The 54,874-nt window shown below is 64.2% G+C and carries 58 protein-coding genes and 1 tRNA gene (2 of these 59 only partly in view); 25 read left to right on the forward strand and 34 right to left on the reverse strand.

Translation table 11 applies throughout. From position 1 onward, the window contains the following. Positions 1 to 327: the 5' portion of a sarcosine oxidase subunit beta family protein gene (locus CLV78_RS07450; protein WP_106204156.1), read on the reverse strand. It extends 921 nt beyond the left edge of the window; only the first 327 of its 1,248 coding nucleotides appear in the window; the start codon lies at positions 325 to 327; the stop codon falls past the left edge of the window. A 215-nt stretch (positions 328 to 542) separates the two neighbouring features. On the opposite strand from CLV78_RS07450, the gene ccmI reads away from it, so the two are divergent. Genes ccmI through CLV78_RS07465 form a run of 3 tightly spaced genes read left to right on the forward strand, consistent with a single transcriptional unit; the run spans position 543 to position 2,778 of the window. After that, entirely contained in the window at positions 543 to 2,069 is a 1,527-nt protein-coding gene (gene ccmI / locus CLV78_RS07455) for a c-type cytochrome biogenesis protein CcmI (RefSeq protein WP_245924868.1), read from the forward strand. A gap of 5 nt (positions 2,070 to 2,074) precedes the next feature. After that, on the forward strand, positions 2,075 to 2,551 hold the full coding sequence (ruvX, locus tag CLV78_RS07460; RefSeq protein ID WP_106204157.1) for a Holliday junction resolvase RuvX: 477 nt from the start codon (positions 2,075 to 2,077) through the stop codon (positions 2,549 to 2,551). Next, positions 2,548 to 2,778 (forward strand): DUF1289 domain-containing protein, encoded by a 231-nt coding sequence (locus CLV78_RS07465; protein WP_106204158.1) that lies wholly within the window; start codon positions 2,548 to 2,550, stop codon positions 2,776 to 2,778. Before ruvX ends, CLV78_RS07465 begins: the two co-directional genes overlap by 4 nt. 82 nt (positions 2,779 to 2,860) lie before the next feature. On the opposite strand, the gene CLV78_RS07470 is transcribed toward CLV78_RS07465, so the two are convergent. Together CLV78_RS07470 and CLV78_RS07475 are read right to left on the reverse strand one after the other, a co-directional pair. Next, positions 2,861 to 3,508 carry an SDR family NAD(P)-dependent oxidoreductase gene (locus CLV78_RS07470; protein ID WP_106204159.1) on the reverse strand — a complete coding sequence of 216 codons (648 nt, stop codon included), beginning with the start codon at positions 3,506 to 3,508 and terminating at the stop codon, positions 2,861 to 2,863. 64 nt (positions 3,509 to 3,572) lie between these two features. Beyond that, on the reverse strand, positions 3,573 to 3,836 hold the full coding sequence (locus tag CLV78_RS07475) for a hypothetical protein (protein ID WP_106204160.1): 264 nt from the start codon (positions 3,834 to 3,836) through the stop codon (positions 3,573 to 3,575). 390 nt (positions 3,837 to 4,226) lie between these two features. Between CLV78_RS07475 and CLV78_RS07480 the strand changes: the two genes are divergently transcribed. Continuing rightward, positions 4,227 to 6,038, forward strand: a complete 1,812-nt coding sequence (locus CLV78_RS07480; protein WP_146136656.1) for an SLC13 family permease — start codon at positions 4,227 to 4,229, stop codon at positions 6,036 to 6,038. A 421-nt stretch (positions 6,039 to 6,459) separates the two neighbouring features. Here CLV78_RS07480 and CLV78_RS07485 read toward each other — a convergent pair whose 3' ends face one another. The 7 genes from CLV78_RS07485 to CLV78_RS07515 form a co-directional block, all read right to left on the reverse strand. Beyond that, complete coding sequence (locus tag CLV78_RS07485) at positions 6,460 to 6,867, reverse strand: GNAT family N-acetyltransferase (RefSeq protein WP_106204162.1); 408 nt, start codon at positions 6,865 to 6,867, stop codon at positions 6,460 to 6,462. A gap of 8 nt (positions 6,868 to 6,875) precedes the next feature. Next, the gene (purF, locus tag CLV78_RS07490; RefSeq protein WP_106204163.1) at positions 6,876 to 8,363 is read right to left on the reverse strand and encodes an amidophosphoribosyltransferase; all 1,488 of its coding nucleotides are present in this window, start codon (positions 8,361 to 8,363) and stop codon (positions 6,876 to 6,878) included. Positions 8,364 to 8,707: 344 nt separating this feature from the next. Continuing rightward, positions 8,708 to 9,322: a CvpA family protein gene (locus tag CLV78_RS07495; RefSeq protein ID WP_106204164.1), complete on the reverse strand. Its 615-nt coding sequence runs from the start codon at positions 9,320 to 9,322 to the stop codon at positions 8,708 to 8,710. 43 nt (positions 9,323 to 9,365) lie between these two features. Then, on the reverse strand, positions 9,366 to 10,730 hold the full coding sequence (gene radA / locus CLV78_RS07500) for a DNA repair protein RadA (protein WP_106204165.1): 1,365 nt from the start codon (positions 10,728 to 10,730) through the stop codon (positions 9,366 to 9,368). A 76-nt stretch (positions 10,731 to 10,806) separates the two neighbouring features. Next, complete coding sequence (locus CLV78_RS07505) at positions 10,807 to 11,124, reverse strand: hypothetical protein (protein WP_106204166.1); 318 nt, start codon at positions 11,122 to 11,124, stop codon at positions 10,807 to 10,809. A 98-nt stretch (positions 11,125 to 11,222) separates the two neighbouring features. Next, positions 11,223 to 12,359 carry a hypothetical protein gene (locus CLV78_RS07510; RefSeq protein WP_106204167.1) on the reverse strand — a complete coding sequence of 379 codons (1,137 nt, stop codon included), beginning with the start codon at positions 12,357 to 12,359 and terminating at the stop codon, positions 11,223 to 11,225. Next, positions 12,356 to 13,135 (reverse strand): SDR family oxidoreductase, encoded by a 780-nt coding sequence (locus tag CLV78_RS07515; RefSeq protein ID WP_106204168.1) that lies wholly within the window; start codon positions 13,133 to 13,135, stop codon positions 12,356 to 12,358. The genes CLV78_RS07510 and CLV78_RS07515 overlap by 4 nt, the downstream gene beginning before the upstream one ends. A gap of 157 nt (positions 13,136 to 13,292) precedes the next feature. Between CLV78_RS07515 and CLV78_RS07520 the strand changes: the two genes are divergently transcribed. After that, complete coding sequence (locus CLV78_RS07520) at positions 13,293 to 14,318, forward strand: Hint domain-containing protein (protein ID WP_106204169.1); 1,026 nt, start codon at positions 13,293 to 13,295, stop codon at positions 14,316 to 14,318. Between the two features lie 132 nt (positions 14,319 to 14,450). On the opposite strand, the gene CLV78_RS07525 is transcribed toward CLV78_RS07520, so the two are convergent. After that, a complete protein-coding gene (locus CLV78_RS07525) occupies positions 14,451 to 15,077 on the reverse strand; it encodes a ParA family protein (protein WP_106204170.1) in 627 nt (208 codons plus the stop codon). A 428-nt stretch (positions 15,078 to 15,505) separates the two neighbouring features. Between CLV78_RS07525 and CLV78_RS07535 the strand changes: the two genes are divergently transcribed. The 3 genes from CLV78_RS07535 to CLV78_RS23840 all read left to right on the forward strand — a co-directional run bounded on the left by CLV78_RS07535 (position 15,506) and on the right by CLV78_RS23840 (position 18,506). After that, positions 15,506 to 17,113, forward strand: coding sequence for a peptide chain release factor 3 (locus CLV78_RS07535; protein ID WP_106204500.1), 1,608 nt, complete (start codon positions 15,506 to 15,508; stop codon positions 17,111 to 17,113). A gap of 203 nt (positions 17,114 to 17,316) precedes the next feature. Next, a complete protein-coding gene (locus CLV78_RS07540; RefSeq protein ID WP_106204171.1) occupies positions 17,317 to 17,976 on the forward strand; it encodes a hypothetical protein in 660 nt (219 codons plus the stop codon). Positions 17,977 to 18,197: 221 nt separating this feature from the next. Beyond that, positions 18,198 to 18,506 (forward strand): Dabb family protein, encoded by a 309-nt coding sequence (locus tag CLV78_RS23840; protein WP_158263472.1) that lies wholly within the window; start codon positions 18,198 to 18,200, stop codon positions 18,504 to 18,506. A gap of 414 nt (positions 18,507 to 18,920) precedes the next feature. Here CLV78_RS23840 and xseA read toward each other — a convergent pair whose 3' ends face one another. Beyond that, positions 18,921 to 20,474 (reverse strand): exodeoxyribonuclease VII large subunit, encoded by a 1,554-nt coding sequence (xseA, locus tag CLV78_RS07550; protein WP_106204173.1) that lies wholly within the window; start codon positions 20,472 to 20,474, stop codon positions 18,921 to 18,923. Between the two features lie 602 nt (positions 20,475 to 21,076). On the opposite strand from xseA, the gene purD reads away from it, so the two are divergent. Next, positions 21,077 to 22,348 carry a phosphoribosylamine--glycine ligase gene (gene purD, locus CLV78_RS07555; RefSeq protein WP_106204174.1) on the forward strand — a complete coding sequence of 424 codons (1,272 nt, stop codon included), beginning with the start codon at positions 21,077 to 21,079 and terminating at the stop codon, positions 22,346 to 22,348. A gap of 775 nt (positions 22,349 to 23,123) precedes the next feature. Here purD and CLV78_RS07560 read toward each other — a convergent pair. Both CLV78_RS07560 and CLV78_RS07565 read right to left on the reverse strand, forming a co-directional pair. Beyond that, a complete protein-coding gene (locus tag CLV78_RS07560; protein WP_106204175.1) occupies positions 23,124 to 23,714 on the reverse strand; it encodes a TetR/AcrR family transcriptional regulator in 591 nt (196 codons plus the stop codon). Positions 23,715 to 23,976: 262 nt separating this feature from the next. Continuing rightward, on the reverse strand, positions 23,977 to 25,602 hold the full coding sequence (locus CLV78_RS07565; RefSeq protein ID WP_146136657.1) for a TadE/TadG family type IV pilus assembly protein: 1,626 nt from the start codon (positions 25,600 to 25,602) through the stop codon (positions 23,977 to 23,979). Between the two features lie 380 nt (positions 25,603 to 25,982). Here CLV78_RS07565 and CLV78_RS07570 point away from each other — a divergent pair, with 380 nt between their 5' ends. From CLV78_RS07570 to CLV78_RS07585, 4 genes are all read left to right on the forward strand, one after another. Then, complete coding sequence (locus CLV78_RS07570) at positions 25,983 to 27,413, forward strand: Glu/Leu/Phe/Val family dehydrogenase (protein WP_106204177.1); 1,431 nt, start codon at positions 25,983 to 25,985, stop codon at positions 27,411 to 27,413. Positions 27,414 to 27,807: 394 nt separating this feature from the next. Beyond that, the gene (locus tag CLV78_RS07575) at positions 27,808 to 29,442 is read left to right on the forward strand and encodes a TadE/TadG family type IV pilus assembly protein (RefSeq protein WP_106204178.1); all 1,635 of its coding nucleotides are present in this window, start codon (positions 27,808 to 27,810) and stop codon (positions 29,440 to 29,442) included. 260 nt (positions 29,443 to 29,702) lie between these two features. Next, complete coding sequence (locus tag CLV78_RS07580) at positions 29,703 to 30,272, forward strand: TadE/TadG family type IV pilus assembly protein (protein WP_211300960.1); 570 nt, start codon at positions 29,703 to 29,705, stop codon at positions 30,270 to 30,272. Positions 30,273 to 30,282: 10 nt separating this feature from the next. After that, positions 30,283 to 30,879 (forward strand): TadE/TadG family type IV pilus assembly protein, encoded by a 597-nt coding sequence (locus CLV78_RS07585; protein WP_106204180.1) that lies wholly within the window; start codon positions 30,283 to 30,285, stop codon positions 30,877 to 30,879. Positions 30,880 to 30,943: 64 nt separating this feature from the next. On the opposite strand, the gene CLV78_RS07590 is transcribed toward CLV78_RS07585, so the two are convergent. After that, positions 30,944 to 31,492, reverse strand: coding sequence for a hypothetical protein (locus CLV78_RS07590; RefSeq protein ID WP_245924869.1), 549 nt, complete (start codon positions 31,490 to 31,492; stop codon positions 30,944 to 30,946). Between the two features lie 184 nt (positions 31,493 to 31,676). Between CLV78_RS07590 and CLV78_RS07595 the strand changes: the two genes are divergently transcribed. The 6 genes from CLV78_RS07595 to CLV78_RS07620 all read left to right on the forward strand — a co-directional run bounded on the left by CLV78_RS07595 (position 31,677) and on the right by CLV78_RS07620 (position 37,656). Further along, a complete protein-coding gene (locus tag CLV78_RS07595; protein ID WP_106204181.1) occupies positions 31,677 to 32,588 on the forward strand; it encodes a pirin family protein in 912 nt (303 codons plus the stop codon). A 151-nt stretch (positions 32,589 to 32,739) separates the two neighbouring features. Further along, entirely contained in the window at positions 32,740 to 33,063 is a 324-nt protein-coding gene (locus CLV78_RS07600; protein ID WP_106204182.1) for a hypothetical protein, read from the forward strand. A 75-nt stretch (positions 33,064 to 33,138) separates the two neighbouring features. After that, the gene (locus CLV78_RS07605) at positions 33,139 to 34,425 is read left to right on the forward strand and encodes a homoserine dehydrogenase (protein ID WP_106204183.1); all 1,287 of its coding nucleotides are present in this window, start codon (positions 33,139 to 33,141) and stop codon (positions 34,423 to 34,425) included. Positions 34,426 to 34,701: 276 nt separating this feature from the next. Further along, entirely contained in the window at positions 34,702 to 35,664 is a 963-nt protein-coding gene (gene glpX / locus CLV78_RS07610; protein ID WP_106204184.1) for a class II fructose-bisphosphatase, read from the forward strand. Between the two features lie 6 nt (positions 35,665 to 35,670). Beyond that, entirely contained in the window at positions 35,671 to 37,413 is a 1,743-nt protein-coding gene (gene recJ / locus CLV78_RS07615) for a single-stranded-DNA-specific exonuclease RecJ (RefSeq protein ID WP_106204185.1), read from the forward strand. Positions 37,414 to 37,581: 168 nt separating this feature from the next. Continuing rightward, positions 37,582 to 37,656, forward strand: a tRNA-Glu gene (locus tag CLV78_RS07620). Positions 37,657 to 37,676: 20 nt separating this feature from the next. Here the strand turns inward: CLV78_RS07620 and CLV78_RS07625 are convergent. The 4 genes from CLV78_RS07625 to CLV78_RS07640 form a co-directional block, all read right to left on the reverse strand. Beyond that, positions 37,677 to 38,747 carry a tyrosine-type recombinase/integrase gene (locus CLV78_RS07625; protein ID WP_106204186.1) on the reverse strand — a complete coding sequence of 357 codons (1,071 nt, stop codon included), beginning with the start codon at positions 38,745 to 38,747 and terminating at the stop codon, positions 37,677 to 37,679. Continuing rightward, positions 38,744 to 38,926 carry a hypothetical protein gene (locus CLV78_RS07630; protein ID WP_106204187.1) on the reverse strand — a complete coding sequence of 61 codons (183 nt, stop codon included), beginning with the start codon at positions 38,924 to 38,926 and terminating at the stop codon, positions 38,744 to 38,746. Before CLV78_RS07630 ends, CLV78_RS07625 begins: the two co-directional genes overlap by 4 nt. Further along, positions 38,926 to 39,627 (reverse strand): hypothetical protein, encoded by a 702-nt coding sequence (locus tag CLV78_RS07635; protein ID WP_106204188.1) that lies wholly within the window; start codon positions 39,625 to 39,627, stop codon positions 38,926 to 38,928. The genes CLV78_RS07630 and CLV78_RS07635 overlap by 1 nt, the downstream gene beginning before the upstream one ends. 97 nt (positions 39,628 to 39,724) lie before the next feature. Further along, positions 39,725 to 40,156 carry a hypothetical protein gene (locus tag CLV78_RS07640; protein ID WP_146136659.1) on the reverse strand — a complete coding sequence of 144 codons (432 nt, stop codon included), beginning with the start codon at positions 40,154 to 40,156 and terminating at the stop codon, positions 39,725 to 39,727. 105 nt (positions 40,157 to 40,261) lie between these two features. Here CLV78_RS07640 and CLV78_RS07645 point away from each other — a divergent pair, with 105 nt between their 5' ends. Further along, positions 40,262 to 40,501, forward strand: coding sequence for a helix-turn-helix domain-containing protein (locus tag CLV78_RS07645; protein ID WP_211300961.1), 240 nt, complete (start codon positions 40,262 to 40,264; stop codon positions 40,499 to 40,501). Position 40,502: 1 nt separating this feature from the next. Next, entirely contained in the window at positions 40,503 to 40,664 is a 162-nt protein-coding gene (locus CLV78_RS23845) for a hypothetical protein (RefSeq protein ID WP_158263474.1), read from the forward strand. A 127-nt stretch (positions 40,665 to 40,791) separates the two neighbouring features. On the opposite strand, the gene CLV78_RS07650 is transcribed toward CLV78_RS23845, so the two are convergent. The 6 genes from CLV78_RS07650 to CLV78_RS07675 are packed head-to-tail and all read right to left on the reverse strand — an operon-like array spanning position 40,792 to position 45,770. Next, on the reverse strand, positions 40,792 to 41,856 hold the full coding sequence (locus tag CLV78_RS07650; protein WP_106204191.1) for a phage portal protein: 1,065 nt from the start codon (positions 41,854 to 41,856) through the stop codon (positions 40,792 to 40,794). A gap of 2 nt (positions 41,857 to 41,858) precedes the next feature. Next, positions 41,859 to 42,437, reverse strand: a complete 579-nt coding sequence (locus CLV78_RS07655; protein ID WP_106204192.1) for an HK97 family phage prohead protease — start codon at positions 42,435 to 42,437, stop codon at positions 41,859 to 41,861. Then, positions 42,437 to 43,708, reverse strand: a complete 1,272-nt coding sequence (locus CLV78_RS07660) for a phage major capsid protein (protein ID WP_106204193.1) — start codon at positions 43,706 to 43,708, stop codon at positions 42,437 to 42,439. Before CLV78_RS07660 ends, CLV78_RS07655 begins: the two co-directional genes overlap by 1 nt. Before the next feature lie 3 nt (positions 43,709 to 43,711). Further along, on the reverse strand, positions 43,712 to 44,047 hold the full coding sequence (locus CLV78_RS07665) for an HNH endonuclease (RefSeq protein WP_106204194.1): 336 nt from the start codon (positions 44,045 to 44,047) through the stop codon (positions 43,712 to 43,714). Further along, the gene (locus tag CLV78_RS07670; RefSeq protein ID WP_106204195.1) at positions 44,044 to 44,385 is read right to left on the reverse strand and encodes a head-tail adaptor protein; all 342 of its coding nucleotides are present in this window, start codon (positions 44,383 to 44,385) and stop codon (positions 44,044 to 44,046) included. Before CLV78_RS07670 ends, CLV78_RS07665 begins: the two co-directional genes overlap by 4 nt. Next, positions 44,376 to 45,770 (reverse strand): terminase TerL endonuclease subunit, encoded by a 1,395-nt coding sequence (locus CLV78_RS07675; RefSeq protein ID WP_245924870.1) that lies wholly within the window; start codon positions 45,768 to 45,770, stop codon positions 44,376 to 44,378. The genes CLV78_RS07670 and CLV78_RS07675 overlap by 10 nt, the downstream gene beginning before the upstream one ends. 81 nt (positions 45,771 to 45,851) lie before the next feature. Here CLV78_RS07675 and CLV78_RS24460 point away from each other — a divergent pair, with 81 nt between their 5' ends. Continuing rightward, positions 45,852 to 46,190, forward strand: coding sequence for a hypothetical protein (locus CLV78_RS24460; protein ID WP_170111652.1), 339 nt, complete (start codon positions 45,852 to 45,854; stop codon positions 46,188 to 46,190). A gap of 298 nt (positions 46,191 to 46,488) precedes the next feature. Here the strand turns inward: CLV78_RS24460 and CLV78_RS07680 are convergent, their stop codons facing one another. From CLV78_RS07680 to CLV78_RS07690, 3 genes are read right to left on the reverse strand one after another with little or no spacing between them, the layout of a single operon-like run. Then, positions 46,489 to 46,719 (reverse strand): hypothetical protein, encoded by a 231-nt coding sequence (locus CLV78_RS07680; protein ID WP_106204196.1) that lies wholly within the window; start codon positions 46,717 to 46,719, stop codon positions 46,489 to 46,491. Further along, complete coding sequence (locus tag CLV78_RS07685; protein WP_106204197.1) at positions 46,716 to 47,264, reverse strand: head-tail connector protein; 549 nt, start codon at positions 47,262 to 47,264, stop codon at positions 46,716 to 46,718. Before CLV78_RS07685 ends, CLV78_RS07680 begins: the two co-directional genes overlap by 4 nt. After that, positions 47,261 to 47,773 carry a hypothetical protein gene (locus CLV78_RS07690; RefSeq protein ID WP_146136660.1) on the reverse strand — a complete coding sequence of 171 codons (513 nt, stop codon included), beginning with the start codon at positions 47,771 to 47,773 and terminating at the stop codon, positions 47,261 to 47,263. Before CLV78_RS07690 ends, CLV78_RS07685 begins: the two co-directional genes overlap by 4 nt. Before the next feature lie 527 nt (positions 47,774 to 48,300). Between CLV78_RS07690 and accB the strand changes: the two genes are divergently transcribed. The 3 genes from accB (at position 48,301) to aat (ending at position 50,901) form a co-directional block, all read left to right on the forward strand. Beyond that, complete coding sequence (gene accB / locus CLV78_RS07695; RefSeq protein WP_106204199.1) at positions 48,301 to 48,798, forward strand: acetyl-CoA carboxylase biotin carboxyl carrier protein; 498 nt, start codon at positions 48,301 to 48,303, stop codon at positions 48,796 to 48,798. Beyond that, the gene (accC, locus tag CLV78_RS07700; protein WP_106204200.1) at positions 48,798 to 50,144 is read left to right on the forward strand and encodes an acetyl-CoA carboxylase biotin carboxylase subunit; all 1,347 of its coding nucleotides are present in this window, start codon (positions 48,798 to 48,800) and stop codon (positions 50,142 to 50,144) included. The genes accB and accC overlap by 1 nt, the downstream gene beginning before the upstream one ends. Before the next feature lie 115 nt (positions 50,145 to 50,259). Continuing rightward, positions 50,260 to 50,901, forward strand: coding sequence for a leucyl/phenylalanyl-tRNA--protein transferase (aat, locus tag CLV78_RS07705; RefSeq protein WP_106204201.1), 642 nt, complete (start codon positions 50,260 to 50,262; stop codon positions 50,899 to 50,901). Here aat and CLV78_RS07710 read toward each other — a convergent pair. From CLV78_RS07710 to CLV78_RS07735, 6 genes are all read right to left on the reverse strand, one after another. Then, positions 50,865 to 51,236: a DUF2155 domain-containing protein gene (locus CLV78_RS07710; protein WP_106204202.1), complete on the reverse strand. Its 372-nt coding sequence runs from the start codon at positions 51,234 to 51,236 to the stop codon at positions 50,865 to 50,867. The genes aat and CLV78_RS07710 overlap by 37 nt on opposite strands. After that, entirely contained in the window at positions 51,236 to 51,691 is a 456-nt protein-coding gene (gene mlaD, locus CLV78_RS07715; protein ID WP_106204203.1) for an outer membrane lipid asymmetry maintenance protein MlaD, read from the reverse strand. Before mlaD ends, CLV78_RS07710 begins: the two co-directional genes overlap by 1 nt. 57 nt (positions 51,692 to 51,748) lie before the next feature. Beyond that, complete coding sequence (locus tag CLV78_RS07720) at positions 51,749 to 52,132, reverse strand: NADH:ubiquinone oxidoreductase subunit NDUFA12 (RefSeq protein WP_106204204.1); 384 nt, start codon at positions 52,130 to 52,132, stop codon at positions 51,749 to 51,751. A gap of 160 nt (positions 52,133 to 52,292) precedes the next feature. Then, positions 52,293 to 52,679 carry a RidA family protein gene (locus CLV78_RS07725; protein ID WP_106204205.1) on the reverse strand — a complete coding sequence of 129 codons (387 nt, stop codon included), beginning with the start codon at positions 52,677 to 52,679 and terminating at the stop codon, positions 52,293 to 52,295. Positions 52,680 to 52,822: 143 nt separating this feature from the next. Then, the gene (gene clpX / locus CLV78_RS07730) at positions 52,823 to 54,085 is read right to left on the reverse strand and encodes an ATP-dependent Clp protease ATP-binding subunit ClpX (RefSeq protein ID WP_106204206.1); all 1,263 of its coding nucleotides are present in this window, start codon (positions 54,083 to 54,085) and stop codon (positions 52,823 to 52,825) included. Positions 54,086 to 54,260: 175 nt separating this feature from the next. After that, on the reverse strand, positions 54,261 to 54,874 hold the 3' portion of the coding sequence (locus tag CLV78_RS07735) for an ATP-dependent Clp protease proteolytic subunit (protein WP_106204207.1). The gene runs 19 nt beyond the window's last position; 614 of the gene's 633 nt are visible here — the last part of the coding sequence; its start codon lies off the right edge, out of view — the gene reads right to left on this strand; it ends in the stop codon at positions 54,261 to 54,263.

The raw sequence follows: 54,874 nt of genomic DNA on the forward strand, positions 1-54,874 counted from the left end.
GTAGTTTACATCCTGGCTGAAGGTTTCGTAGAGGCTGCGCGATTTCTCGTAGATCGCCGCCGAAGGATCCTGAAGGTAGTTTGAGCGGATGATCGTGGTGTTGCGCCCGGTGTTGCCGCCGCCGAGCCAGCCCTTCTCGAGCACCGCAATATCCCGAATGCCGTAGTTCTTGCCGAGGTAGTAAGCCGTTGCGAGGCCATGTCCCCCTGCCCCGATGACGATCACCTTATAGTGTTTTTTCGGGTCCCGAGAGCGCCATGCACGGTTCCACCCGGTGTGGTGGCGCAGGGCTTCGCGGGCGATGGCAAAGGCAGAATAGCGGCGCATGGGGTTCCTTTACTCTGGCGGGGCGGCACCGCGCGGGGGCGGCACGGATCACGATATGACTTTTCTCTCCGATTCAGAACCATGATACGCCCGCCTGCGGCATACTGCGGCGCGGAAACGACCTTGTGACGGACCCATGGTCGCGGGGGGCTTTGCCCGGGCGGCCGGTCGCGATAGATGGGGGGACACTGCCGAGCTGATCGCCTGGAGGGCGCATGACATTCTGGATCGTTTCGGGGGCCCTGACCCTGCTCGCCGCCTTGCTGACCGGCTGGACGCTGTTGCGCCCGCGTGGGTCGGATCTCGCCGCGCAGCAGAAGGTTGAGATCCAGGTCTACCGCGACCAGTTGCAGGCCGTCGAAAGGGATCTCGCACGCGGGGTCGTCACCGAGGACGAAGCCGGGCGGCTCACGACGGAAATCAAGCGACGCATTCTCGATGCCGACAAGGCCGAGGCGGTGGAGGCCGGCAAGGCGCCCCGGTCGCTGACGTTCGCAGTGGCCGCGGTGTCGGGCCTTGTCGTGATCGGGGGCAGCTTCTGGCTCTACTCGGCCCTTGGTGCACCCGGATATGAAGACCAGCCGTTAAAGAAGCGGCTGGCAGAGGCAGAGCGTCTGCGCAAGGATCGGCCGAGCCAGGAAGAATTCGAGTCGACGATGCCGCCAGCGCCCGCGGTCGATGTCTCCGAGGAATACCGGCAGCTTATGGAGCAATTGCGCGCGGCTGTGGCCGAGAACCCTGACGAGGTCCAGGGGTGGGTGCTGCTGGCCCACAACGAGGCACAACTCGGCAATCTGGCCGATGCACACGCCGCGCAGCGCAGGATTATCGAGTTGAAGGGCGACGAGGCGACGGCACAGGACTATGTCACCTATGCCGCGATCCTGATCCAGGCTGCGGGCGGCAACGTCTCCTCGCAGGCCGACTGGGCGCTCAACGGGGCGCTGTCGAGGGATCCGAAGAACCACGTCGCACGCTACTACGCGGGCCTCATGCACTTGCAGACCGGTCGCCCCGACCAGACGTTCCAGTTCTGGGAACCGCTGTTAAGGGAAAGCCCGCCCGATGCCGGTTGGGTGCCGATCATTCGGGCGCGGCTGGAATCCGTGGCTGCGCTTGCCGGGATCAACTACCAGTTGCCGGCCGATCCCCACCTTTCGGCCATGGCGCCGCCCCAAGGCGGCCCCAGCGCGGAGGACATGGCCGCAGCGGCAGACATGTCTCCGGAGGATCGTCAGGCATTCATCCAGAACATGGTTGATCAGCTAGGGGCCCGGATGGCCGAAGAGGGCGGACCGCCTTCCGACTGGGCGAAACTGATCCGTGCGCATGGGGTGCTGGGCAACACCGGGCGGGCGGCCACGATCTGGTCGGAGGCGCAGAGGACCTTCTCCGATCCCGCCGATCTTGCCCCGATTCGCGAGGCTGCGGCCTCGGCAGGTGTCGACGGTATCGGCCCCGATGGTCGGGGTCCGACACAGGAAGACATGGATGCCGCGGCAGACATGGCCCCACAGGATCGTGCCGAAATGATCCGCGGCATGGTGGATCAGTTGGGCGAACGGCTGGCGACCGAAGGCGGACCACCGCAGGATTGGGCGCGCATGATCAGCGCACTCGGCGTTCTGGGAGAGACAGAGCGTGCCGCGGCAATCTGGGAAGAGGCGCAGGGACGGTTCAGCGATCCCTCCCATCTCGCGCTCATAAAGGAGGCCGCAGTCGCCTCCGGAGTGGCGGAGTAGCGCGGATGATCTGCGAGGAGATCGAGGCATTTGCCGCGACGCTGACGCCGATGCGGGCGCTCGCCGGACTGGATCTTGGCGCGGCAACCATCGGCGTGGCGATCTCGGACCGTTTGCTGTCCTCCGCAACGCCGCTGGAGACGATCAGGCGCAAGAAATTCGGAGTCGATGCCGAGAAACTGCTCCAGATCCTTGCCGACAAGGAAGCCGGTGGAATTGTGCTCGGCCTTCCGCGCAACATGGACGGGACCGAGGGACCGCGCTGCCAATCGACCCGCGCCTTTGCCCGGAACCTCGAACGGCTGACCGAGTTGCCGATCACTTTTTGGGACGAACGTTTGTCCACTGTCGCGGCCGAAAGGGCGCTTCTTGAGGCGGATACGTCCCGAAAACGTCGCGCAGAGGTCATCGACCACGTCGCCGCCGGGTTTATCCTGCAAGGGGCGTTGGACCGCCTGCGGCATCTGAGGGAGCGCGCGTGAAAGACGATTCCTGGAAACGGAATGAAGTGGATTCACCTTGCGTGAAGCTGTGCGTCGTGCATCCGGAGGAACGGATCTGCACGGGGTGTTTCCGGACGCTGGACGAAATTGCAGCGTGGTCGCGCATGGCCCCGGAGGAACGTCGGGCGCTCATGAAGGAACTTCCCGACCGCGCACCGCGCCTCAAGAAACGTCGCGGCGGACGCGCCGGACGGCTGGCGCGCTGAGGCCTCTCCCGACGGCAACGGGGAACGCACCAACACCGAAAACTGCCGCCACGCGGCCTCGACAGCGTGACTGGCGACGCCGTCAATCGTTCAACGCAGCGACCAGCCTTTCGGCCTGGCTGGAGGTGCTCGGCAATGCGTCGCGGTCCTCTCCCGGGAAGAAACGGGCACGGGTCGCGGTGGGCATGGGATCGACCGGCAGGATATGCACCTTCGGCCCGGTACGTTCGGTTTCGGCCTGCCAGCTGCGGGCAAGGGCCAGTTGCGCGGCCTTGGTCGTGCCGTAGCAGCCAAAGAACGGCTCGCCCGCACGGTTGTCCTCGATAAAGAGGGCCTGCGCCCCGGCCTGCGCCAGAAGCAGGGGCGAGACATAGGTGATCAGGCGACGGGTGGCTTCCACGTTCACGGCAAGCGAACTATCCCAGCTTTTCCCCTCGACCATGTTGGTAGGTGTCAGCGGTGCCGCGTGAATCGCGGTGTGGACCCAGAGATCGAGCCCCCCCCAGCGATCATGAACCGACCGGCAGAGATGCTGCATGGCACCGTCATCGGTGATGTCGAGCGGCGCGAGCGTGGCCTCGCCGCCTTTGGCCTTGATGCGATCGTCGAGATCCTCCAGCCCGCCCACCGTGCGGGAGACGGCGAGGATGTGATACTCGGGCGCAAGGGCCTCGGCCAGGGCGGCGCCGAGGCCGCGGCTGGCGCCGGTTACAAGGGCTAGTTTTGTCATGGCGGGCGTTTTCACCGCAGCCGCCGCCGGGGTCAAGCGAAAGGCTGACGCAGGCCAGACGGCGTCAGCCCGGCATTTCCAGTTTCTGGGTCCGTGAACCGAAGCGGATGAAAACCTCGTCCTTGCCGATGGCGACAACCTTGCCACCCGACAGGCGCCCCCCCATCGCGATCTTCTGCACGCGCCCGGAAGCGTGACGGACAAGTGCCCGTCGTTTCGTATCGGTGCCGAAGACGCCGATCAGAGCCAGTTCGTCCAGCTCTATCCCCTTCTTCGTCGTGGCGATCGCGCCTGCGCGCTTCGAACCTGTGGTTGCTTTTTCGGCCATGGACCACCTCATTGCGTCAAGCCACAGGCGACCGGCGCAATTGGGGCGCCCATCGAACGTCTGTGGAAAAACGGATGTATCAAACTCACTTCGGCCGAGGTCACGAGAGGCTCGTCCGAAGCGACGCGGGTGGGTATCACTGCCAAACGGGGAGCGAAAGGTCTCCCCGGGCGACGAAGACAGGACCGGAGGAAACCTGCCAATTGCCGCGTGGGAAATGGCGGCTTCCCGCGTGTTTTCCTTGCATCGGCGGCGGCGCATGGCACTGTGACGCAACGTCCGGCGTCACCATGGATCCGGGCCATTCGTGGCGCCCGGCCTTCTGGCAACGGGTGCGATTCCATTCCGATACCGGTGCCCTGCCGGGTCGAGGCAGAAGGCTCGGACCACATGCCCAGCGACGCAACGCTCGTTTTCTACCTGATTGCCCTGGCAGCCGTCATGATGGCGTCAAACCGTGTCCGGTATGACCTGATTGCGCTCTTTGTCCTGGTGACGCTGGCGCTGACGGGCATCCTCACGCCGACGGAAGCCGTCGCCGGATTCGGGGCGACGATCATCATCATGGTGGCCGGTCTGTTCGTCGTCGGCGAGATGCTCGACCGGACCGGCGTCGCGCGCACCGTAGGCGACCTGATCCTGAAACAAGGTCGGGGGAACGAGGTGCGGCTGATGGTTCCGCTCTGCGTGGGGGCGGCACTCCTCGGCTCTGTGATGTCGTCCACGGCCGTCGTTGCGATCTTCATCCCCATCGTCATGCGCGTGGCACGGGACACCGGCATCAACGCTTCTCGACTATTGTTGCCGATGTCCTACGGGGCGCTGCTGTCGGGCATGATCACGCTGATCGGCACGCCCGGCAACCTCGCGGTATCCGATGCCCTGCAGGATGGCACGGGCAAGCCGCTTGGCTTTTTCAGCTTCACAATCGTTGGCCTGATCGTGCTGGGCGGCACGGTGGTATTCTTTGCCTTTGTCGGACGCCATCTGCTCGGCCCGCAAATGGCGGATGGCAGCGACCGGCCACGGTTGCGTGCACGTTCGTTTGCCCAGCTCTACAACGCGCATGGGGTGGAGCGCGTCGAGGTCGTGCTGATCGAGGACGCCATCCAGGGTGCGGCGGCGCGGGAGTTTGAGGTTGCAGCACCCCGCATCCTCGCTCGGCGCAGGCGCGGACCGCGTGGGAATGTCGGGACCTCTCTCTATTCCGCGGGCATGGATTTCCAACCGGGCGACCTTCTTGTCGTCACGGGGACGGAGGCCGACATGGCGGCCTTCATCGCCCGCCCAGGTGTCACGCATGTGGGCAGTTTCTACGACGACATGAACACCTGGATCGATACGCTGGGCATCATGGAGGTCATGATCCACCCCGAGGCAGGTATCCGGGGCACAACCATCGCCGACATGGAGTTCCGTTCCACCTATGGACTAGAGGTCCTGAACCTCATGCGGGACGGAAAGGCCGTGGAGGACCTGCAGAACGAACCGCTGCGCAAAAGCGACCAGCTTCTGGTCGCCGGCCCGTGGAGCCGGCTGGATCGGATCAACACGGTCTCGCGGGATTTCGTCATTCTGGAGGAGCCGGCGGAGCGGGCGCTGTCCGTACCAAATTCGAACAAGCTCTGGATCGCACTGATCATCCTCTTCGGCATGATCGCGGCATCCCTTGGCGGCATTTCGATCACGATCGCGGTGATCCTGGCGGCGATTGCAGCAGTCATGACCGGCACCGTCAGCTCGAACCAGGCATATCGCTCGATCAAGCTTGAAACGCTGGTTCTGATCGCCGGGATGCTGCCACTCTCGACCGCGCTGAACAAGACGGGCGGGACGGAGATCATCGTCGACAACCTGCTCGCAATGGCCGGTACAGACAGCCCCCGAGCCGTGATGTTCGCGCTGTTCTTCATGACCATGTCACTCAGCTGGATCCTGTCGAACACGGCGACGCTGGTGCTCGTGGCACCAATCGCGGTGAATGCGGCCCTTTCGATGGGGGTATCCCCCGTGCCGATGGCAGTCGCGGTGTTGATCGCGGGCTCGGCCGGATTCGCCTCTCCGGTATCGTCTCCGGTGGTAACGCTCGTGGTGGCTCCCGGGGGGTACAAGTTCGTCGACTTCCTGAAATGCGGGTTGCCACTGACGCTCTTGGTCATGGCGACAACGCTCTTCGTGATCCCGGTGGTGTTTCCATTCTAGGGAGACCGGGCGCGCTCCCGCCGGCTTGTCCACATCGAAGATGTGCACAGCGCCGTTGGGCCCGGCCGCGCGCTGGCGCGCGCGGTGCGCCCGTTCAAATCCCTTGCGACGGATAGTGGCCACAGCGCAACCCGAACCCGGCCGGATGTCCGCGCGGCGTCTCGCATTGCGTCGTACCAGCCTTCCAAAATGGGTGTTGGCATTAGTTTGCCCGCACCGGTCAGGGTGCGCTTTCCGACTGCCCAGCAAGGGATGCTTCCGTGGGCGAGAACGCCGAGGGCCATCACCCGGTTGCGCTGACCCTCGATCGAAATCCGGGGAGCACAGTGGGAGGGGGCGCAATCGGACCTGCGAGACTGCCAAACTTGGCGGCCAAAAAAATCGGATAGGTCACCCTATCCGCCCCCGCCCGTCCGGAACCTCACACTGCCGAACGGTCCAGTCGCATGGCGGTTCCGTTCTCCGCCACTTCGAACCCCAGATTCTGATACAGTCCCTGGGCATCCTCCGTCGTCAGTCGCCAGACGGGAACGTCGCGAAGGTCGGGATGCGCGAGCAGTTCGCACATGATCCGCACCCCAAGCCCACGTCCCCGTGCGTCCTCGACAATGAAGACATCCATGACGTAGGCCACGAGCGCCATGTCGGAAAAAGCCCGCGCAAAACCGATCTGCCGACCGTTCTCGAAGATCCCAACAACGCAGGAGGCCGCAACTGCCCGGCGAATGCGGTCGGCACTGCGCCCCTTGGACCAATAGGCCGAGAGGATGAACTCACAGATCAGGTCGAGATCCTGATCCTCGTGGGAATGGGAAACGGTGAGCGCCATCGCGGGCGCTATTCAGCTGCGGTTTTCAACTTGAAACCACGCTCCAGCATGTCCGCCGGCTCGACCGGATACTCGCCGGAGAAACAGGCGTCGCAGTAGCGCGGGCAATTGGCATCCCGGCCCTCGGCCTCGCCGACCGCGCGGTAGAGGCCGTCGAGCGAGATGAACTTGAGGCTGTCGACCGCCAGATGTTCCCGCATCTCGTCCTCGGACATGGTGGCAGCCAGAAGCTTCTCCCGCTGTGGCGTATCGACGCCGTAGAAACATGGCCACGCGGTCGGCGGAGAGGCGATGCGGAAATGCACCTCGCTTGCACCAGCATCCAGGATCATCTCCTTGATCTTCCGGCTGGTGGTGCCGCGCACAACCGAGTCGTCGACCAGGATCACCCGCTTGCCCGCGATCAACGCCCGGTTGACGTTCAGCTTCAGGCGGACGCCCATGTTGCGGATCTGCTCCGTCGGCTCGATGAATGTCCGCCCCATGTACTGGTTGCGGATGATCCCCATCGCGTAGGGGATCCCGCTTTCCTGGCTGAAACCGATGGCAGCCGGCGTGCCGCTGTCCGGCACCGGACAGACGATATCGGCATCCACGGGGTTCTCCCGGGCCAGTTCCACACCGATCTGACGGCGGGTCTCATAGACGGAACGGCCGCCGAGAATCGAATCGGGGCGGCTGAAATAGACATGCTCAAAGATACAGAACCGGGACTTCCGCGCCTCGAACGGACGGTGGCTGACAACGCCCTTCTCAGGGGAAATCACGACCATTTCGCCCGGTTCGATTTCCCGGATGAACTCGGCACCGATGATGTCGAGGGCACAGGTCTCTGAAGACAGCACCCAGCTTTCACCGACACGTCCAAGCACCAGCGGACGCACACCCAACGGGTCCCTCACGCCAATGAGCTTGGTGCGCGTCATTGCAACAACCGAGAACGCCCCCTCGACCCGGCGCAGCGCGTCTTTCATCCGCTCGGGAATGTCGCGCTGCAAGGAACGGGCCATCAGGTGGATGATGCACTCGCTGTCCGACGAACTCTGAAAGATCGAACCCCGATCGATCAGCTCCCGGCGCAGGGCATCGACATTGGTGATGTTCCCGTTATGCGCAATAGCGGCTCCGCCCATGGAAAACTCGCCGAAGAACGGCTGGACATCGCGAATTTCCGTCTGGCCCTTGGAGCCGGCGGTGGAGTAGCGCACGTGGCCGATGGCAACGGTGCCCGGAAGCTTCTCCATCAGCGAGGGCGAAGTAAACGTATCGCGCACGTATCCGAAGCGGCGGGCGGAGTGAAAGCCCGTCTCCATGGAATGTGTGACGATCCCACCGGCCTCCTGACCTCGGTGTTGCAGGGCGTGCAGCCCGAGAGCCACGAAATTCGCGGCATCCGCGGTTCCTGTCACGCCGAAGACGCCACATTCCTCGCGGAGCTTGTCGTCGTCGAACGGGTGAGCAAGGAACGGCTTGGCGTTGGAGAGCGGGGCAGGCATGTGGCAGATGGCTCCGAATCCGGCTTTGAGCGGCGAGGCCTGTTTACGGGGTCAGGACGCCAGTGTCATCCCTTTGTCACAGTGCCCCCGGGTCGCGACGAGAAGATTGCCGCAACGCGGCATTCTTGCGACAGGCGCTCGCGTCGCATTGCGGCTGGCGGTCCGCTGCGAGTGTGACGTGGCAGCGTATCCCTGTGTCCGCAGGGTTGAACCACGCGTCGGGTGGCGGGCAAATCCTTCCAGCGACACCTTCCGCCAGACGAAGCCGGCGGCCGTGTGCCACTCAAGCAAAGAGCCCCGCGCATCGCTGCCGGGGCTCCACCTTCAAGATTTCGATGGGCGAATCAGTTGCTGCTGTCTGCCGCGTCTGCTGCCGGGGCGGGGGCGGGCGTTGCGGCCTCGCCACCGCAGGAGGCGTCGATCAGCCCCTCGAACTTGTCCGTCAACCAAGCCAGTGCTGTTTCCTGATCGGCGATTTCGCCAGTGACCTGCTCTTTCATCGACGCGAAAACCTGCGCCGAGCGGCTGTCATCGACCATCGGCACACCTTCTTCTCCGATCGCGAATTCGTAGACAACCAACGCAATCACGACAAGCAGCATGCCGCGCAGAACACCGAAGAGGAACCCGAGCCCCTGGTCGATCGCGTTCAGCGCCGAACGTTGCACAAGCGACGAGAACACCGGGGTGAAGAGCGCGAACACCACCAGAGCCAGGGCGAACACCGCCGCAAAGGCCGCAATGGTCGAAGCCGTGCAATTGCCGAGGAAATCGCTCAGGACGGGGATTTCCCGCATCAGCGGCTCCGCCTTCGGAGCAAAGATATAGGCCAGTACGGCCGCCGCGATCCAGCCGGCGATGGCCAGAGCCTCCCGTACGAAACCACGCGAATACGCGAGAATCGCCGAGAAAACGATAATGACCGCGACGCCTGCGTCGACGATAGTGAAACCTTCCATGCGCTTGCCTTTCTGCCCCCGGACAGATTTTTTTCCTGACGCCTTATCCTGCGCCGAACATTTCACCAACGAACGTGGCCAGATCCTTGACCGGCCGCGTGCCAAAGCCCGTCGGGGCCGATCCACTGGACCGGTCCGGCAGGGCCGCTTGCGAGAAACCAAGTTTCTGCGCCTCTTTCAACCTGTTTTCTGTCTGGCTGACCGGACGCAGGGCTCCGCTTAGACTTATCTCCCCAAATACCACCATGTCGGAAGGCAGTGCCGCATCTTCGCGCGCCGACAGTAGCGCCGCTGCCACAGCAAGGTCGGCCGCGGGTTCGGACACCCGCATGCCACCGGCCACGTTCAGGTAGACATCCAGCCCCACGAAAGGGATGCCGCAACGGGCTTCCAGCACAGCGAGAATCATCGCCAGCCGGCTGCTGTCCCAGCCGACCACCGTGCGACGGGCCTGCGGCGTTGGGCTCGGTGCCACCAGGGCCTGGAACTCCACCAGAACCGGGCGCGTACCCTCGATCCCGGAAAAGACCACGGCCCCCGGTGCCCGGGCTTCGCGATCGGAGAGAAACAGCGCGGAGGGATTTGCCACCTCGGTCAACCCTCCCCCGGTCATCTCAAAAACACCGATCTCGTCGGCGGGACCGAAACGGTTCTTCACCGCGCGGAGGATACGGAACTGGTGGCCGCGCTCACCTTCGAAATAGAGCACGGTATCGACCATATGCTCCACCACACGCGGCCCGGCGATCTGCCCCTCCTTGGTGACGTGCCCCACGAGGATCACCGAGCAGCCGCGGCGCTTGGCAAAGGTGACCAGTTCATGGGCGGCCGACCGAACCTGGCTCACAGAACCCGGAGCGGCCTCGACCGTGTCGGTCCACATGGTCTGGATCGAGTCGATGATCACCAGGTCGGGCCGCTCGGTATCGAGCGTGGTGAGGATGTCGCGCAGGTTGGTCTCGGCAGCCAACCGGACCGCGGCGTCTCCGAGGCCCAGTCGCTGGGCCCGCATCCGGACCTGGGCGCTGGCCTCCTCGCCGGAAACATAGATACACGACAGCCCGGCCCCGGCGAAACGCGCAGCCGCCTGAAGCAGAAGCGTTGACTTGCCGATCCCCGGATCGCCCCCCACCAGCGTTGCCGAGGCCGGCACCAGCCCACCGCCAAGCACACGGTCCAGCTCGTCGAGCCCGGATTGCGATCTGGGCGGAGGGGCTTCGGGCGTGTTCAGTTCCAGCAGCGGGACCTGTCGCCCCTTCAACCCGCCAAGCGCCTTCTTGCCCGGTCCGGTCGACAGCGGTGCCTCCTCGACGATGGAGTTCCATTCGCCACAGGCATCGCAGCGCCCCGACCACTTGGAATGACTCGCGCCACAGGCGCTGCAGGTGAAGATCTGAGATTTGGCCATGAGCCTGTGCATGCCCCAGCCGCAGGCGCGGGACAAGACCGCAGGTGCCGGAACCGGGCTCGCCCCCCCGCCTGCTTCAGGAATTGCCACGACGGGTGCGCCGCAGGCTGCGCGAGGACACCCCGGACCACCGGTCGCAATAGGTCCGCACCGCCAGCCAGGTCGCAAGTGACAGGATGGCGGAGGACAGCGCAGCCTGTCCCGGCCGGGTTGGAATGCCCAGTATCGTGATGACGAACAGGTTGCCGACGATCACCAGCACCGCAGCATACAGCAGCCAGTGCAGGCTTCGGGACATGCATGCCCGCCGCATCGCGAGCGCAAGAACCGCCAGCATGGCGATCATCGAGGCCTGCACGAGCCCCGGTTCAAGGGCGGAATGGACACCAGTCATTGGATGCTCCTGACGTGCATCCCCTCGCGGGCGCCACCATCTGCCGTCTTGGTTAAGAAACCCCTACCGGCGACGTCGTCATCACGGTTTCTCCTTCGCTATCCTTCGTTCGGCGCGAGGAGATCAAAGGCCCGCTCGCCAAGGATGCGTCCGTTTGCCTGCACGCGAAGAACGTGCCGCCCCGGATACAGCGTGAACGTCGTCGCGCCCCCCTTGAACCTGTGCCGCTTGGTAAGCGTCACGACGTTGCCCGCCGGGACCACCGTGTCCTTGAGCTTGAAGACTTTCTGGCGTCGTCGGCCCGAGGCGGTGGCAAAGTCGATCACGTAGTCCACGATCACCCGTTCCCGCTGTGCCGCACGCAGCCGAACCGCGATTTCGGCCACATCGTTGATTGCAACGGCGTCCGGCACCTCCAGCGCCTCCAGCACGACGTCGGCATCCGCGCGATACCCAAGCAACTCCATTGCCGCCGGATCGCCCGCCTTGATCCGCGTGCGCAGCGCGTGCCGTGTCATCCAGTCGAGCTCCCCTTCGGACTGCCGCCCAACAGCGCGCCACTCCGCGAGCCGGGTGATGACCACTTCCGGAGACACCTTTGATATGTCGTTGAGGTGATTGGCCACCGACCGCGTCACATACCGCGTGGAATCGCTGTGCAGGCGGTCCAGCAGCGGCAGCGGGCGGAGCGGATCGAGGGTGACCTTCTGCGCCCAGGGCAGTCTGGGCCGCGTGCCTTCGCTCACCAATCGGCGAACATGGTAGTTCGGATGCTCCACCCAGCGCTCCATCCGCGCCAGCACCTCTTCCGGCCATCGGTTCAGGAACGACCGAATCGAGAGCTCCATAGAGAACCGCTGCGTCAGCGCCTCGAAGAGGTCGAGCGACAGATCGGGATGTGCCTCCGCCCCCATCCGCTCCACCACCACGCCGAAAGGCGCGATGATGAAATCGCCGAAATCGTCATCGGTTCGTGTCGGGTCGAGCGGCGGCGGAAGCGCTCGGAAAATGACCGCTGCGGCCTGTGGGAAAGCATCCGGAAGCTGCGCCTGAAGGCAGGTCGCAATCCAGTCGATACGTGCCTTCAACTCCAGCTCCGGCAACCGCCCCATGACCTGTTCCACGAACAGGGACCTGTCAAACCCCGGATCGGCCACCGCCATCCAACCGGCCAGAAGCCCCACCTTTTCCACGTTGAAAAGGTGGTCTTTCAGGCTGAAACGGTCCTCTGTCACATCGACAGGTTCGTCGCGCCGCCGTCCAGCAGGACGTTCTGACCAACGATGAACCCGGCATGTTGCGAACACAGGAAGGCACATGTCGCGCCAAACTCTTCGGGCGTGCCGTAGCGGCGGGCCGGGATTGTCTGCTCTCGCTGCGTCTTCGCCTCCTCGAAGGTGATACCCGCCTGCTCGGAGACGCCCTTGTCGAGGCTCACGGCCCGGTCGGTCGCGTGGATCCCCGGCAGGAGGTTGTTGATCGTCACACCGTGCGGAGCGACCTGGCGCGAGGTGCCAGCAACGAAACCCGTCAGGCCGGCACGCGCGGCGTTCGACAACCCCAGCACCGGCACGGGTGCCTTCACGGACACGGACGTGATGTTGACCACCCGGCCCCAGCCGCGCTCCATCATGCCCGGCACGAGCGCCTTGATCAGCGCGATCGGCGTCAGCATGTTGGCATCCAGCGCCTGCACGAAATCGTCGCGCTCCCAGTCTGTCCACATGCCGGGCGGCGGACCGCCCGCGTTGGTCACGAGGATATCCACATCGCCCGCCGCATCGAGCACCGCGCTTCGCCCTGCCGCATCGGTGATGTCGGCGGCGACACTGGTCACCTCGACCCCATGTTCCGCGCGAATGGCCTCGGCCGTCGCTTCGAGCGCCTCTGCGCCACGTGCGTTCAGGACGAGGTCCACACCGGCAGCGGCCAACGCTTCCGCGCAGCCCCGGCCCAACCCCTTGGAAGAGGCCGTCACCAGCGCGCGCTTTCCAGAAATTCCAAGATCCATGTCGTCTCCCTTCGCCGCCCGGAATGGCGGTCCTGTTGGCGGAACCTGCACCGCGGCGCAGGCCGCCGCAAGGGCTTCAGGTGATTGACGGACGACCACCGGGGCGGCTATCCGGTCCCATGCGGCCCTGGCGCCGCGCGCAAAACAACTGGGTCAGATGCCGGACGATCTCCACGCCGACTACCACTGCCATGTCCTGCCGGGCGATTGCTTCTCGGTGATCTCGGGGGCGAACCTCGGTGATCCGCTGCTCGAGATGGAGGAGCTCTGCCCGGGCGATGTCTACCGGCTGGCGAGCGATGCGCAGGCGTTGCAACTGGCCATCGCAGACAGCGAGAGTTCGGGCGGCCAGGTGCTTTCTCCCGGCGCTGCCACCAAGCGGGTCGCGCCGGGGACGGAGTTCGGCACGCCCGGGGCATCCATCGAACTGACGGCTCGGTTGACGTTTCTCGCCCCCGAAGGGCACAAGGTAGACCTGCTGCTGCTGGAGGTGACAAGCGATGCCGCGTCAAAAGTGGCCGCGCTGCCACTGGAACCGATGGCGCCCGGACAGGGGCATACGCTCATCGGCATCGACGAGGCTCCCGGCGCGCAGCGACTGGCCGATATCACGTCCCTCGCCTTCGGACGCGGGACCCATGTGACCCTCGCCGACGGGCGGCAGGCCCGTGTCGAGGATTTGCAGCCCGGCGACCGACTGCTGACCCGCGACCACGGCCCGCAGCCGCTCCGCCGCGTCATCAAACGCACGGTGCGCGCCGTCGGCCCCTATGCGCCCGTCGTCATCCCGAACGAAACACTGGGCAATGCCGGAGACCTGATCCTCTCGCAGCATCAGAGGTTGTTCATTTACCAGCGGGGAGAGGATCGCCTGACCGCCACCGCGGAGATGCTGGTCAAGGCCGCCTACCTCGTCGATGACGAGAAGATCTATATCCGGCCGGGAGGGTACACGGATTTCTTCACTCTCGTCTTCGACCACCACGAAGTGATCTATGCCGAGTGCATCCCGGTAGAGAGCCTGGAAGTGAACAGCGCCACCCTCGCCACCCTGCCCAAGGACATTGCCCGCGAAGTTGGCGATGCCGAGCTTGAGCATCGCCCCCACATCGGAACCGAGGCCGATCGTATTGCCGGCAAGGCCGCACGCGATCGGCTGTTGAAAGATCGCAACCCACGCTAGCTTTCGGGATCCATTTGTGCGGTTGGTGCCCCACAACGGTTTTCCCGCAACGCTGGTTTCCCGGTCAGCGGATCCCGCGCGAGCGCCGAGCCAATTTCCCTGGAATGACCCATTGGGAACGGCCGCGAGTGCCTATTTCACAAGGGAGTTGAGGACTGGCGTCCATTGTTCCCGCATCGGGCGATACATCGCCTGCCCCTTGTCGAAGATCGAAAGCCCGTCTTCAGCCAGATCACCATAGGCCACCCTTTCGGTGATCCGGGCAATGGGCGGCTGGCCGACCTTGGCAAAAAACGCATCCAGCCGCGCGTTTGCCCTGCCGCGCGCCTTGATGCGGTTGGCCAGAAGCTCGATACCGACTTTCCCCTTGCGTATCCGCTTGATATCCTGAAGGTCTTTCAGGAACCGCTTGGTGCTGTCCGCATCGAAGAAGGACGGCATCACCGGACAGATCACCGCTTTGGCCTCTGCCACGAGGTTCTGGGAATCCTCGTCATAAAGCGCCCCCGGAGCGTCGATCACGACCCAGTCCACCCCCTTTGGCACTTCGCCCAGGGATTTGTGGGACGTCCAGTCGAGATGCCGGATCGCGCTGACCCCTTTCGGTCTGCGCTTGAGCCAGCGGGTCGTTGATTTCTGCAAATCGGCATCGGCAAGGGCCACCTTCCAGCCACCATCGGCAAGCGCGGCCGCCAGCGTGATCGCCGTTGTCGTCTTTCCACAGCCACCTTTTCGATTGGCGATCAATACCGTCTTCATTCGCATCGTCCTCCTCGGGATTCTTTATTCTTTTCAACAAACTGCTTTATGAAGTGCCGGATTTCGCGGGCCGCCGAGGTATCCAGTTCCTCGCAAAGACGCACGAACCTGTCCCGATCCTCGACAGGTATCCGGATCAACAACTGCCCGTCCTTCTTGTTTTTCTTCGTCCTGCCATCTGCCATGGCGCCCGCCTGCATTCTCCATTTGCATATACAGTGTATATACAAAGCGCCTGACACCACAAGAGCGCACACAATATCTGGTAGGCGCCCATTCTAGTAGCCACAAGCGACCGGCCCACCGGCACCGACTCCCCAGCCGACCCAGAGCCAGTCGCACCTGTGTCGTATCCGGGCGCACGACCGCCCCGGGCGAGGGCCCCGGAACGGATTGCCCCTGCGCCGTTGCTCGCCTATATGCGCCCCATGTTGGACACAGCCACAAACCGCCCCGACCTGCCGCCGGAGATTGCCCGTCGCCGGACCTTCGCGATCATCTCGCACCCCGACGCAGGCAAGACGACGCTGACCGAGAAGTTCCTCCTCTACGGGGGCGCGATACAGATGGCGGGGCAGGTTCGCGCGAAGGGCGAGGCGCGGCGGACACGATCGGACTTCATGCAGATGGAGAAGGATCGCGGGATCTCCGTTTCGGCTTCAGCGATGTCCTTCGATTTCGGCACCTTCCGGTTCAACCTCGTGGACACGCCGGGCCACTCCGACTTCTCCGAAGACACCTATCGGACGCTGACGGCAGTGGATGCGGCGGTGATGGTGATCGACGGCGCCAAGGGCGTGGAAAGCCAGACGCAGAAACTGTTCGAGGTCTGCCGCCTGCGTGACCTGCCGATCATGACCTTCTGCAACAAGATGGATCGCGAGAGTCGCGACACGTTCGAGATCATCGACGAGATCCAGGAGAACCTGGCCATTGACGTGACCCCGGCGAGTTGGCCCATCGGGCGCGGCAGCGAATTCGTCGGCTGCTACGACATACTGCGCGACCGGCTGGAGCTGATGGATCGCGCGGATCGCAACAAGGTGGCCGAGAGTATCGCCATCGAGGGGCTGGACGACCCGAAGCTGGCCGAGCACGTGCCCGAGCACCTGCTGGAGACCTTCCTCGAAGAACTGGAGATGGCCAGGGAACTGTTGCCTTCACTCGATCCGCAATCGGTCCTCGAAGGGCACATGACGCCGATCTGGTTTGGTTCCGCGATCAATTCCTTCGGCGTGAAGGAGCTGATGGACGGCATTGGCGCCTACGGCCCGGAACCACAGGTGCAAAAGGCCTCCCCGCGCGAGATTGCGCCGGAGGAGAAGAAGGTCTCGGGCTTCGTTTTCAAGGTGCAGGCCAACATGGATCCCAAGCACCGCGACCGGGTTGCCTTCGTGCGCATGGCCTCGGGCCATTTCAAACGGGGAATGAAGCTGACCCATGTGCGTACCAAGAAACCGATGGCGGTCAGCAACCCTGTTCTGTTTCTTGCCTCCGACCGCGAACTGGCGGAAGAGGCTTGGGCAGGCGATATCATCGGCATTCCCAACCACGGGCAACTGCGCATCGGCGACACACTGACCGAGGGCGAAGCGCTGAAAGTAACGGGCATCCCCTCTTTCGCGCCGGAATTGTTGCAGGCGTGCCGAGCGGGCGATCCGCTCAAGGCAAAGCATCTCGACAAGGCATTGATGCAGTTTGCCGAAGAGGGGGCGGCAAAGGTCTTCAAACCGTCCATCGGATCGGGGTTCATCGTCGGCGTCGTTGGCGCGTTGCAGTTCGAAGTCCTCGCGAGCCGGATCGAGCTGGAATACGGATTGCCGGTTCGGTTCGAGCCGTCACAGTTCACCTCGGCGCGCTGGGTCACGGGCCCAAAGGAAAAGGTCGACGCCTTCGCGAATGCCAACAAGGGCCACATGGCCGAGGACAATGACGGTGACCTCGTCTATCTGACCCGCTTGCAGTGGGACATCGACCGCGTGGAACGGGACCATCCGGAGCTGACGCTCAGTGCGACCAAGGAAATGATGGTCTGACCTGCCCCCATGGGGGCAGGCGCCGGGGTGCTTGAGCGCGTCACCAGCGAAACTGCACCACGTCACCGGCAATAGCCGGTCATTGGCGGCACTCCCATTGTCGGCTACCGTCTGAATGACCGGCACGCTCGCCGGGACCCGACCTCTGGACGGGACGTCGGCCACGGGTCCTGTGGCCGTGGGCACCAGACAGGAGCGGCATCGTGGCATCTTGCAGTGACGAGACTGGAACCGAACGCGGCAGACCGCGCCAGAATCGTGTCCTTCCGACGGGCGAGATCGTTGCCGTCACCTGTCGCGGGACGATGATGGGCAATCGGGGGATCCTGCACGATTCCAAGGGCATACTTGGACAGGCACGTTGGCGCCACAAGGCGTGGATCTGCTGCCGGCTCGCTTTCAAGAAGCGACAGCGACAGGTCATGGCGCCGGGGCAATACACCGAGCTGTTTTTCCTCGACGAAGCCGTTGCCCTCGCCGCTGGCCATCGCCCCTGTGCGGAGTGCAGGCGAGAGGCCTACCGTGCATGGCAATCGGCCTGGGCGCGCACCTTCGGGCGGACCGCCCGCGCCCCCGAAATGGACGATGTGCTGCACCGGGACCGGGTCGGGCGCGACAGGCGCCAGATCCGGCACATTGCGCCACTCGGAGGGCTTCCCGATGGCGCATTCGTGCTTTGGCGCGGGGTGCCCAGCCTGTGGTTCCGCCGCCAGCTTCGCGGGTTTTCCACCGACGGATACACAAGCGCGCCATCGCATGACGCGAAGGAGAAGGTCGAGGTCCTGACACCTGCGGCAACGATCGCCGTCATGGCGGCCGGGTATCGGCCCGCTGTGCATCCCTCGGCGCAGTTGGAGGTTTGACCGTCCGCCTGTCCTCCGCATCCGACATCCCGGCCCGGATGCAGCATGAGCCTGTTTCCCGACACGCTGCGAGCGCGGTCGTGCCATACTGCCGAGCAAAGGTGCTGCCCACTGAAGCCCGGCAACCACCGTCTTTGCTCAGCGCTCGGCGGGCCGTGCCGACTGCAACATTGACAGGCTTGAATGTGGCCTGCCAGATGGCTTGCAGGGAGGAGGCGACCATGCTTCGGCACATCGTGCTGCTGACTTTCAAACCGGACGCGACGCCAGAGCAGTTGGAGGCCTGGCGCATGGCAGTAGTCGATATGTGCGAAAGAAGTGCGGACGTGCTGTCGTTCACGCTTGGCAGCAATGTCGGTCATGGCCCCAACCACTACGACTCCGCACTCGTCGCCGATTTCGAGGATATCGAGGCTTTTCGCCGATATGTCGGCGGAGCACTGCACAAAGCCTATGTCGAAAACCACGCTCGCCACGTGGTCGACAGGATCGCGGCGATCCAGCACGAGGCCTGGCGCCCCGACGATTGATCTCCATATCCCTTGCGGCGCCGGACAGGCGGGCACCGGTTATTCTCCCGGATTCGCGATGCTGCCCCGGTAGAACGGAACGGGCTGGGCAGCGGCGGATCTCCAGCGCCGCCTTCTCTAGATCACTCCCTGAGAACTACAGGGTAGGCTCTCGGCTCCACGGATGGCGACATTGACCGCGCAACTCTGCAACGCTCAGTCACGTCGCACACTCGGTGCTGGCGCCAAAGTCTACCGACACAGGCCTGTCCATTCCCTGACTCAACACAACGACATCACAGGGAACGCACTGAAAGGAGCGATTCAGATTGCGATTCCGAGGTCGATTCCGGGGCGATCACGCCAACGAAGTGCGGCCGCCGGTGGTCGCGTGCGAACGTCGCAGGCATTGTGTCGGACGCACCGGCGGCGGGGTCAGAACAGGCTGCCCTGCTCCGGTTTGGACCCTTTCGACTTGCCCGCACGGGCGGCGCCGATCTTCAGGCTGCCATCGTGGAACTGGATCTCCAGCGCGCGGGCAGCCTCGGCTGTCTCTTTCGAGGTGACGACATTGCCGTCCCCCCGCACGACCGCGAACCCTCTGCGCAACGTCTCCTCGTAGTTCAGTGATCGCAGAACCCGGTCGAGCGCGGTCAGGTTGTCCCCCTTCTGGCGCAATCGGGACGCGAAGGCGGCGTCGAGGCGGCGGCCAAGACCTTCGGTGTCCTGCTGACGCCGCGCGATCTCCCGCCGGATTGGTCCGGACGAGAGAAGCCGCTCCGAGCGGTCAAACCGCGCGCGAGCCTTGTCCACGGGACGCGCAAGCGCCTGGTCGAGCCGGGCAGATCTGGTCCTGAACTGCTCTTCGGCACTTCGAAACCGTGACGCCAGTGCCTGAGGGCGCAGGCCTGCCGTCCGCTGCGCGAGTCCGATCTTCCGGTTCTGCACTCCGGCAAGAAGCGCCGCAGGCAGCCGGACGCCCGCATGATCGAGCCGTTGCGATGCCCCGGCAAGCAAGGCGTCGGCGCGGGGCAGTGCCCGGCCCAGATCGCGCAGACGCTCGCCCCGGCGGCTCATGCCTCGGGCAAGACCAGCGGACAGGCGGGCACCGAGAGCATCCAGCGACGCCATCAGGTCGAGGCGAACCGGCACGGCAATCTCAGCGGCCGCAGTCGGCGTTGGCGCGCGACGGTCGGAGACATAGTCGACAAGCGTCGTGTCGGTTTCGTGCCCCACGGCGGAGATCAGCGGGATCTCGGACGCGGCGGCAGCGCGGGCCACAACCTCCTCGTTAAAGCCCCAGAGATCCTCGATGGAGCCACCGCCCCGCGCGACGATCAGCACATCGGGACGAGGCAGCGCGCCGCCGGGGGTCATGCGGTTGAACCCTTCGATGGCTGCCGCCACCTGCGGAGCACAATCCCGCCCCTGCACAGCGACGGGCCAGACGAGCACCTTGCGCGGGAAACGCTCGCGCAGCCGGTGAAGGATGTCGCGGATCACCGCGCCGGACGGGGATGTCACGACGCCGATCACGTCCGGAAGGTAGGGCAAGGGGCGCTTTCGCTCCGCCGCGAAAAGTCCTTCCGCCTCCATCTGCTTCTTCCGCTTCTCCAGCATCGCCATCAACGCACCGACACCTGCGGGTTCCACCTGGTCGACGTTGAGCTGGTATTTGGACTGGCTGCCGAACGTTGTCAGGCGGCCGGATGCGACGACCTCCATTCCCTCCTCGGGGACCACGGTCAGCGCCGAGAGTTGTCCCTTCCAGCTCACCGACGCCAGAACCGAACGATCGTCCTTGATATCGAAATAGAGATGCCCGGAGCGTGCCTTGAACACCCGGCCAACCTCGCCGCGGACTCGGACACGTCCGAAGGCGCCCTCCAGCGTGTTCTTCACCGCACCGGAAATCTCGGACACCGTGTATTCGGGTGCGTTGGACCCTGCGCCGGGAGGGTCGAAATCGTCGTCGATCAGGTCGGACATGTCTGCTCTCGTGCCGTTTGCGACACCCTAGCTCCCGTGCCGTCGAATGGAAACCGGAGAGACCGACGGCATGCGGTGAATCGGGATGGGGCCGGGCACAGGAAAGGCGCGTTCGGCTCGTCTTTGTCCCTGCCCGGACGACAGCGACCTCCGCCCACACGCTGGTCCATGCTCCGTCTCGGACACAGGACTTCACCATGGCGATGCGCCGCCGCGTGGGGCACCGGCGCCACCATTTTGGCCACAGCCGCACGGCGTCCCTCCGTGCTGGAATCGGAAACGACCGCGCGCCAGCCCGGCAACCGCTCGTGCCAGTCTTGGTCGCCGGTTCCAAGGTTCACTGGCTCAAGCTGACCGATCCAGCCGCGGCATGTTGATCTGGCGGGCCAGCGCCTGTCGACCCGGTGCGAAGACCGCGCCTCTATGTCTCCGGCCCAGGGTACGCAACGGACCGACACCTTTTGTCTTCTGCGGCCCTCTCCTTCTCGGCATCGGAGAGCCGCGCGCCTGCAATGCGCTCAAATGCGCCACCGCGCCGACTTGTGATCCGCCGACGCCCCTCCTAGAAGCCCTACCAGAAGACAGCCGTCCGAGGAGGCGAGATGAACATATTGGTGCTCGGCGGCGGTGGCCGCGAACATGCCCTTGCCTGGGCGATCCTGCAAAACCCCAAGTGCGACCGGCTGATCTTGGCACCGGGCAACGCGGGGATTGCCCAGATCGCCGAATGCGCATCGCTCGATATCCTCGATGGCACCGCGGTTGTGGAATTCGCCGAGGCCGAGGCCATCGACTTCGTTGTCGTCGGCCCCGAGGCGCCGCTTGCAGCAGGCATTGCCGATCGCCTGGCCGAAGCTGGCATCCCGGTCTTCGGACCTTCGGCCGAAGCGGCGCGGCTGGAGGCTTCCAAGCGCTTCACCAAGGAAATCTGCGACGCTGCCGGTGCTCCCACCGCCGCCTGGGAGCGTTTTGACGCGCCCGACACCGCCAAGGCCTACATCCGCCAGCAGGGCGCACCTATCGTGGTCAAGGCCGACGGGCTCGCGGCCGGCAAGGGTGTGATCGTGGCGATGACCGAGGACGAGGCGCTCGCGGCCATCGACGAGATGTTCTCCGGCGCATTCGGAGCCGCTGGTGCGGAAGTGGTGATCGAGGAGTTCATGGAGGGCGAGGAGGCGAGTTTCTTTGTCCTCTGCGACGGGGAAACCGTTCTGCCTGTCGGCACGGCCCAGGATCACAAGCGCGTCGGAGAGGGCGACACCGGCCCCAACACCGGCGGTATGGGGGCCTATTCCCCGGCCCCGGTCATGACACCGGAGGTGACGGAAGCGGCGCTCGAACAGATCATCAAGCCCACCATGGCGGAGATGGCTCGGCGTGGCAGCCCCTACAAGGGCGTGCTCTACGCGGGCTTCATGATCAAGGATGGTCAACCGCGGCTGGTTGAATACAACGTGCGCTTTGGCGACCCCGAATGCCAGGCGTTGATGATGCGGCTGGGGGCACAGGCGCTGGACCTCATGCTTGCCTCGGCCGAGGGCCGGTTGGCTGAGCGCAAGGTCAATTGGGCCGAGGATTTCGCAATGACGGTTGTGCTCGCCGCGGATGGCTATCCCGGGACCTACGAAAAGGGCTCGGTGATCGGTGGGCTGGACAACCTTCCCGAAACGAGCTGGGAGATGATGTTCCACGCCGGCACCACGGAGGTCGACGGCCAGATCACGGCAAGCGGCGGGCGGGTCCTGAATGCCACCGCTCGTGGCCACAGCCTGCAGGAAGCTCGGGATCGTGCCTATGCCATGGCCGAGGCGGTGGACTGGCCGCAGGGTTTCTTCCGCCGGGATATCGGATGGCGGGCCCTCGGGGACGGCTGAACGGAGCGCGAGGAAGATCGCCGCCCGCGATTTGCCCCCGAGGAAAGCTACCTGACTGCGAGGCGGCAGTCGTTTCGCCCGACTTTTGGTGAGCCGAGCCGCCGCCGGAGCGCTAGCGGCACGACGGCTCCCCGGCGTCGCCTCGCATCCCGGCGCCTTCCTGCTGATGGCTTCGCTGAACGTTGCCGCTCACACAGGTGCGCATGGTGGCAAACGCGCCGTTTGGCAAGATTTCTGGGCCATTCGGAGACGACCCGGCTGAAGAACCAGCCGGCTGCCCCCTGAGTGCTGAGCTTGGGAATCGCACCAAACCGCGAGTATTCTGCTCGTTGGCAATCTAACAGGTGGGCCCCGCCCCACGCTACTACTGAGGTGCCATGCCAGCCCGTGGGAACGGGAGGCAAGCTTGGCCAGCGGCTTCGCGGATGACCTGGCTCTCTGCCGTTGCTCCTGAACGCAACGACCATGAGGTTCGAGCAGCCCTCACGCCCTCTGGGGAACAGGACGCGACATCCGCCGCCCACGACACGCGAGCGGCGCCCCGTCCTTCAGCCGGGAGCGTCAGGCCAAGTCTGGACGTGTCGCTAAACACCCATCGGGTCACCCAGCTACACCGGGGACAGCCGCCGAGCGGAGCTCGAGCGGCGATGGCGCCGCTTCGCGGCGTGTGACGGCGGCACGGCGATCACGACGCACCGTCGCTGCCAGCCGACGCCGAAGAGGTGCCTTAGAGGACGCCAGAGCGTTCGCACCCGCTCAAAGCGCCCCGACCCGCTCAGGCGACCCCGACCGCCCGCCGCGTCATATCCCAGTAGATCTGTTCGACCTCCTGCCGGCTGAGGCGTCCAGTGTCGCGAAACCATGTCGAGACGCCTGTCAGCATGGCAATGATGCCCATGGTCGCGAGCTTGGTGTCCAGCACCTCGAACACACCGGCCCCGGATCCGAACCGGAGGATTGTTTCGAGCTGCGCTTCGTACTGTCGCCGCAACCCCTCGATCACGTCAAAATTCTCCGGCTCCAGATTGCGAAGCTCCATGTAGGAGATGAACACCTTTTCCGGGCGGTCGAGGTGGTATCGCACATGAAACCGCGCAAAGGCTTCGAGCCGGCCAAGCGGATCCTCCGGGAAAGGCTCCGCCGCCCAGCTGTCCAGCAGGTGTTGCATGTGGCCTTCCAGCAGATCGAACAGCAACGCCTGCTTGTCGGCCGTGTAGGTATAGAGCGCTCCGGCCTGCACGCCGACCTCGCTCGCGATCTGCCGCATCGAAACGGCCGCATAGCCGTGCTGCGCGAAGAGCGTCAGGGCTGCGTCGCGGATACGGGGGCCGGTTATCTCGGCATGGGAGCCAGTCTTTCGTGCCATGGAAGGACTTTCCATTGAACGAGCGTTCAATTCAAGAGAGTTCCGGGCCGTGTCGCCAGGAACAAAGAGACCTTGGCCAAGTTGCGACAGGCAGGCCAACACAACCCCTGTCAGCCAAGGTCGAGCGCCGCATCCTTCCCGTAGCAGCCTCCTTGCCAGATACGGTGGCAACGGTCGCGCATGGCAAGGCATGGCCAAGACAAAAGCCCCCTGCTGCGAAGCAGGGGGCCTGGCTGTTGGTATCCCGCGTCTTTCGGCTTCGTCAGTTGGTCAGGCGAAGTGCGTTGATCGTGCGGGCAATCGCCGCAAATGCAACCGAGATGTCCTTGGCCTCGACATCAAAGAAGTTCGAGTCGCTGGAGGCGCAATCGGCAAGCGTGGTGTCCCCTTGGCCGTAGGTATCCATGCCGATGGTGAAGACGATCACACCCGAGTCCTTCGCCGCGCCACAGATGTCGCTCGTGCGATCATTCTTGGTTCCGGCTGCCCCGATCGACCCACTGTTGAACCGCGTGACGATCTGCTTCCAGTGCGTGTTGGCCGTGCCACCGAATGCCGGGGAGGCAAGATCCTCGGTGTACTTCTTGATCCCCATCGTGGCCCAAACCTCCGGCCAGGTCATTTGGACGGCTTCGGTGTCGCCTTCGGGCGCGTTGTTCCAGGTGTCATTCGAGTCCCAGAAGTAGGGCTTGCCGTCGGTCTTCGCCGGATTGACAACGGAGAACCGGCGAACGGTCTTGCCCTTGCTGTTCTCGAAGCTGTGCATGAACACCGGCGACTGGCCTTCACGGAAGGGATCCTTGATGTCCCATTGGTTGGTGTTCTCGCCGTCGGACATGACCACCAGCACCTTCATGGTGTTGGGCCGCTCGTAGGAGAAGGGCTGACCCTTGAGTTCCTCGTTCACCGTGCCGGCATCCACCATGCCGGACAGGACCGTGCTGGCACTCGGATCAAGCAGGGCGGCGCCCCATTTCGCGCCGATCTCGATGGACGTCCATCCCTGGCCTTCCATCGATTCGATACGCGCCTTCAGGTCCTCGGCATCCTGCGACCAGGGCGAGATCTTGCGGCTCTCCCAGACGGAACAGACAAGGTTCCGGTCATTTGGCGGCACGGACCGGTTGTTCGGATCGAAATGTCCGGTGCGCTCCATCGGCTCGGTGGTGGACAGGCCAGTCCTGGTGAAGTCGGCGTCGTCGAAGGTCACGCAATGAGAGGACGCGTGCTCGCCGGAAACATTGTAGTGGGCCAACAGTTCCTTGCCGGCGGTCACCTGGGTCGCGAAGGGAACAAGGGAGACCGAAACGATCCCGCCCTGCTCGTCCGCGGCCATAACCGTGTCGATGAACTCCTTTGCGGCAGGCTTGAGCAGGTCCAGACGATAGTCGTTGTTGTTTGCCATCGATCCGGAATTGTCGAGCACCAGCGAAATCTCCACGTCGGTGACCGATTCCGTCGCGACGCCACTTGCCGGGGCGGGCATCCGGTCCACGCCGATACGGCTGAGCAGGAGTGTGTCCACTTCAAGGGTGGCGGCGGCACTGACGGTCCGTTCTCCGGTGGTCTCGGTGACCGTGATCTCCACATTCGCAGGGTCGATCCCGGCCTTGGTAAAGTAGTCCTCGACCACTGTCCTCGGATCGAGTTCCTGTTCAAGATCGGCTGCCGCAAGAATTGCGGAGTCGGTGGTATTCTGAAGCTTGATGCGTGTGTATTCCGCCCGCACCGTATCAATGGCGATACCGACCGCAAGCAACATGCAGATCAATATGTAGAGAGTAAATATGATCGCGCCACCGTCTTCGCGGCGCAGGAAACGGGCTGCCCGCAGAGTAGCGGCAGCGCAACTCGCACGGTTTCCCGTGTGGTCTCGTGACAGCAACATTTTCAGCACCCTCAGTTCCCCCCGGAAATCTGGGCGCCCCAACCCGGATATCGTTTTGACACAAAAAAGCCGCGAGTTTGAGTCGCTTTCTCGCAAGCCACCTGTTTTTGCCTGATTTCTGACATTTTTGGCGAATTTCCGTTTCCTTAACGAGGACGGTTTCGCGAGACGTGCAGGGTTGTTTCAGAATTAACGCCTTATGCTCCGGAAAGTCGCCCGAATCGCCCGACAGAATCGGGCCGAAATCGGGCAGCATCCGACGGAGAAAGGTCGTGCCTTGTCAGGACTTCCGTCATAGGCTTGCCGCCACGGGGCCCGGGGCACGCGCGAAACGGCGATCGCCTGAGGACGGTGCATGGCCGGGCCGAAGGGAGGACCATATGAGTGCGCAGCGCGAACCCTCGTTCCGCGAATCCGTCGACCTGATGTTCAACCGGGCAGTTTCGGTAATGGACCTGCCGCCAGGCCTGGAAGAAAAGATCCGGGTCTGCAACGCAACCTACACGGTGCGGTTCGGCGTCCGGCTTCGGGGCAAGATCCAGACATTCACGGGATACCGCTCCGTCCATTCGGAACACATGGAGCCTGTGAAGGGTGGTATTCGCTTCGCAATGTCAGTCAACCAGGACGAGGTCGAGGCGCTGGCGGCGCTGATGACCTACAAATGTGCGCTGGTCGAGACACCGTTCGGGGGCTCGAAGGGCGGTCTTTGCATCGACCCCCGGGAATATACCGAGCACGAGATGGAGCGGATTACACGGCGTTTCGCCTATGAGCTGGCCAAGCGCGACTTGATTCACCCCAGCCAGAACGTGCCGGCGCCTGACATGGGAACCGGCCCGCGTGAAATGGCCTGGATCGCGGACCAGTACCGCCGGATGAACACGACCGACATCAACGCCGCGGCCTGCGTGACCGGCAAGCCGATCCATGCCGGCGGCATCCAGGGACGTGTCGAGGCAACCGGGCGTGGGGTCCAGTATTCGCTTCAGGAGTTCTTCCGGCATCCCGATGACGTGGCACGGGCAAACATGCACGGATCGCTCGACGGCAAACGCATCATCGTTCAGGGGCTCGGCAACGTGGGCTACCACGCTGCGAAGTTCCTCGCGGATCAAGACGGTGCGAAAATCACCGGCGTGATCGAGCGGGACGGGGCGCTGGTGGATGACAAGGGACTCGACGTCGAGGCGGTGCGCAACTGGATCGCCGGGCACGGGGGCGTCAAGGGCTATGCCGACGCCAAGTACGTAAAGGAAGGCGCGACGGTGCTGGAGAAGGATTGCGACATCCTGATCCCGGCGGCGCTGGAAGGGGTCATCAACCTGTCCAATGCGGCGAATGTGAAGGCAAAGCTGATCATCGAAGCGGCCAACGGCCCGGTGACAGCAGGTGCCGACGATGTCCTGCGAAACAAGGGCGTGGTGATCATCCCCGACCTCTATGCCAACGCGGGCGGTGTGACCGTCTCCTATTTCGAATGGGTGAAGAACCTCAGCCATATCCGCTTCGGCCGCATGCAGCGACGTCAGGAAGAGGCGCGCCATCAGCTTCTGGTCAACGAGTTGGAACGGTTGGACCGGTATCTTGGCGACAGTTGGTCAATGACACCGACCTTCAAGGACAAGTATCTGCGCGGCGCCGACGAACTGGAGCTGGTGCGGTCCGGTCTCGATGACACAATGCGGATTGCATACCAGTCGATGCGAGAGGTCTGGCACAGCCGGGATGAGGTCACGGACCTGCGCACCGCGGCCTATATCGTGGCAATCGAACGCGTGGCCCGCAGCTATCGCGACAAAGGTCTCTAAAAGGGTTTTCGCAAGGCAATCCCGACCGCAGGCACGGGACGCCGGTCGGGACCAGCGAGCACAGCGCGCCGGGCGGCTTTCGCTGCGGCGCGCCTGCACACCGGCCCGGCCTTCCACAGCCAAAGGCCGGGAGCCCGAACACTCCAACGGAATCCCTTGGGCAAGAAAACCCCTTGGCCGAGCCAACTTGCAAAGATCCCCGCCCGGGCCCCGGCGAAATGCCACACCTGATTGCGGCAACTTAGGGGCGGAACCCCACAAAACCTGTTTGAAACGGCAGAAAACTACGCGATCACGCCTAGTTGGCGCCCCAATTTGGCCCCTTTGCGCCGCTGAAATGTCACTCGGAGGACCCGCATCCGGGTTTTCGCCCCTTTTTACCTTAGGTGACACGATGACGCCCGACCAGCAGAACGCTCCGCTTGCCCCGCGCCAATCCACCCGGACCATTTTGCTCCGGCAGACCATGCCCGGATTGGCCCGACGATTCCGGCGCGACGAGTCCGGTGGCGCCATCATCTTCACGCTGTATATCGCCCTGTGCATGCTTGTCGCCGTGTCCATGGCCATCGACATCGTGCGGTTCGAATACCTGCGGGCCCACATGCAGTACACGCTCGACCGTGCAGTGCTCGCCGCTGCCGACCTCGACCAGCAGCTTGAGCCGACCAGCGTCGTGCAGGACTTCTTCAACAAGGCCGGCCTTGAGGACTACCTCGCCGAGGTGGACGTAGACGAGGGGCTGAACTACCGGACGGTTTCCGCATCCTCCGAGGCAACCCTCGACACCTTCCTGATCGACCGGTTCGGGATCAAGCTTCTGAGCGTTCCCGCTGCAGGCACCGCGAATGAAACCCGCGGCGACGTGGAGATCGCGCTGGTGCTGGACAACTCCGGCTCGATGGGCAGCAACAACAACTATCGCCTCAATCTTCTGAAACCCGCAGCCAAGGAGTTCGTTGATGCGGTCGTTCGGCCAGTGTCCGCCGAGGGCACCACGTCCGTGTCGATCGTGCCCTTCGCCACACAGGTGAATGTCGGCCAGGATCTGTTGAGCTACTACAACACGACAGGCGAGCACAATTACTCCCATTGCGTGACGTTCTCCGATTCCCACTTCGAGAGCACATCGCTGTCGCGCACCAATCTGCTCACCCAGACGGCGCACTTTGCCCCGGACTCCAACACCTGGCGCGTCACCGACAACCAATCCCCCTGCCCGACGAGTTCGCAGCGGGCGATCCTGCCATGGTCAACCGACGCAGATGAGCTGAAGGACATGATCGAAGCCATGTGGGCCGGTGGCTGGACCTCCATCGAGATTGGCGCCAAATGGGGCCTCACGCTCCTCGATCCGAGCACCCGCGGCATCCTCAATGCCAAGATCGCGAAGGACGAGATCGATCCCGAACTGGAAGACCAGCCCTTCGACTACACCCGCGACAACTCCATGAAAGTGCTGGTCGTGATGTCTGACGGCGAAAACACGAACCAGTACGACATCAAGAGCGGCTACCGCAGCGGCATGTCCAGCATCTACCACTACCAGTTGAGCAGCGGCACCAACGTCTACACCTACTACAAGAACCGCAGCGGCTCGAACGACTGGTACTGGATCTGGGAACGGGACGGCAGCACCAAGGGCTCTGGCTGGTACGACTACCAGTACGAATCCAGCAAGATGGAGAAGCTGAGCTGGCCGGAGGTCTGGGACCACATGGGTGTGGAACGCTGGGCCGCCATCATGGATGCCGCACACGGCAACGGCACCAACTACTGGGAAAACAAGGTCACGCAGCGGATCTATTCCAGCACCAAGAATCCGCGGACCAGCGACATTTGCGCCGAGGCGAAGAATGCCGGAGTGATCGTCTTCACCATCGGCATGGACACCTATGGCCAAGGGGACGCGACATTGGCGGATTGCGCCTCGTCCGACTCGCATTTCTTTGACGTCGCGAGCCTGGACATCTCGACTGCCTTTGCCTCCATTGCCCGGACCATCAACCAGCTCCGACTGACGAACTGATCCGGGACGTGAACAACACGCGGATCCGCCGGGAATTGTTGGCGGATCCGCAAAACTGAACCCGATCCGCCCCATTTCCGCCACACCGGTGCGGTTTCTATATTTCCGGGGACAAACGATGCGCCCGCAAGGGCTGCGCGGGACGGTGCAAGACAATCGGAATGGGAGTAGCTCCCGGACCCTGCGCCCGTCCGCACCGCACATCAGCTGTCCCTCTCCGGTCAGAAGGCCGGCCCCGTGATCCAGTTGAGGCCCGAACCATGTTCAGGACTGCATTCGAGAAAGTGAGACACGCGACCGGGTTCTTCCGGCGTGAGAGCGGCAATTCCACGGTCGAGTTCGTGATCGTCATGCCGTTGTTTCTCGTGCTGTTCATGTCAACTTTCGAGCTCGGACTAATCATGGTGCGGCAGGTCATGCTGGACCGGGCGACCGATATCACCGTCCGCACGCTGCGCCTGGGGTTCTGGGAGATTTCCGAGGACTCGGACGAGGCGCGGGAAGTTCATGAGAGGATGAAGGACTTCATCTGCGACAACGCCTCGATCCTGCCGGATTGCGAAAACAACCTGATGATCGAGCTGAGCCCGGTGTCGACCGAGACCTGGCAACCCCTTCCCTCCACAGCCACCTGCGTGGACAAGGAAGAGGACGTCCAGCCGCTCACCACGTTCAAGAACGGGACCGACAACGAACTGATGATGGTGCGGGTCTGCGCCCTTTTCGAACCGGTCTTTCCCTATCATCACCTTGGCATGCGCCTGCCGCGTTACGACGCCGATCACAGCTACATGATCTCCGTCTCTGCCTTCGTGAACGAGCCGAGTTGAGGACGACGCGATGAAGACCCTCCTCACAAAACGCCTGGCACGCTATTTCCGCCGCTGCGACGGATCGATCTCCGTCGAGACCGCATTGGTCATGCCGATCCTGTTTGCGCTCTATGCCGGTGCCTTCGTCTGGTTCGACGCCTACCGGGTTCAGAACATCAACCTGAAGGCGACCTACACGATTTCGGACATGATCAGCCGTGAGTACGAGAAGATCGACAGCGACTATTTCGACGGTCTCGACAAGATCTACGACTACCTCACGCACTCCACGCACCCCACCTCGCTTCGGGTGAGCACGCTGGAATGCACAGGCAATTGCGATAGCGACGAAGCCCGCACGCTGGAAGTCTGCTGGTCCCACGGCTCGACGGGCCGGGTCAACCTGACGACGGCAGACATCAAATACTACGAACACGCTATCCCGCTGTTCCACGAGGCCGACACGTTGATCATGACGGAGACCTTCCTGAACTATTCTCCGGCCTTCAACGTGGGCATCAATGCGCAGACATTCGAGAACACGGTCTTCACCCGCCCGCGTCTGGCCGGTCAGATCAAGTTCGAGGATTCGAGCGGAACGCTCAACGACTGCTATTCCAACTGACCCCACCCACCCGATTAACCGGGGATGGCTTCGCCCTGTAGCGTCCCGCGCCGGGCACCGCTCGTCAGGATGATTCTGCACTGTCGTCCGATTGTTCACCTGTCTGTGCAAGGTGGCGTTCGATGGCGATCATCTGGAGGATTTCGGCCAGCGCCTTGGTTTCGGCGGCCGAAGTAATGCCTCCCACACCGACCCGCCTGCCAAGCCGCCACCAGAGCCCCGGAGCCCAGTGGTTGCCGTCCGGGCTGTCGTTCAGACGCAACAGGAAACCGTTCGAAGGCTTGTTGGCAAAGGTCCCGCGATCGACCCGCTTCACCTGCTCGATCCGGGCGACGATCCGGCCGGAACTGTCGCGCAGAACCTCCTTGGTCAGTTCAAGCCGACCGGCCGTGGCCCGGCGCAGGGCCTCGGACAAGGTGAGCGTTGCGCCCCCGAGAAGCAGGAGAAAAACCTGCAACAGGAAGTTCGCTGGCGGTCGGGCCAACGCAATATAGATCAGCAATCCTCCGAGGGTGCACAGCAGGACGATTCCCATGGCACGGCGCGGCGCGGATGGGGAGATGACGGCCAGAATGGACGTGTCGGAGGCGGATGTCTGGGACGTATCAGTCATGCGCGCTCCCTACCGCTGCCCGTCGCCCTTGGCGAGGGGGAATGCGATGTGAGGCACGACCGCAGGCGTGCCACGGTCCACCACATCCACTTTTTCGCACACTTACTCCTGAATTTGGCCATATCTGCGCAAATTGAAACAAGCCGGTGGTGCGCATATTCTCTTGTCTGAAAGGAGTGACCTCATGTCCCTCAGACCGATTGACCACATCTCCCGCGCCGTGCCCACGATGGAGGGCGCGGGCGTGAAACTGCACCGTGCCTTCGGGTTTCAGGATCCGGAAATGATGGATCCGTTCCTTCTGTTCGATGATTTCCGCAACGAGCGGCCCGAGGATTATCAGGCGGGCTTTCCCTGGCATCCACACCGGGGGATCGAGACCATCACCTACGTGCTGAGCGGCACCGTGGACCACCAGGATTCTCTCGGCAACAGCGGGCGGCTGGGCGCCGGCGACGTGCAATGGATGACCGCCGGGAGCGGTATCCTGCATCAGGAGATGCCCGAAGGGAACCGGACTGGCCAGATGCATGGCTTCCAACTCTGGGCGAACCTGCCCTCCTCCATGAAGATGACCGCACCGCGCTACCAGGACGTCACCTCTGGCGACATTCCCGAAATCATCGACGACGACGGCACAGTCGTGCGCGTCATTGTTGGGGAGTTCTGGGGGAAGCGTGGCCCGGTTGACGGAATCGCGGCAGACCCGCAGTACCTCGACATTTCGGTGCCGCCAGGCGTCAAGAGGACCTTCCCCGTGGCGACATGGCGCCGTGCATTTGCCTATGTCTTCGAAGGGCAGGCCGCATTCGCAGATGCCTCGTCGCCGCAGGGCGTATTGCTGGAAAAGGAGGTCATGGGCAGGGAGGTGAACATTCGCGACATGTCCGGTGACCGGACCGTGATCCGCTTCGGGCGCGGCGACGAGGTGACGGTTCAGGCTGGTCCCGAAGGTGTCCGGTTCCTGCTTGTGTCCGGAGCGCCGATCGCAGAGCCGGTGGCCTGGCACGGCCCGATCGTGATGAACACCCGCGAAGAGCTGACACAAGCGTTTCGCGACCTGCGCAACGGGACCTTCATCAAACCCGCCCACTGAACCACAGCTGCGCCCTGCCCCGGGGCGCAGCCCACTACACCTGCGCCCCCGACTGCCAACGGCGCCGCGCGACAATGGCCGCGCCGCCGTCGCGCGACTTGCCGCTCCCTGCGCCACCCTCTAGGCTTTGGCCGTCCCGTTCGGAGCCCCCATGCGCAACATCTGCCTCGCCCTGCTTGCCACCGTGATCCTGACCGGATGCACGACCTTTCCCGAGTTGGACGCCGCGGTGTCGGAGGCAGGCCAGGCCGCGCCACAGCCGACCCTCGTGGACAACCGCCCACTGCTCGCACAGGCCGAAGCGCTGACCATCGACGACACCACGCGAGAAGGGTTGCAAGGGCGCGCCACGGCATTGCAGGCGAGCGCCGCCGGGCAACCGGCCTATGTGATTTCCCCCGAGGAACGGGCCGAACTGGAGGCCACGCACCTCCGCTTGCGCAACACGGTGAGCTCCGTTGCACCCGACACCTGATCGGGCTATTCCTCGCCGGGTCGTGCGCTCCGCTGCGCGGCAGCATGGATCAATCACGACCGGAGAGACAGACCTATGACCGACCCCCTTCGCCTCGGCATCGCAGGGCTTGGCACCGTCGGCACCGGCGTGGTGAAGATCATCCGCCAGAAAGCCAACCTGCTGGCAGCGCGCACCGGCCGTCCAATCGAGATCACCGCGGTATCCGCGCGCTCTCGGGACAAGGATCGCGATGTCTCTCTCTCCGGCTATGCCTGGGAAGACGATCCCGTGGCACTCGCGACCCGTGACGACATCGACGTGTTCGTGGAGTTGATGGGCGGGGCCGACGGCCCGGCAAAGGCCGCCACGGAGGCCGCTCTGGCCGCCGGAAAGGACGTGATCACCGCCAACAAGGCGATGCTAGCCATCCACGGGCAGGCGCTTGCCGAACTGGCAGAAGACAAGGGTCACGTGATCCGTTTCGAAGCCGCCGTCGCCGGTGGCATTCCGGTCGTGAAGGCCCTGACCGAGGGACTTGCCGGCAACGATGTCACCCGCGTGATGGGCGTGATGAACGGCACCTGCAACTACATCCTTACCCGGATGGAGGATTCCGGCCTCCCCTATGAGGAGGTCTTTGCGGAGGCCGACGCGCTCGGCTACCTCGAGGCTGACCCGACCCTGGACGTTGGCGGGATCGACGCGGGCCACAAGCTCTCGCTGCTTGCCGCCATCGCCTACGGCACGAAGGTCGACTTCGATGGCGTGGATCTGGAGGGGATCCAGAGGATCTCTGTCGAGGACATCGAAACCGCTGCCTCCATGGGTTTCCGCATCAAGCTGCTCGGTGTTGCGCAGATGACCGGCCGCGGGTTGGAGCAACGCATGTCTCCCTGCCTCGTGCCTGCCGACAGCCCATTGGGCCAGTTGCAGGGCGGCACGAACATGGTCGTTCTGGAAGGCGATGCTGTGGGCCAGATCGTGCTTCGCGGAGCCGGCGCGGGCGAAGGTCCGACCGCGAGCGCCGTGATGAGCGACGTCATAGAGATTGCACGCGGGACCCGCCTGACAACCTTCGGCCAGCCCGCCGCGGGGTTGGAAACCGCCGTTCCGGCCAAATCGTCCACCCCTGCGCAGTACTACATTCGCATGGTCCTGGCGGACAAACCCGGTGCGATGGCCAAGATCGCGACGGTTCTCGGCGATGCGGGGATCTCCATCGACCGGATGCGCCAGACCCGGCACGACGACACCGCCGCTCCGGTGGTTTTCGTGACCCATCGCACCAGCCGGGACAACCTCGACACTGCGCTGGCGGCCTTCCCGGGCACCGGCGTGCTGCTGGGCGAAGCCGTGGCGATCCGGATCGAAGACGTCTGAGAACACCGACCGATGGCCAAAAGGCGGGCCACCGGTTGAGCAGTGCCGCCGCGCCCGGCCCGGCGCCCCCAAAGCGTGTGGATGCGACGGTGTCTCGTGCGCGCATCTGATGGATTTCTACGCTTGAATCCCCGGATTCGAGCGCCGTTCCCCGGTCCTGTCGGTCAAACCGCGCCGGTTTGCCGCTCTAGCGCTAACAGCGCTTGCACCGCCCCCAAGTCGCCCGCTACCCCGTCTTGCAAGCCGATTTCAATCATTTCATGCAGGAACCGCCCCATGCATCATCCTCCCGAATTCCACGATCGTATGCTCTCTCTGGCGCTGGCGCGCGTGTCCGAAGCCGCCGCCATGGCGTCCGCGCACCTGATCGGGCACGGCGACGAAAAGGCTGCCGACCAGGCCGCCGTGAACGCCATGCGCGAACAGCTCAACAAGCTGGAAATCAGCGGCGTGGTTGTCATCGGCGAGGGCGAGCGGGACGAGGCGCCGATGCTCTATATCGGCGAGGAAGTCGGCCAGGGCGAAGGCCCTGAGGTGGACATCGCCCTTGATCCGCTGGAAGGCACCACGCTGACCGCCAAGGACATGCCCAATGCCCTGACCGTCGTAGCGATGGGGCCGCGCGGCTCGATGCTGCACGCCCCCGATGTCTACATGGACAAGCTCGCGATCGGGCCGGGCTATCCGCAGGACGTCGTCACGCTCAGGATGGAGCCCGCCGAGCGCGTTCGGGCGCTGGCCAAGGCCAAGGGATGTGACAACGACGATATCAACGTCTGTATCCTCGAACGAGATCGGCACGAGGACCTGATCCGGGAGGTGCGAGCGACCGGCGCTGCGATCCGCCTGATCACCGATGGCGACGTGGCCGGTGTCATGCATTGTGCCGAACCGCACCTGACCGGGATCGACATGTACATGGGCTCGGGCGGTGCGCCGGAAGGTGTGCTTGCGGCAGCGGCCTTGAAATGCATGGGCGGTCAGATGTACGGACGCCTGACCTTCCGCAACGAGGACGAGATCGCGCGCGCCCGCAAGGCCGGCATCCAGGACCTCGACAAGATCTACAACCGGGACGAGATGGTGACCCGAGACGTGATCTTCTCCGCCACGGGCGTGACCGACGGCAACCTGGTGCCCGGCGTGAAGCGGGAACCCCACCGTTTCACCTGTGAGACCATCCTGATGCGCTCCAAGACGGGTTCCGTCCGCCGCATCATCTACTCCAACCCGGTCTGATCCGGGATGGCGGCATTCCTCGGGGTGGAGCAATCGCTCACGGGCCGGACCTGGGTCGGCCCGCCCGCCGATCAGGAGCGTCGAGCCGAGGCGATGGCGCAGGCGACCCGGCTACCCGGGCCCCTGTGCCATACTCTCGCCCGCCGTGGCGTGCCGGCAGAGGAGGCCCCGGCCTTCCTTGCCCCTGCCCTGCGCGATCTGCTCCCGGATCCGCGCAGCCTGAAGGATATGGAACAGGCCGCCAACCGGCTGTTGCAAGCTGTTTCCCGCAAGGAACGGATCGCGGTCTTCGGGGATTACGACGTTGACGGCGGTGCCTCCTCGGCGCTGCTGGTCATCTGGCTCCGGTCGCTCGGCCGCCCCGCCACGCTCTATATTCCCGATCGCATCGACGAGGGGTACGGCCCCAATGTGCCCGCGATGCGGAAACTCGCCGCCGCGCATGACCTGATCCTCTGCGTCGATTGCGGCACCCTTTCACACGACGCGCTGGCTGCCGCCGAAGGGGCGGAAGTCGTGGTTCTGGATCACCACCTCGGCGGCGAGACCCTGCCGCCCGCGCTGGCGGTCGTGAACCCCAACCGGCAGGACGAGAGCGGCGATCTCGCCCATCTCTGTGCCGCTGCCGTTGTGTTCCTGCTATTGGTCGAAGCCAATCGCAAGATGCGCGAGGATGGCCAGAAGGGGCCGGACCTGATGTCGTTGCTCGACCTGGTGTCGCTGGCCACGGTCGCAGACGTTGCCCCCCTCATAGGCGTGAACCGGGCGCTGGTACGCACCGGGCTCAAGGTCATGGCGCAACGCAACCGTGTCGGCCTGCGTGCGCTGGCGGATGTGGCCGGGCTCAACGAGGCGCCCCGCGCCTACCACCTCGGCTACCTTCTGGGCCCTCGTATCAACGCCGGCGGACGCATCGGTCAATCGGATCTGGGCGCGCGCCTGCTCGCCACCGGCGACGCCGCAGAGGCTCAGGCCCTCGCCGAGCGGCTCGATCAGCTAAATCGCGACCGCCGCGAGATCGAGCAGCGCGTCACCGAGGAAGCCTCCGCGCAGGCCGAGGCGCGCGGGCTCGACGGGCCGCTGGTCTGGGCCGCGGGCGAAGGCTGGCACCCGGGCGTTGTCGGCATCGTGGCGTCTCGTCTGAAGGAGGCCACCAACCGTCCCTCCGTCGTCATTGGTATAAGCGACCGTGAAGGCAAGGGCTCCGGCCGGTCCGTCGCGGGCGTCGACCTTGGCGCGTCCATCCAGCGCGTCGCTTCCGAGGGATTGCTGATCAAGGGCGGTGGCCACAAGATGGCCGCCGGCCTCACCGTCGCGGAGGACAAGCTGGACGCCGCCATGGAACGGCTTGCCGAGTTGCTGGACCGTCAGGGGGCCGGCCAGGGCGGCCCACGCGATCTTGAACTGGATGGCCTTCTGATGCCCGGCGCCGCAACCATCGAACTGATCGAGCAGATCGAGACGGCAGGACCTTTTGGCGCCTCCGCCCCCGCGCCCCGGTTCGCCCTTCCCGACATGGCGATCCTCCATGCTCGCCGCGTTGGCGAAGCCCACCTGAAAATCACTTTCGGCGACGGCATGGGGGCGAAGATGGACGCAATCAGCTTCGGCGCCTTCGACACGCCCCTCGGTCCCCGCCTCGAAGCGCATGGTGGTGCGCGGTTCCATCTCGCCGGACGGCTGCAGATCAATGAGTGGAACGGCCGGCGCTCGCCTCAACTCCGCCTGGAGGACGCGGCCGAAGCCTGAATGGGCTTTGCGAGCCGTCGACCTGCTGGACAATCGGCTGAATCATGGATCCCTTGCGGGCCCGCCCCACCCGCGTTTTCCGGCTCCGCGTCCTTTTCTACGACATGGGCAAATTAACGCTTGCACCGGCCGTTCGCGTTTCCTAAATAGCCCATCACCAGCGACCACGCTCCGTTCGTCTATCGGTTAGGACGCCAGGTTTTCAACCTGGAAAGAGGGGTTCGATTCCCCTACGGAGTGCCACTTCCTGATCTAACGCATTGTTAGTCATTGGCTTTTGCCTCCTTCCTGTCCAACTCGTCAGAAAGGTTGGACACGTTGCCCGCGCTCAGCTTCGCAAAACCGCTGTCCGCAAGGCGCGCCCGGTTGGCCTTTTTCGTGTAGACCGCCGCCTGCGTCGTGTCCGAGTGTGCGAGGTAGGAAGCGATCTCCCATTCTGTCGCCCCAGCGTCCGCAAGGCGCGTGGCACCGGCTTTCCGCAGGCCATGCAGCGATCCGGGGACGTTCGCCTCGGCACACCTGTCCCGAAACCAGTTTCCCAGCGATGCGACGGCATAGGGCTTGTCGCTCTTGTCCTGAGTGACGAATAGCATCCGGTCTTTCGGAACGTGGCGCAGCTCCTCCGCCAGCTCGGGCAGTATGGGCATGTCAGCCGCAACAGCGGTCTTGTGCCTGCGATATGCGATCCGCCCGCCCTTGATGTGCTGACGGCCGACTCGGGCGAGGTCTTGACGCGCCATGCCGGTGTTGAGTGCCAGCAGCATGACCAGCCGCGCTTTCGTGCCCGGCCCGTGACGCTCAAGGAAGCGGTTCACCTCGGCCTCTGTCCAAGTGTGGAAGCCGTCCGGGTTCGTTTTCATCCGCTCAGCGTGACGCGCCGGGTTCGGGCCGGTGTAACTCAGCTTCTTGGCCGCGAAGTTGAACAGCATCGAAAGGTTCTTCTTGACCGTGTTCGCGGCGGTCGGGCCTTTCTTCTTCGACATGAGGGCTTCGACGTGCCGGACTTCCAGCCGCTCGAAGTGATACTTGCCTGCCTCTTTGCGCAGCCAATCCAGCTCAAGGCGGATCGTCCGCTTGCGACTGTCGGAGAGGTTCTGAAAGCGAAGGCTGCGAAGGTATTGCTCGATCAGCCATGCCAGCGTCCCGGCCAGCGCCGTCGATGAGCTGGACGCCTTGGAACCGGCAAGCGCAGCCTCATAGGCTGCCAGAAACTCGGGCGATCCGTAGGGACCGGGAATATTGGTGCGGAAGTCGCCGCGCTCAAACTTCCAGTAGACGCGCCCCTTGACCACGTTCTTGCGGACGCCGGGATATGGGTTCTTGCGCCGCGTCATTTCAGCAGCTCGTCAGGATCGGGGCCAGCGGCCTGCGCCGCCGCGCCTTCGGGAAACACGACAACGCGGCCGGTGGCATGATCCACCTCAACCCTGCCGATCCGCAGGCCAGCAGACAGCGCCGCTTGAAGGGTGCGCTTGATTTCAGCTTGGGATACAAGGGCCGGGCGCGCTGCCATCACACAACCTCCCCGCCGGGGACTTCCGGCGCATGGGCCAGCTCGGCAAGGCCATAGAGCGCCTGACTGTCTAGCCGGACCATGATTGCCCGGCCGCTGCGCGTCTTGCCGTGCCGCCGGGTGTGATACCGGAAGCGCCAGTTGTATTCGGTTTGCTTCTTGTTTTTGGTCCAGTCTGCGCCTTCATCGACCGTGCCGAAGTCCAGACCGTTCAGGTGAATATCCACCCACGCATCGCCGTCAACCCACAGCTCCACACAGTCATAGAACGACATGCCGTCGCGGCCGGTCTTGCGGTATTCGTCAGCGATCTTGCAGAGCGCAGCGGAGACCGTCTTGGGCACGTCCACGAAGAATTTCGGCAGCACTCGGTTGCCGTATTCGTCCTTGTCGCTCCACTGGATTGTGTCGTTGTAAAGAACGGGGTCGCCATCGTCCGCGCGCGTGACTTCCAGATAGCTGAAACGGGCGCTCAGAAGCTGGGCGATGGTGGCGGGCGCGGCCGTAGGCGGATCGGTCACCAGCGCCGCACAGATTGCGGTGGCATAGTCGGTGCTGACCATCTGGGGCGCGTGACGCCCCTTGCCGGAGGTGGTGAACATGCCGGACTGCCGCACGGTCTTGATGAGCGAATTGGCCCTCGGCGCGTCTCCGCCAAGGGTGCCCTCAAGCCACTTCTGTATGTCCGACAGCTTTGCCATGGGAATAGGAATGCCATTCCGATGATGCCGCGTCAAGGTAAAAGGAACGGCATTCCATAATTCGAGCGGGGTTGCATCTCCGAAGTGCATCGCCCGGTCACGTCGCGCGGTCGCGTTCGATCCGGCCCGGATTGCCGAGAATGTCCCCGATGCGGTCAAGCTGGCGGGTGGCCCGGTGCATCGCCATCACCACGCGATCCGCGACATACAGCGCAGCATCGCGGTTGAAGCCGTCCTCATCCAGATCACCGTCCTTCACAAGCGCCTCAAGCGCATGAGACAGGTGCAAGGCTTCCTCGATGCCATCGGGGTAGCTTTCGGAGTTCGGGTGCATGAGCTTGAGCGCCGCGCGGATCACCTCGGGCGGATCGCTGGGCAAGCTGTCCAGATAGGCCGCTTGGCGATCCCGCAGAGCTTGGGTGCCCTCAATGTGGTCGCGGAAGATGGGTTCGGCGCAGAGGGCGTGGCCTTTGGCGGCTTTGTTCTCCCACATGGTCACCGGCTTGAGTTCATCGGTCGAATTGGTCACGGCAGGCCCTTTCTTGTGTATCAGCATCTCTAATTTGGGTATCAGAACCATATTCGCAATCTTGTTGCTGTCAACCATCAATGTGGGTATCATCACCACATGAGTATGACCGGGACACAAATTCGCGCCGCGCGGGTGCTGCTTGAGATGGAGCAATCCGAGCTGGCGGAACGCGCCTCGGTCAGCATCAACACGGTTCGGAACATGGAAGCGAAGGGCCGTCAGGTTGTCCGGGTAAGGCTGGACACGCTGATGAAGGTCCAGAAGGCGCTTGAGGAAGCCGGGGTTGAGTTCATCGCAGAGAATGGCGGGGGCGCGGGCGTCCGCTTGAGCAAGGGACAGTGAAATGGATGATCAGAGCGCGTTCGAGCTGACGGAAGCGATCAAGAAACAGAATGAGCTGCAAGAGGAAGCGAATGGGCTGATGCGGTCGCTCATCCCGGCGATGGAAGCCACAGCGCAAGAGCTGCTTGAGCTGCGCCAGCAGCTCGCCAAGTCCGAGAAATGATGATGCGCGCCGCGCCCGCCAGAGAGAGCGGGCCGCGCGCTGTCGGGGTTGTTGCGGCACTCACCGACTGATCCGAGGCGCTTCCGGGCTGAACAAGCTCGACAAGAGACCCGAGGCGCGCCCCGCCCTATTCCTTCCAGTCCACCATGCGCATGGCCCCGGACACGTCGCCCGGCGGAATGCCCGCCTCTTTCGCCTCGGCCATCGTCTTGATGATCGCGGACAGGGCACGGGCGCGTCCGCCAGCGTCGAAGGCTTGCAGGGGCCGGATTGTGTCGATCTCCACCAGCCCGCCGAGCTTTGCGGATGCCTCATCGGCCAACAGCGCGGCGATGGGTTGCAGCGTCCAGATTGCAAGCTGGCGCTGCGCCTCCCTCACGGCCGGGCCGGTGGCGGCGCGGTTCACCAGCGACGGCAGGACGCCATAAGCCATGAGAATGCCCTCGCGGGCCGCTGCCAGCGTCTCGGCCGTCATGCTCTTGGACAGGTCCGGCGAGAGCTGATCCGGCTTCTGCCCTATCTGGGGGTTCATGCCCGCCGCCGTCGCCTGCGCTATGCCCTCGATCACCAGCGTCGAGCCGCGCCGCCCTCGGAACGCGCCTCGCATCGAGGCCATGTCCTCGGCCCCGGTGTCCGGCAGGGGCACGATCTGCGATCCGAGCGGGGCATTCTCGAAGGTCTCGCCAAGGGCCGATTCCACCGCGTGGAGCATCGCCCCGGTGAGGCTGGACCGGCGCAGCGGGGCCGTGCCGATCCACGGGGTCAGGTTATCCGAGCCGATCCGAAGGTGCAGCACCTCGGCCGCAAGAGCTGTCACCGTGCGCCCGCCGCCCGCCTCGGGGATGGACAGGCGATAGGCGCGCGGCTTGCCGTCGCGGGTGGTCACGTCCCAATCCGTTGCCGGGACAAGCCCCAGCTCGGTGATCAGATAGACCGCCTCGCCGTTCAGCGCGGCCGAGCGGGCAATCATCGCCATCGTCTGGCGGGTCAGCAGCTCGGTGCCGGACACGTCCGCCATTGCGAACCCGCCTTCCCACAGGCTGACGCAGCTCTGCACCGTCGCCGTCAGCTCGGCCACGCCACGCCGCCCGCTGATGAAGCTGTCCCGCGCTGCCATGACCTGGGCAGTATAGCCGGACCCGCTGGACCTGGCCTCGATCGGGCGCAGCTTGTTCATGAGCCATCCGAACATGATCACCTCCACCGGATCGCAGCGGGGCGGTGCGTCAGGCGCTTCGCCACCTCGCCAATGGGTTGCCAGTTCCGGGCCTCGATCTGGGCTTGCGGATAGGCGGGTTTCGTGACGGCGCTGATCTCGATCAGGTCAGCCGCCTTGATGGTCCGCAGGATCGCGGTGCCGCGTTCCTCGACCGTCTCGCCGCCCGGCCGGACGCGGAAGCCGGGGGACAAGCCCCGCACCAACCCGGCCGCGTGGGCCGAGAGGAAGTCCCGAACATAGCTGACCTGCCCCATGTCGGCGCTGATGGTCGCTTCCACCGTCAGCGCGTCATCCGATTCCGTCAGGGTCAGGGTGCCGGCCGAACGTGAGGCCAGCGGCTTGTTGAAGTCATGGCCGGACAGAAAGTGCACGTCCTCGCCGCGCTCGATCCGATCCGCGAATGCACGGGCTGCGATCATCTCACGACGCTCACGGCCCATGCCCACGCGCTCGGCCAGTACGGTTTCCCGGCCATAGGGGAAGGTTGCCCGAAGGCGGGTTTCCCCGCCCTCGGTGCGCAGCTCAAGGCTGCCGACATGAGCGCCCCAGAGCATTACGCGGCTTCCAGTTCGAGGCCGGTCAGCAGTTCGAGCTGGGCCGGGCGCGCCACGGTCACGTCCATCGTCGCCAGTGCCGTGATCCGCAGCCCGCCGGACTGCGCATCGCTGTAGGGATCGCGGATCATGTCCACCGCGCCCCATGCGCCGATGAAGATCGGGGCGACACCGCCCGCCGCGGTGGTCAGCAGCGCCGAGGTGGCGGAAGGCGTCCCGGACGGCGCGGCAAGCGCGTTGTTCGTCATGGCGATGTTGCCCGCCGGGATGTTCTTCACCAGCCGGTCCCACTCGGACACGGCCGTGCCGCTGATCAGGGCGCTGTCCAGATAGTCCCACAGTTCGGGCCGGATCAGGGCGCGCACCGCATCCGGCGAACCGGCCGCGTTGGCGGTCATGAACCGGGTGACCGCCGAGCGGAACGCGCCCCAGCTCGCCAGCGCGGCAACGGCCGTGGACGTGATGCCGTAGGTCGCCGCGCCCGCGATGACGCCGAGCGGCTGACCGTTGGCCCCGGTGCCGAGGAACGCCGCCTGATCCATCGCCGCGCCCATTGCGCCGCTCATGTCCCGCCGCACAGCCTGTTCCAGCGCCGCACCGGACTGCTTGAGCGTCTTGCGCGTGATGCGCATCTGAATGCCGAGGTTGTGGTCCGGCGACATGGCGCGGTCGGTGGTGGCGTAGGTGGTCGGCCCGGCCACGTTCGCCGTCTCGCCGTCCGCCCAGCCCGCCGTCACGGCCGAAGTCGTCACCGGCCATTCCACCGCGCCCGCGTCGATGCTGATCATCTGAGCGCCCATGCGCGCCGCCACGCTGTCCGGGAACAGCCGGTCGATGATGGGGCGGGTCTGGATCGGGTTCGGGGTGCCGCTGGCGACGGTCTCACCGGCCCGGACTTCCAGCGCCTGCCACGGCACGGGGATGCCACGGAAGCCGCCCGCGCTGCGCAGCTCGGACACGATCTCGGCCGTCTGCCCGTCAAGCTGACGCCCTTCATCGAGGGCCAGCGCGACCTGACGCATCTCGAAACCGGCCATGAGGTCGGCCCATTCCTGCGCCGTGCGGGTTTCCAGTTCGCTTCCCGCGTCCCGGCGTTCGGTATCTTCCGCGATCAGGGCGGCGCGATACCGGGTTTCGTTTGAGCGGTATTCCCGGTCCAGCTCATCCATCTTGCGGACTTCATCCTCGGACGGGTTCTCTTTGCCTGCCAGCTCGGCAAGGTTCTGGCGGATTTCGCTTTGCCGCCGGGCGATCTTCACAGATTCGAGCATTGGTTATCCTTTCTGCTCAACAGGGGTGCCGGGCCGCTCAAGCGACTCGACTGCTTGCCGCCAGTCACGGCGGTCCTCTCGGGGCGGGGGATGCCCGCACTCGATCCGGGTCTTTCGGGTGTGGCAACCGGGGCAAAGCGCCTGAAGGTTGCGCGGGTCATAGGACAGTTCGGGGTGCGTCCTGACCGGCTTGATATGGTCCACCTCAAGCCGCCCGCCGCAGCCGCAGGATTTGCAGCGATAGCGGTCGCGTTCGAGGATCTCGGCCCGCAGCGCCTTCCAGCGTTTCGTGCGGGTGATCTTCCGGGAATGCCGGTGATGCTCCTTGCGGATGCTCATGCGATGTCATCCGTCTGGGCGGTGATTTCGAGGAAGCCCCGGTTGTCGGGAACCTCCTTGATGCCGTCGATCTCGAAGGTGACGCCCTCGTGCACAAGGCGGTCATACCGGGCGATGCTGCGCCCGAATGCCGTCGCCCGGATGATGAAGCGGGTCACCAGCTTGTTGTCCCACGCGCCCGCGCTGAGGCGTTCAGCGTCGGACACGTCCCGCCGCCGGGCGAAAATCGCGGGGCCGAAGTCATTCCATTCGTTGTCAAAGCCGCCGTAGCCGTCCGGGGTCTGGGTCGCCCGCTGGATTTGGATGCGCCGGTTGAGGCTTCCCGAGTTCAGAACCATGCCATCTTCGCTTTCGTCTGGGGTTGAGCCGCGATGCGCGCGCCCTGCGCCACGGCGAGGACGGAAGCCGCCGCCGCGTCGATCCGGCCGGTGGAGCGGGCTTTCGCCAGTTTCAGGTTGTTGGCCGGGTCGCGCAGGCACACCGCATCCGCGAAGGCCGAGCGCAGCAGCAGCGACGGCCGGGCCTTCACCAGCCCGTCGAAGGCGGCGCGGCGGAACCGCTCGCAATCCTCGCCGCCGTCGCGGAAGCCCTGCCCGCGCCAGACACACGGGGCGCGGACGCCCGCCCGGTTCAGCGCCTCGCCCAGCTCGGCCTGCTTGTATCGGTCCATCGTGATTGCAATGACGTTCTGGCCCTCGACGTGGCGCATCACCTCGGCCAGCCACGGGGCCACCGGAACCGTCTTGTCCCCGAGGACGGTCAGCTCGCAGCGCTCCTGCATCTCGACGTATCGCCCGGCCACGCCGTCCGCCTGCCCTCGGTCCAAGAGGCTGGGCATGGACGGGAAGGTGCCGAGGCATTCGAGCCGCCCGGTCTGGGGCCAGTAGAACGCCGCCGCCGTCATCGAGGCCGAGCCGCCGAGGTCGATCCCGATCACAACGCCGCCTTCGCGCGGCGGCAGGGCGTCGGTTTCGCAGTTCAGCCACTCATCGAGGGTAATCAACAGGTCGCGGGACTCGCCGGACACGCGCTCATTGCGATTGTAGAGGCGGAAGGACGTGAGGCTGGACCCGCCGCGCGCAATCGCCCGCTTGGCTTGGGCTTCCAGCCATTCCAGCGAACCGCCGATGCCGTGCGGGGCGCCGGGGTTGGCGATCAGCAGGCTTTCGGGGTCATCGGCGGGCAGACCCGGCGCGGGCCGATGCTCTTGGACGTAGGAACCGGGTGCCGGATCGTCGATCCACCGGGAAAACGGGTGCGTGTCGTCGCTGGCGGACGTGCTGATGAGGAAGGCCCGGCCGTCCCGCTTGCCGAGGCCGGAAAGCAAGGCGTGTTCCAGCTCGTCGCCGCGATCCAGCGCCCAGTGCCCGCGCTCATCGAGGATCGCCATCGTCGGAGCACCGCCGAGAGCGGACTTGCCGTCAGCAGCGATGACGCGAAGGACGTGCCCGCCGCCGTCGCCCTCAAACTCGATTTCGAGGCGCGGGGCGCGGCGGTAGATCAGGCGGCGTTGCAGCTCAAGCGGCAGGGTGGCAGCGAACCCGGCCACGAAGTCCCAGATGATGCGGCCCTGATCCCGCGTCCGGGCGGCTGCGATGATCTCGCGCCGGGGCTGGCGATCCCAGACGCCAATGAGACCGCCGAGCGCAAGGCCCGCCGTGATCGCGGATTTGCCGTTGCCGCGCCCGATGCTGAGAACAGCGTTGGCGGTGTCCTCGGCCATCGCGCCTTTGATGAATTGGCTTTGAAAGGGGGCGAGGGAAACCGGCTTTCCAGCGTTCGGACCTTCCGGGATACGAAGTCCATGCATGAATTGCATAGCTCGCTCGGCCGGGGTCCCCTCATCATCCTGAGCGAAAAGAGAAAACTCAGACGCACGGTTACCGGCAAGGATGAAAGGCGCGGCATTGGGACCAGCGTGGGCCTGCATCTCGACACCCGCGAACAGATCGGCGGTATCGGCCTCGGTCGCAGCCTCGCGGTCGCAGGGCAGCAGCGATCCGTCTGCCTTGCGCCACTCTCTTTTTTTCTTCGCTGCGCCTGTCATCGTCTTGTCCTCGCGCGTCTCTCTCTGTTCAACCGTTGCTCTTGCCCTCTGCTTACTGGTGAGGGTTGCTGTGACGGTCAGCATGGCGACTTCTGAGCCGCCCGCTGACCGCCGCGATCTTGCCTGCTCACCGGAGCCGGGCCGCCGCTTAGGCCACGCCTCCGCTGTCCAGCGTCGAAGGCGCGCACTCCATCTGTTCACCGCCCGTTGGTGGCAGTGCTATCGGGCGTGGAGTGACAGGCTTTCGCCTGCATGGCCGCCCAGTTGGTGGTGCGATAGCTTCCCCGAGTACCACCGTGTCGCGCCGCCCCTCGGTCAAGTCGTCAAGCCCTGAGCGCCGCCCTGTTCTGTTCCCGCCTGCCTGCCCTGATCAGGGGCAAGGGCCGGTGTCTGCTTACCGCTCGATCACCTCCATCATCGGTTCGGGGGCAGTGCCCAGCTCGGACACCAGCCGCCGCATGATCTGCGCTTGCTTGACCGTGGGTCGCCACGATGGGCGCTTGCCATGTCGGGCGATGGACCGAACGAAGCCCTTGAGCCATTCGTCCGAGCCGTCAGCCATCACGCGCCGCATGACGATGGGCCAGCGGAAGGTGAGGATTTCGTCCAGCTCGCTATCGGTCATACCTGCACCCCGCGATACCGTGCGCCCACGCGGGCCATGTGCGGCGACGTGGTGAGGCTCTTGGCGTCCATCGGGGACCGGCCGTCATAGTGCAGCGCGGCCTGATCCATGAGGGCTTGTGCGAGGTCTGGCGGCACGTCCGCCGCCGCAGCCCCGAACCCGGCCTGATACTCGATTGTCATGCGGCTGGGGGTCAGGTCGTGATAATCCGCCAGCCAGCGGATATAAGGCCGGTTGCCGCCCACGAAGTCGAAGGCGGTGAATGCCTCGCCGTCGATGGTCACGGTCGGAACGTCATAATCCGCAACGGGGCCGATGGGCAGGCTCAAGCCGTATTCCCGCGACGGGTTGAAGATCGTCACCCGGATCGTCTGGGTCAGCAGGGCAATCTGGGCGAATTGCTCGATCTCGGCCGCTGCCGTCTCCCCGATGTTCTGGATCGCGGTATCTTCCGCGTGATCGGGCACCCGAAGGTGCAACTTGAGGTCATCGAGGACGAAGGGCAGCGCAGCGCCGCCCGCAGTCCGGTGCACAAGCATCTTCATGCCGCCACCTCCATTTCGCTGATGTGCCGGAAGAACGCCGCCTGATCCTTCGCGCTCATGGCCTCGAAGGATGCGAGGGCATATGCCTTGAGTTCGGAGCGGCTGGCGTAGGACGCCCAGAACCGGGCCTCATCCATGCCGCCGAGGAAAATGGGCAACGGAGCACCGGCCGAGCCGATGGACGCCGCCGCCGTCATTTCCGCGTGGTCCAGCTCAAGGGAATTGAGGGCCGAGAACGCCAGCGCCGCGCGCTCGGTCTCGGATAGCCTGACAGCCGCCACGAAGCTGAAACCGGACCATGCATCGGCGGTGCCGAGGGTCAGGCAATAGCCGAGCATCCGCGACATGCGCTTGTGCTCGGGCTTCATGAAGCGGCCGAGGCTGGAAGGCTTTTTGGCGTTGGACAAAGCGGGCTTTTCCGCTTTGTTTTCAATGGGGGTATTCTGGCCGGTTGGACGGGTTACAGGCTTGATTTCGTTGGAAACTGCGACAACCCTACGGAGTGCCATCGCCTGTATCCCAGCACAGGTCGCGCTGCCCCACTGCAATCCTTAGAATGTGCCCGGCAAAGCTTGGGTCGCGCAACTCTTTCGTGAGTAGCGGCAGAAAGCGGCATCACCCGTCTGCCGTCACGCGCCGTGCCGTTCAACCGGCGCGTTGGCTTTGCTTCGTGGCGTTGCTGTGCCGGAACCGTGGTCGCTGAAACTGGGCATGCGTTGGCACCATGCGGCGAAACTCTGCAAGGCGGTTGGCGGGACTGACCTCTGTTGCCGCGAACAAAGCGGCATGGACAGGTTCACGGCGTTGACGATTGACATCGTGCCGCGCGTTGGGATCCTTCGCGCGTGGCACATACGCCCGTCAAATCCGAACCGAGACGATTGGAAAAGGAGCCGGGCAACGGCCCATCCGATTTCCCACGCCCCCTCGGGCGAAAGAGGCTTGCGATACAGACCGCATCAACCTCCCTTTTCTCCGCCTGCCGGTTCGGCTACACGAGAGCAGCTTTCGAAGAACAACAAGGGGCCTGAGCCATATGACCAGGGAACACCGGGACGCGGATGTCGCATTCATCGAGGCGCTCGCAGAATTGCTGCGCGCCAAGGATCTGACGGAGCTGGAGGTCCTTCGGGAGTATGGTGACAACGACAGCCTGAACGTCCGTGTCAGCCGCCAGACCGCCGCCCCGGCGCCGGTCGCGGTCGCGGCTCCCGTTGCCGCCCCTGCAGCCGCCCCCAGCCCTGCGCCGGCGCCCGCGGCCGCCCCGGCTGCCAGTGATGTCGAGGATCCGGCGCAGTTGCCCGGCGCCGTCGTCTCGCCAATGGTCGGCACCGTCTACATGGCTCCGGAGCCCGGCGCCCCCAATTTCGTTGGCGTCGGAGATCAGATCACGGAAGGCCAGACGATCCTGATCATCGAGGCGATGAAGACGATGAACCAGATCCCGGCCCCAAAGGCCGGCACCGTCAAACGCATCCTGGTTGAAAACGGCGCCCCCGTGGAATTCGGCGCGCCCCTGATGATCATCGAGTAATGTTCGAAAAGATCCTGATCGCAAACCGGGGCGAGATCGCCCTTCGTGTCATCCGCGCCTGTGCCGAGATGGGAATCAAGTCGGTCGCGGTGCATTCCACCGCCGATGCCGATGCCATGCATGTTCGTCTTGCCGACGAATCCGTCTGCATCGGCCCCCCGTCCTCGACCCAGAGCTACCTGTCCTTTCCCGCCATTATCTCGGCCTGCGAGATCACGGGCGCTGATGCGATCCACCCAGGCTATGGCTTCCTGTCGGAAAACGCTGCCTTCGTGCAGATCGTCGAGGACCATGACCTGACGTTCATCGGCCCGACGGCGGAACATATCCGGATCATGGGCGACAAGATTACCGCCAAGGAAACCATGAAGAACCTTGGCGTGCCGGTGGTTCCCGGCTCCGACGGCGGTGTGCCGGACTACGAGAGCGCACAGAAAGTTGCGGAGGACATCGGCTATCCCGTCATCATCAAGGCCACCGCCGGCGGCGGCGGGCGCGGCATGAAGCTCGCCAATGGCCCCGACGAGTTGGAGACCGCATTCCGAACCGCCCGTTCAGAGGGCAAGGCCGCCTTCGGCAATGACGAGGTCTATATCGAGAAGTACCTCGGCAAGCCGCGTCACATCGAGATACAGGTTTTCGGCGACGGCAAGGGCACGGCCGTGCATCTGGGCGAGCGTGACTGTTCTCTCCAACGCCGCCACCAGAAGGTCTTCGAGGAGGCACCGGGTCCCGCAATCGATGCCGAGACCCGCGCGCGCATCGGCCGGGTCTGCGCGGACGCGGTGTCCCGCATCAACTACATCGGCGCCGGCACGATCGAGTTCCTCTACGAGGATGGAGAGTTCTACTTTATCGAGATGAACACCCGGCTTCAGGTGGAACACCCCGTGACCGAAGGCATCTTCGGTGTCGACCTGGTGCGGGAGCAGATCCGAGTGGCACAAGGTCTTCCGCTCTCCTTCACGCAGGACGACCTCTCCGTGAACGGCCATGCCATCGAAGTACGGATCAATGCCGAGAAACTGCCGAACTTCACGCCCTCTCCGGGCACTGTCGGCATGTACCACGCTCCGGGCGGTCTTGGCGTCCGCATGGACTCGGCGCTCTACGGCGGCTACTCGATCCCGCCGTATTACGACTCGCTCATCGGGAAGCTGATCGTGCACGGCCGCGACCGGCCAGAGGCGCTTTCGCGTCTTGACCGCGCGCTCAGCGAAATCGTGATCGAGGGGATCGATACCACGCTGCCGCTCTTTGATGCGTTGTTGCAGGAACCAGACATCCTGTCCGGCAACTACGACATCCACTGGCTGGAAAAATGGCTCGCGGCGCACGGCGAATGAGTGTCGCGCCCATGCCCCGGCATGGGCGCCTTCTTGCCCGCTCTGTCCAAGTCCATTGCCAGACGGGCAAATTTCCTGTCCTTTGGGAAGAAAGAGCAGGACAGTCGACACCGCAATGACGGGCGAGATCACTCCGGAACTCCTCCTGAGGGCCTATGCCATGGGCATTTTCCCCATGGCCGAAACCCGTGCGTCCGATGATGTGTTCTGGGTCGACCCGGACCATCGCGGGATCATTCCGCTCGACGGCTTTCATATGTCCCGCTCGCTACGCAAACGGATCCGGCAGGAACCCTTCGCCATCACCACGGATCGCGATTTCGCGGGGGTGGTAGCGGGCTGCGCAGACCGCAAGGAAACGTGGATCAACGAGACGATCCACGATCTCTACATGCGGCTGCACCGCGCCGGTTTTGCGCATTCGCTGGAAGTCTGGGATGGTCCGGATCTGGTGGGCGGCGTCTATGGCGTCACGCTCGGCGGCGCCTACTTCGGTGAAAGCATGTTTTCCCGTCGCCGAGACGCCTCCAAGATCGCGCTGGCATACCTGGTCGATCGGCTACGCATCGGCGGCTATCGCCTCTTTGACACGCAGTTCCTTACGCCCCACCTCGCCAGCCTCGGCGGGGTCGAGATCACGCGGGAAGACTACCACGACATGCTCGAGGATGCCTTGCAGGTGACGGCGGATTTCATCGCCCCGGGGCGGGCGCCACCGGCCTATTGGTTGTTACACCGCAGCATCCAGACATCATAGCGCGGGTGGTCCATGGCACTGAGCGCGGGCGAGGAGGCGATCATCCACCCTGAGAAGGCCTCTGTCGAAGCCCCATCCTGATCGATGTAGATCTCCAGCCAACCGAAAGCGTCCGAGTTGGGGTCGTTGGTCGGGTAACGGCAATCCCCAAGCGTGATCTGCAACTTTCCGATGATTTTTGTCTGCCCACGACTCATACGAACATCGGTCGTCTCGCCCGACGTCTTGTCGAGGACGCGGATCGTGCCGCCGCTTGCGCTCGTGGCCTTCGTCTGCGCGACGGCCGGCACAGCCGCCCCGACCAGTGCGAGGCACAGGATCGCGGCCCGGATCATCAGCCGTCCTCGCTGGCCGACGAAACGAACTTGGCAAGCAGGCCGATCAGGCTGAGCGCGCCCTGAGTGTCCTCGATCTCGTCCCCTGTTTCGAGGTTGAAGGGCGATCCGCCGGGCACCAGCTCGACGTAGTTTCCACCAAGCAGCCCCTCCGAGGAAATTGCGATGGAACTGTCCTCGGGCACGTCGAATCCGCCGCCGAGATTGACCACGACATCGGCGCGGAAGGTCTCCGGGTTGAGTGCGACGTCGGTTACCGTCCCGATCTTGACGCCGGCCATGCGGACGTCGGTGCCCACGCCGATGCCCTCGACCGAACGGAAGGAAGCGGTGAGGTCGAACCCATTGCCCTGGGTCGAGGCAACACCCGCCCCCTGCGAGGCATAGATCAGGAATCCAACCGCAACCGCCAGTGTGACGCCACCTGCAATGACCTCTCCGGGGCTCTCAGACATGCAATGCTCCTGCTCCGGCAGAATCGGCGCCGGCAACGTTTCGGGATCGGGTGCGAATTATTCCGGCGACCAGGCTTCGTAGTCGCTACGCTCAACCGGGTCGGTCCGCCGGATGGACCCGGCGGGCACATAGCTCCGCGCCGAACCCGACAGGTTCTCCTGGTGCGGCTTCTCCCAGTCCTTGTGCACGAACGGGCGTTCCGTCGGCGGTTCGTCGAAGGTCTTGTGCAGCCAGCCATGCCACTCCGGCGGAATGCGGGTGGCCTCGATCTCGCCATCGAAGATGACCCAGCGTTTGCTGTCATCTTCGTTCCGGTAATAGATATTACCGGCATCGTCCTCGCCCACCTTCTCACCATGACGAGAAGTGAACAGCTGGGTGCCGTAAGTCTGCCCGTCCCACCAGATGAGGGCGCGAAGCACCGAGTTCAGGATGCCCATGAATGCCTCCGGATGCGTGTCGGCCTCCGGTATGGACCAAGAGCGCGCGGAGGTCCAGAGACAGGGCCGCGCAGTCCGCACGCAGATTGTTTTCGCCGCAAGGGGAGATGGGTTTCGCCGGTGCCAGCGTCAACCGCCGCAAAGAGGCCCAACGGCGGCTTCACGACTGCGGCGCCCGCGCCGTCACCTCGATTTCGATCTTCATTTCTGCTTCCTGCAAGCCCGCCGAGAACATGGTCGCGGCTGGCTTCGCGCGCGCAAACGCCTCGCGGGTCACGGGCCAGCAGGCAGGCCAGTCTTCCGGATTCGGCAGGATATAGCGGACCCGCACCACGTCATCGAGGCTCGCGCCAGCTTCGGCCAGCGCCCCGGCGATGGTCTTGATCGCATTGGCGCATTGGTCTTCGACCGCCTGCGGCATGGTCATGGTCGCATAATCGTAGCCCGTGGTGCCGGCGACGAAAATCCAGCCATCGCAGAGCACCGCCCGGGAGTATCCGATCCGTTCCTCGAATGGCGATCCGGTGGAAATGGTCGTGCGGGTCATCCTGTCCTCCTGCCCTCGTGCAGTTGAACCATACCGACATGGCGTTCGGGAAACAGCGGTTTGGCTCTGGCTGACGGCAAGAAAAAGGGAGCCCGGAGGCTCCCGTTCCCGACTGTATCCCGGGCGTGGCTATCCAGCGAAGATCAGCCCGCCGTCGCGCCTTTGCTCTCCTCGGAATAGATCAGCAGCGGTTGCGACTCGGAGGCCACGGCCTCTTCGTTGACAACCACTTCCTCCACACCTTCCAGACCCGGGAGGTCGAACATCGTGTCGAGCAGGATGTCTTCCATGATCGAGCGCAGACCGCGGGCGCCGGTCTTCCGCTCGATGGCGCGGCGCGCAATGGCGCGCAGGGCATCGTCGGTGAAGGCCAGTTCCGTGTCTTCGAGCTCGAACAACCGCTGGTATTGCTTGACGATGGCGTTCTTGGGCTGGGTCAGGATGGTCACCAGCGCGTCCTCGTCGAGGTTCTCCAAGGTCGCGATCACCGGTAGGCGGCCGACGAATTCCGGGATCAATCCAAATTTCAGAAGGTCTTCAGGCTCCAGCTGGGTGAAGAGTTCACCGATATCCTGGTTTCCTTCGTCCTTCACATCGGCGCCGAAGCCGATGGCAGACCCCTTGCCCCGCTGAGAAATGATCTTGTCCAGTCCGGCAAATGCGCCGCCACAGATGAACAGGATGTTCGTCGTGTCGACCTGCAGGAACTCCTGCTGTGGATGCTTGCGGCCGCCCTGCGGCGGCACGGAGGCGACGGTGCCTTCCATGATCTTCAGCAGAGCCTGCTGAACACCCTCCCCGGAGACGTCCCGGGTGATCGAGGGGTTGTCGGACTTGCGGGTGATCTTGTCGACCTCATCGATATAGACGATGCCGCGCTGCGCCCGCTCCACGTTGTATTCGGAGGCCTGAAGCAGCTTGAGAATGATATTCTCGACATCCTCGCCCACGTATCCCGCCTCTGTCAGCGTCGTCGCATCGGCCATGGTGAAGGGCACGTCGAGGATGCGCGCGAGCGTCTGGGCGAGGTAAGTCTTGCCGCAGCCCGTCGGGCCGATCAGCAGGATATTCGATTTCTGCAACTCGATATCGGAGGATTTCGAGGCGTGGTTCAGACGCTTGTAGTGGTTGTGCACCGCGACCGAGAGAACGCGCTTGGCCCGTCCCTGCCCGATCACATAGTCGTCAAGAACCTCGCAGATTTCCTTCGGAGTAGGAACGCCGTCAGACGCCTTGAGCCCTGCCGACTTAGTCTCCTCCCGGATGATGTCCATGCAGAGTTCGACGCATTCGTCGCAGATGAACACGGTCGGGCCTGCGATCAGCTTGCGAACCTCGTGCTGACTCTTTCCACAGAAGGAGCAGTAGAGCGTGTTCTTGCTGTCACCACCGGATGAATTCGCCATGCCAATCCTCTAGGGCCCTGGGCCCGCTGTGCCTGCCGATACGTCGGCCATCGTCGGCGTCCGCTCCGGGCACGCCGCTCTACCAAGATTAGGACAGCCCCCCGCGGGGCACAATGCCGAAATGGATGCGGGTGCCGGGGTGGCGATTGCCATCCCGGTGCCCTCCTGCGCCGCCTCAGCTCTCCGCGCTATCCTCGGCTGTCTTGCGGCTCTCGACGATCTCGTCGATCAATCCCCATTCCTTGGCATCCTCCGCCGACATGAAGTTGTCGCGCTCCAGCGCGGCCTCGACCTTCTTGAGGGTCTGCCCGGTGTGCTTGACGTAGATATTGTTGAGCCGGTCCTTCAACTTCTGCGTTTCCTGGGCGTGGATCATGATATCCGTCGCCTGCCCCTGGTATCCGCCGGAGGGCTGGTGGACCATGATCCGGCTGTTGGGCAGCGAGAACCGCATGCCGGGCTCCCCGGCGGTCAGCAGCAGCGAGCCCATGGAGGCAGCCTGCCCAACCACGAGGGTCGAGACCTTCGGCCGGATGTACTGCATCGTGTCATAGATCGACAGCCCGGAGGTCACCACGCCACCGGGCGAGTTGATGTACATGGAGATCTCTTTCGAAGGGTTCTCCGCTTCGAGGTGCAGCAACTGGGCGACGATAAGCTGGCTCATCCCGTCATGGACGGGACCGTTGACGAAAACGATCCGCTCCTTGAGCAGGCGCGAGAAAATATCGTAGGCGCGCTCGCCGCGACTGGTCTGCTCGACGACCATCGGGACGAGGTTCATATAGG

The sequence above is a fragment of the Aliiruegeria haliotis genome (genome assembly GCF_003003255.1).
Lineage (GTDB): Bacteria > Pseudomonadota > Alphaproteobacteria > Rhodobacterales > Rhodobacteraceae > Tropicimonas > Tropicimonas haliotis.

Bases quoted from the DNA above. Each gene is read 5' to 3' on its own strand.
- ccmI (WP_245924868.1), top strand. From the start codon at position 543: ATGACATTCTGGATCGTTTCGGGGGCCCTGACCCTGCTCGCCGCCTTG.
- ruvX (WP_106204157.1), top strand. From the start codon at position 2,075: ATGATCTGCGAGGAGATCGAGGCATTTGCCGCGACGCTGACGCCGATG.
- CLV78_RS07470 (WP_106204159.1), bottom strand. From the start codon at position 3,508: ATGACAAAACTAGCCCTTGTAACCGGCGCCAGCCGCGGCCTCGGCGCC.
- CLV78_RS07475 (WP_106204160.1), bottom strand. From the start codon at position 3,836: ATGGCCGAAAAAGCAACCACAGGTTCGAAGCGCGCAGGCGCGATCGCC.
- CLV78_RS07480 (WP_146136656.1), top strand. From the start codon at position 4,227: ATGCCCAGCGACGCAACGCTCGTTTTCTACCTGATTGCCCTGGCAGCC.
- CLV78_RS07485 (WP_106204162.1), bottom strand. From the start codon at position 6,867: ATGGCGCTCACCGTTTCCCATTCCCACGAGGATCAGGATCTCGACCTG.
- purF (WP_106204163.1), bottom strand. From the start codon at position 8,363: ATGCCTGCCCCGCTCTCCAACGCCAAGCCGTTCCTTGCTCACCCGTTC.
- CLV78_RS07495 (WP_106204164.1), bottom strand. From the start codon at position 9,322: ATGGAAGGTTTCACTATCGTCGACGCAGGCGTCGCGGTCATTATCGTT.
- radA (WP_106204165.1), bottom strand. From the start codon at position 10,730: ATGGCCAAATCTCAGATCTTCACCTGCAGCGCCTGTGGCGCGAGTCAT.
- CLV78_RS07505 (WP_106204166.1), bottom strand. From the start codon at position 11,124: ATGACTGGTGTCCATTCCGCCCTTGAACCGGGGCTCGTGCAGGCCTCG.
- CLV78_RS07515 (WP_106204168.1), bottom strand. From the start codon at position 13,135: ATGGATCTTGGAATTTCTGGAAAGCGCGCGCTGGTGACGGCCTCTTCC.
- CLV78_RS07520 (WP_106204169.1), top strand. From the start codon at position 13,293: ATGCCGGACGATCTCCACGCCGACTACCACTGCCATGTCCTGCCGGGC.
- CLV78_RS07525 (WP_106204170.1), bottom strand. From the start codon at position 15,077: ATGAAGACGGTATTGATCGCCAATCGAAAAGGTGGCTGTGGAAAGACG.
- CLV78_RS07535 (WP_106204500.1), top strand. From the start codon at position 15,506: ATGTTGGACACAGCCACAAACCGCCCCGACCTGCCGCCGGAGATTGCC.
- CLV78_RS23840 (WP_158263472.1), top strand. From the start codon at position 18,198: ATGCTTCGGCACATCGTGCTGCTGACTTTCAAACCGGACGCGACGCCA.
- xseA (WP_106204173.1), bottom strand. From the start codon at position 20,474: ATGTCCGACCTGATCGACGACGATTTCGACCCTCCCGGCGCAGGGTCC.
- purD (WP_106204174.1), top strand. From the start codon at position 21,077: ATGAACATATTGGTGCTCGGCGGCGGTGGCCGCGAACATGCCCTTGCC.
- CLV78_RS07560 (WP_106204175.1), bottom strand. From the start codon at position 23,714: ATGGCACGAAAGACTGGCTCCCATGCCGAGATAACCGGCCCCCGTATC.
- CLV78_RS07565 (WP_146136657.1), bottom strand. From the start codon at position 25,602: ATGTTGCTGTCACGAGACCACACGGGAAACCGTGCGAGTTGCGCTGCC.
- CLV78_RS07570 (WP_106204177.1), top strand. From the start codon at position 25,983: ATGAGTGCGCAGCGCGAACCCTCGTTCCGCGAATCCGTCGACCTGATG.
- CLV78_RS07575 (WP_106204178.1), top strand. From the start codon at position 27,808: ATGACGCCCGACCAGCAGAACGCTCCGCTTGCCCCGCGCCAATCCACC.
- CLV78_RS07580 (WP_211300960.1), top strand. From the start codon at position 29,703: ATGTTCAGGACTGCATTCGAGAAAGTGAGACACGCGACCGGGTTCTTC.
- CLV78_RS07585 (WP_106204180.1), top strand. From the start codon at position 30,283: ATGAAGACCCTCCTCACAAAACGCCTGGCACGCTATTTCCGCCGCTGC.
- CLV78_RS07590 (WP_245924869.1), bottom strand. From the start codon at position 31,492: ATGACTGATACGTCCCAGACATCCGCCTCCGACACGTCCATTCTGGCC.
- CLV78_RS07595 (WP_106204181.1), top strand. From the start codon at position 31,677: ATGTCCCTCAGACCGATTGACCACATCTCCCGCGCCGTGCCCACGATG.
- CLV78_RS07600 (WP_106204182.1), top strand. From the start codon at position 32,740: ATGCGCAACATCTGCCTCGCCCTGCTTGCCACCGTGATCCTGACCGGA.
- CLV78_RS07605 (WP_106204183.1), top strand. From the start codon at position 33,139: ATGACCGACCCCCTTCGCCTCGGCATCGCAGGGCTTGGCACCGTCGGC.
- glpX (WP_106204184.1), top strand. From the start codon at position 34,702: ATGCATCATCCTCCCGAATTCCACGATCGTATGCTCTCTCTGGCGCTG.
- recJ (WP_106204185.1), top strand. From the start codon at position 35,671: ATGGCGGCATTCCTCGGGGTGGAGCAATCGCTCACGGGCCGGACCTGG.
- CLV78_RS07625 (WP_106204186.1), bottom strand. From the start codon at position 38,747: ATGACGCGGCGCAAGAACCCATATCCCGGCGTCCGCAAGAACGTGGTC.
- CLV78_RS07630 (WP_106204187.1), bottom strand. From the start codon at position 38,926: ATGGCAGCGCGCCCGGCCCTTGTATCCCAAGCTGAAATCAAGCGCACC.
- CLV78_RS07635 (WP_106204188.1), bottom strand. From the start codon at position 39,627: ATGGCAAAGCTGTCGGACATACAGAAGTGGCTTGAGGGCACCCTTGGC.
- CLV78_RS07645 (WP_211300961.1), top strand. From the start codon at position 40,262: ATGACCGGGACACAAATTCGCGCCGCGCGGGTGCTGCTTGAGATGGAG.
- CLV78_RS23845 (WP_158263474.1), top strand. From the start codon at position 40,503: ATGGATGATCAGAGCGCGTTCGAGCTGACGGAAGCGATCAAGAAACAG.
- CLV78_RS07650 (WP_106204191.1), bottom strand. From the start codon at position 41,856: ATGTTCGGATGGCTCATGAACAAGCTGCGCCCGATCGAGGCCAGGTCC.
- CLV78_RS07655 (WP_106204192.1), bottom strand. From the start codon at position 42,437: ATGCTCTGGGGCGCTCATGTCGGCAGCCTTGAGCTGCGCACCGAGGGC.
- CLV78_RS07660 (WP_106204193.1), bottom strand. From the start codon at position 43,708: ATGCTCGAATCTGTGAAGATCGCCCGGCGGCAAAGCGAAATCCGCCAG.
- CLV78_RS07665 (WP_106204194.1), bottom strand. From the start codon at position 44,047: ATGAGCATCCGCAAGGAGCATCACCGGCATTCCCGGAAGATCACCCGC.
- CLV78_RS07670 (WP_106204195.1), bottom strand. From the start codon at position 44,385: ATGGTTCTGAACTCGGGAAGCCTCAACCGGCGCATCCAAATCCAGCGG.
- CLV78_RS07675 (WP_245924870.1), bottom strand. From the start codon at position 45,770: ATGGCCGAGGACACCGCCAACGCTGTTCTCAGCATCGGGCGCGGCAAC.
- CLV78_RS24460 (WP_170111652.1), top strand. From the start codon at position 45,852: ATGCATGAATTGCATAGCTCGCTCGGCCGGGGTCCCCTCATCATCCTG.
- CLV78_RS07680 (WP_106204196.1), bottom strand. From the start codon at position 46,719: ATGACCGATAGCGAGCTGGACGAAATCCTCACCTTCCGCTGGCCCATC.
- CLV78_RS07685 (WP_106204197.1), bottom strand. From the start codon at position 47,264: ATGAAGATGCTTGTGCACCGGACTGCGGGCGGCGCTGCGCTGCCCTTC.
- CLV78_RS07690 (WP_146136660.1), bottom strand. From the start codon at position 47,773: ATGGCACTCCGTAGGGTTGTCGCAGTTTCCAACGAAATCAAGCCTGTA.
- accB (WP_106204199.1), top strand. From the start codon at position 48,301: ATGACCAGGGAACACCGGGACGCGGATGTCGCATTCATCGAGGCGCTC.
- accC (WP_106204200.1), top strand. From the start codon at position 48,798: ATGTTCGAAAAGATCCTGATCGCAAACCGGGGCGAGATCGCCCTTCGT.
- aat (WP_106204201.1), top strand. From the start codon at position 50,260: ATGACGGGCGAGATCACTCCGGAACTCCTCCTGAGGGCCTATGCCATG.
- CLV78_RS07710 (WP_106204202.1), bottom strand. From the start codon at position 51,236: ATGATCCGGGCCGCGATCCTGTGCCTCGCACTGGTCGGGGCGGCTGTG.
- mlaD (WP_106204203.1), bottom strand. From the start codon at position 51,691: ATGTCTGAGAGCCCCGGAGAGGTCATTGCAGGTGGCGTCACACTGGCG.
- CLV78_RS07720 (WP_106204204.1), bottom strand. From the start codon at position 52,132: ATGGGCATCCTGAACTCGGTGCTTCGCGCCCTCATCTGGTGGGACGGG.
- CLV78_RS07725 (WP_106204205.1), bottom strand. From the start codon at position 52,679: ATGACCCGCACGACCATTTCCACCGGATCGCCATTCGAGGAACGGATC.
- clpX (WP_106204206.1), bottom strand. From the start codon at position 54,085: ATGGCGAATTCATCCGGTGGTGACAGCAAGAACACGCTCTACTGCTCC.